Origin of the sequence: Dolichospermum compactum NIES-806, from assembly GCF_002368115.1 — a bacterium.
Taxonomy (GTDB): Bacteria; Cyanobacteriota; Cyanobacteriia; order Cyanobacteriales; family Nostocaceae; genus Dolichospermum; species Dolichospermum compactum.
This window is the reverse complement of record NZ_AP018316.1, coordinates 5,121,705-5,165,988: the sequence shown is the minus strand read 5'-3', so window position 1 is coordinate 5,165,988 and position 44,284 is coordinate 5,121,705. Positions and strand designations below refer to the sequence as shown.

The window sequence follows — 44,284 nt, the reverse complement described above, 5'->3', positions numbered from 1 at the left end:
GAGAGTTTCAGTCTATATCCCTCAGTTATCCCAGTTTCAGGCACTGCCTTAAATATTTGGGTTCTTGCCCTGATTTCCTTGGACCTGGCGGGCGAAATCATATCTGACAAGCGTAACTTTCCGAGAGTCCCTCGGTAGCTTTTTACGTCTTTAGTGACAATATAGTTGTATCACGAATATGGATTAAAATCAATGCAGGATAAATCCTGCCTCTAGCCTTCATCCCTTGTCTCAAGCACAGATGTAGCTGACTTAGGAAGCTACATCTTCAAGGGTTTTCGGCATTTCCCTTATAAAGAAAGCGGCAGACCTGTTTTTCTTCTTAAAAAGCGGGTGGCGGGAATCGAACCCGCATGATCAGCTTGGAAGGCTGGAGTTTTACCACTAAACTACACCCGCGTGCTTGTGATTTAATTAAGATAACATAGCTTTTATAAAATTGCAAGTAGTTATGGAGAATTTATGGGTTTAATTTTGAGACGAATATATAAATTGCTTAAATCGGGTTTTGTTCCGTCTTGATTATAAGCAGCAAGAAAACTGTCTTGTGCAAATATCTGATTAAGTGCTTGTTCATAAATATTTGCTTGGCTACGGAGTGCGGCTGGTTCAATCGTGATGATTATAGCTTGTTGGAATTGTCCATTTTTATCAATTACTAAACTAGCCAGTATATTTGCTGGTTTGAGATCCTCGTCGCTGGGAAGTATACTAGCCTCTAATTCTTTTTCTGTAGTTCCTTTGTATTCAGGCAGTACGTCTGGTAAAGCATCGGTTATGAGTTGTTTTTGTTGTATTAATTCACTAACCTCTTGTTTGAGTATAGGACTGACGGTAGCTATAGCACCCCCTCTATTGGTGGTTGGGGACGATCCTGGGTTGGGATTTGCGGAAGGTTCTGCTGTGGGGGTTGGGGAATCATTGGGAATGTCTTGGGGAAGGAGAGTTCCTTCACCTAGTTTCAATTCTGGACGACGATTCCAGGGAAGTTCACTGTCTGGAATTCTTGATGTTGCTTCTGGTCTTGCTTCTGGTATTGGGTTTGTGGGATAGAATTGTTGTCTAACTCGTGGTTTTTCAGGTTCAGTTTTTTCAGGTTCAGTTTTTTCAGGTTCGGGTTTTTTAACTTCAGAGTTTCTAACTTCAGGTTTTTCAACTTCAGATTTTCTAACTTCTTTTTTTTCAACTTCGGGTTTTCTAATTTCAGTTTTTTCAACTTCAGGCTTTTGAGTTTTATCTTGTTCTGGTAAATTAATTTTAGAAGTTATCTCACCATCATTTTGATTGCTGGGTATAATAGGTGCTGATTTTGGTGAAGGTGAAAAAGAAGATTGGGGGTTAATTTTTGAAGTTGTTGATTGGGGTTTAATTGTTGATTTTGGTTCGGAAGCAATTTCAATAAAATCAATGGGAATCGAACCTTTGTCAGATTGGGGAAACCAAGCTTGAAATTCATTAGATGAACGCATTAACCAAAATACTAACAAATGAAGAGAGACAGAACCAATACATACAACAGTCCATAACCAAGATGGATCACTATGATGATGTAGTCTGAATGGTTGAGATGTAATTGAACTGTCATTTAAAGGATTATTTGTTAACGTTGGTATCATGTTAATTCAAAACTTGAATATTCTTAAAGAAGGAATTGGGGAAGGATAACTTTTGCTATCAGAATTTTATTTTTGTAAAGTTCTAGACGTTTTGGGCGCAGTCCCTACGGTACGACTGTATTCTTCTTTTCCACACCCTGATACCAAATATAGCGGTATGCACTTGAATAAGATACAGAATCTACAGTAAAAGCGTTATGCTAAGAGACTCTTACAGCGATTTCCAATCATATAAGGTACATCTTAGCCCCTCATTGTTTGCAGGGAGGGGGTTGGGGTTGGGGTTCTTGTTCCGGGTTTGATGACAATTTGCTGTAACTCCTGACTCCTGCTATAAATTATTTTATGGGTTCTGATGTCACCATGAAAGTCAAGATTTTGGATTGGGAATTTTCGGTACAAGCCCCGCCCCTTGAGGCCGGAATTAATCAAAAATACTCGCTGCGCTGCGTACGCAACGCTTTCGCCAATCTAAAATCCTCAACGTTAATGATAAGCTATTCTAACTAAGTAGGTGAACTGAAAAAACTGGATTAACAGCCACCAAAAAGCTTTCAACCTTATTCGTGCAATCAATCAAATTAATCCCTAACTAGCTTTGAAATCCTGGTTTTTTAACCCTACCCAACCCCGAGTAAACCCAGAAACTGCTACTCTAACTATTGGACAACTCCAAATTCGCGTAGCCACACCTGATGATTTAATAAGTATTGCCCAAATTGTGGCTGAAAGCTTTCACTCCCAAGAAGGTTTGTGGGGTTGGACTTTCCCTTTGTTTCGTATAGGTATTTATGAGGATCTAAGGCATCGGCTCAAGTCTCCCACACCCAATCATATTTGTTTAGTTGCTGTTGATACTGCTACTGAAGATCAGAAAATTATGGGAACTATAGAAATGAGTATTAGGGGTAATGATCCTTGGATTGGTGTAAATCCGGGTTTCCCTTATATATCTAATTTAGCTGTTGATCCAGGTTGCCGTAGACTGGGTGTAGGCTCTAGTTTATTGATTCGCTGTGAGCAAATTTCCCAGGAATGGGGATTTCAAGACTTATATCTCCACGTTTTGGAACATAATCATCATGCCCGTCAGCTTTATTTTAAGTTGGCATATCGCGTACATAAGATTGAATCTCCCTGGGGTGCACTTTTCCTTAATCGCTCACGTCAGATATTACTGCATAAACGTATATAGGAGGAGTCGGAGAGAAGGAAGGCAGAAGAAAGTAGGCACGGGGACGCTACCCCGTCCAATACTTGTCGGTTAAGGAAATGTAGGTTGGGTTGAGCGACTCATAACCCAACATTATCAAGGATTTTGTTGGGTTTCAGACATATTTGGGAAAATTGGCAATAGTATTGACATTTTAAACTTCATTTTTGATTTGCTAGTCGGGCAATATCCTTTTCAGTTACCCGACAAATCCGCCAATCATCTAAAATATTTGCGCCCATGTCCTGGTAAAATGCTTGGGCTGACACATTCCAATCTAAAACGCTCCACTCTAAGCGCCCACAATCCCTTTCTAAAGCTATTTGGGCTACCTTTGCCAAAAGTGCTTTACCAATACCTTGGCGGCGATATTCTGGCAAAACAAAGATATCTTCGAGGTAAAGTCCTGGCTTGGTGAGAAATGTTGAATAATTATGAAAAAATATGGCAAAACCTACAGCTTGACCTTGGGATTCAGCTAAGATTGCGTCTATATATTTTGGTGAACCGAATAAATGATATTTGAGGGCTTCAGCATTACCAATCACAGCATCGGATAGTTTTTCATATTTTGCAAGTCCTTGAATTAATGCAAATAGGGTATGAGAATCACTGGGTTGGGCAAAACGGATGATTAAATTAGTCATTGGTCATTGGTCATTGGTCATTAGTCATTAGTTCACAGTTTATACTTAAGAGGTCTAATTTTTTAACAACTGACAACTAAAGTGTTGCTGATTAAGGGTATGAATTTTAGTCTCACGCAAAGGCGCAAAGACGCACTGAGGTTTGAGTTTTAAAGATTCAATTTGGGAATTTCATACCTCAATTCAGCAACGCCACAACTAACAACTAACAACTGACTAATGACAACTGACTAATAACTTATACCAACCAGCCTTTTAGGCGTTTGGCTATGTGGGGGCGACGTAACTTTCGCATGGCTTTACTTTGGATTTGGCGAACTCGTTCACGGGAAAGGTTAAACATATTACCTACCTCTTCTAGGGTGCAGGGTTCGCTGCTGGTAAGTCCATAGCGGAGGGAAATGACATCTTTTTCTCGTGGGGTGAGTACGTCTCCTAGAACTTCCCAAATTTCCTGACGCATCATGTTTTCGTTCATTTTTGCTTCGGGAGACTGGTTGTCTTCATCTTCTAGCAAGTCCATTAATTCTGTGTCTTCTTCTTTACCGACACGGTGGTTAAGGGAAAGTGCTTGTCGTCGGAGTTGTTGAAGTTGACGCAGTTGGTGAACCGTAATTTCCAAAGATTCAGCCATTTCGGCTTCTGTTGGGTTACGAGAGAGTTTTTGTTTGAGTTCCCGTTGGGCTTTTTTTAGTTTATTAAGTTTCTCAACAATATGGATTGGTAAGCGAATAGTTCGGGCATCATTAGCGATCGCTCTGGTAATTGCTTGTCTAATCCACCAATAAGCATAAGTAGAAAACTTATATCCTTTATCGGGATCAAATTTTTCAGAAGCGCGGTTCAAACCCATTGCTCCTTCCTGAATCAAATCGAGAAAAGGGACACCACGATTTAAATATCGTTTAGCAATAGATACAACTAACCGGAGATTGGAGCGAATCATTTTTCGCTTGGCGACTCTACCTTGATATAAGCGGCTTTCCAGTTGTTTTTCTGTAATCTCCAACTGCAAAGCCACCTGAACTTTACTAGGGTGCGCTCCTAGTTGCAATTCCAATGCTGCTTGCAATTCTTTGACTTCTTCCAAAAATCTCACTCGTCTGGCTAATTCCACTTCTTCATCAGGTTTGAGTAGTGGATAACGTGCCATTTCCTTAAAAAATGCGCCTACAGCATCATCATTTTCGGTTTTATTATATCCCGAAGGACGGGCTGCGGCCATGTCATCGCCATTGCGTTCTTCTAATTCCAAGTTTTCGACAATTGCAGTATCTTCATATACTACTTGATCTAAACTCTCAATTGATGGTTCTTCATGATCAGTAATATTCTCTAGTATTTCCATTGTTCCCAATTCAGCAAGATTCATAGTTTCCTTTAGGGATGGTTGCTTTGTTTGGTACATAATTTAATCACAACAGCCTGTTTCAGACTGGGTAGTTTTCCCTTCAGGACAAATACATCCTTCTTCTCTAGCAAAAGACTCTCTTTTTGATCATTCCTCATCTGGAAGGTAAATCAGTATTTGTCCATTATTTTTAGCTCTGGCTAGATACAACCTATGATCATTACTGGTTTTAGCACCCACAAAAAACTATCTTTTTTTTGAAGATATATTGGCATATTCTTCATTCTTTTCTTAATTAGCAAATATGTCAAACCCCTGATACTCACTTTAACAAATATCCAAAATGTAGATAAACACTCCTATATATCCATCCTAAATGATCTGTGAAAAAATCTATTGCTTGTTGCCTGCTGTCTGTTTAGCACCTCCACCAATAAGCCAGGAAAGCTATATATTAAATTTTTGTGTATTTTTTGCAAAGTTTCTATGTTTGTCCGGCTTGGATCATGAGAGTAATTGGATAAATAACCATTTTGTTACTAGAGTTATTTCTACGAAAATTTACTAAATAATCCAAAATACAAAAATAGAAACTCACAATCCGGATAATATTTATCGTTTAAAAGCATCGCATATTGAAAAAATATTTAATATCTATCAATGGGTGGAAAAGCTCTATGCCTTAGTTCGTAGTTCAAAATGAGTTTTAATTAATAACACAATCACGTAAGAAGTTAGAAATAATAATTCCACACTTAATTCGCGGATATGGATAGCATGGGTATTTAATAGTTAGAATACTTATTGGATAAGAATTGGTCTAACAGTTTTACCTCAGATTTATTCTGGGTTTTGAATTCTTGCTCATTACCTATTACTCATAATTACTCATTCTCTGAAGGTATTTATGAAGATAGAGTTGGTAGATTTATAACACAAGTATGTAAATCAATTTTTAACTATTTATTACTCGGATGCTAGGAGATAATTTGTCTGGTAGATTACATAAATTCCAGATTATCAAGTATTATGAGTAATTGAAGTATTGTAAAATACTATTTACAGCAGGTAATATCAAAGGATATAGTTAAGTAAGCTTGGATAGAATTAACCAAGTCTGTAAATAGAATATTTGTTTATAAATTGAAAAGTTATGTATAGTATTAGTGTAAATTCATCGGTTAGAGCCGTATCTGAACCAGGAGGATTATATCAATCTCAAACAAGGTTGTCTCAATGGGTGGAAGTGCTTGTAGATTGTCCAGGATGTTCAGATTTATTTACCTATCAAATACCGGAACAGTTAGAAGTTAAACCAGGGGATATTTTAAGTGTTCCCTTTGGTTCAACACAGATAGGTGCGATCGCTATCCGCTTATTAACTCAACCTAATCTAGATATTCCCTTAGAAAAAATTCGAGAAGTTGAAGATGTGGTTAGTGAAGGGTTTTTCCCTGCTGGTTATTGGATATTACTTAACCGAGTTGCAGCTTATTACTATACACCTCTAATTCAAGTTATTCGCGTCGCTTTACCACCGGGATTATTAGGAAGATCACAACGTCGTTTGCGGTTAACTCCCTTGGGTAGAGAAAATCTTTCTATTTACATTAGCCCTACAGCCCAGCAAGTAATCACACTTTTACAAAAAACGCCAACAGCAGACTATAGTTATCACTACATTCAACAAAAAGTTAAAGCTGCATATAGAGGTATTCGGGAATTAATCCGTTTGGGATTAGCAGAAAACTATTTAGAACCACCACGACTCACCCAACCTAAATTACAAAAAGCTGTCACACTTCTGGATAATCATGATGACGATTTAACAACCCGTCAAAAAGAAATTGTCGAAGTTTTACGGCGACAAGGCGGAGAAATGTGGCAAAGTGAATTATTACAACTTTGCGCTACCAGCACTTCTACACTTAAAGCCTTAGTAGATAAAGGCTATATAGTCATTGAAGACAGAGAAATATTACGCAGAGAACAAGGACCCACAGTAGCCGGAGATTGGGCGAAATCATTGACACCAGCCCAAAATCACGCCTTAGAAACGATTAATTCCTTAACTGGATTTGCTCAAGTATTGTTGCATGGGGTGACAGGTTCAGGAAAAACAGAAGTATACTTACAAGCCATATCACCATTACTCGCACAAGGAAAATCCGCCCTGGTTTTAGTTCCCGAAATCGGACTTACACCCCAACTCACAGACAGATTCCGCGCTAGATTTGGAAACAAAGTCCACGTTTATCACAGCGCCCTTTCCGACGGTGAACGTTACGATACTTGGCGACAAATGCTCACAGGAGAACCGCAAATCATTATCGGGACTCGCAGCGCCATTTTTGCTCCTTTACCCAATCTAGGCTTAATTATCCTGGATGAAGAACACGATAGTAGCTTTAAACAAGATTCTCCTATTCCCACCTACCACGCCCGCACTGTCGCTCAATGGCGAGCCGAATTAGAACATTGTCCCCTCATTTTAGGTTCTGCGACTCCTTCTTTAGAAAGTTGGGTAAGTAGAAATCATCAATATTTATCATTACCAGAACGGATTAACTCCCGTCCATTACCACCTGTGGAAATTGTGGATATGCGTCAAGAGTTAAAAGAGGGAAATCGGTCTATTTTTAGTAGAAAGTTGCAAAATGCACTGCAACAATTGGAAGAAAGACAACAACAGGGGATTTTATTTATTCACCGACGAGGACATAGTACCTTTGTTTCTTGTCGCAGTTGTGGTTATGTGTTGGAATGTCCCCATTGTGATGTTTCCCTAGCTTATCATCATGTGGAAGCAGGAGCGCCGGAATTATTGCGTTGTCATTATTGTAATTATGGGCGTTTACATCCTCCCCATTGTCCTGAATGTAGTTCCCCTTATTTAAAGTTTTTCGGAAGTGGTACTCAACGGGTAGCGCAGGAATTAACTAAACAATTTCCCAATTTGAAAATAATTCGCTTTGATAGCGACACAACTACAAAGAAAGGTTCGCACCGTGAACTCCTAACTAGATTTGCTAATGGTGAAGCGCATTTATTAGTAGGTACACAAATGTTAACTAAAGGGTTAGATTTACCCCAAGTTACCCTTGTGGGTGTAGTCGCTGCGGATGGATTATTGCATTTATCTGATTATCGCGCTAATGAACGTACATTTCAAACTCTGACCCAAGTTGCGGGAAGGGCGGGAAGAGGGGATGATCCAGGTAGGGTAATTGTCCAAACTTACACTCCAGAACATCCGATTATTGAAGCGGTACAAAAGCACGATTATCAATCTTTTGCTGATGCAGAGTTAGCACAAAGACAAGCTCTGAATTATCCTCCTTATGGGAGATTAATTTTATTGCGGTTAAGTAGTTTAGATCCGATTCAAGTCCAAAATACAGCCCAAATCATTGCTACATTTTTAAGCAGTAAAGAAGGGTTTGAGATATTAGGACCCGCACCTGCTAGTATTTTACGAGTAGCTAACCGTTATCGCTGGCAAATATTACTCAAGTTTGCTGCTGATGCTTTACCTAATTTACCAGATTGGCCAGAAGTGCGATCGCTCTCCCCCGCTTCTGTGAGTTTAACAATTGATGTAGATCCCATTAATATCATGTAGTCGGGGAAAATAAATTCTTGTCTGAATCAGGATTTACGGTTACTGAGCGATAGCCTGCGTGGCGTAGCCATAGCCGAAGTACAGGATTTAAGGATTTACAGGATTATTTTACCAATAGGGTATTTGGGTGTACAGGGGTAATTTTATTCCCATAGCGTTTAAAGTCGCTAATATTGAAAGTTAAAATGTGAGTTAGTCTATGAGCAAGTATAACTGCTACTAGCCTCGCATCGTGAATATTGACACCCATCACACCATACTCAATCACAATCCGTTTCCATTCCGGGTAAATTTCAGGTATATCCGGTAATATTGGGAATAATTTTTCCAATCGCTTTAGTTATGCTTCAGCTTCGGATAAATTCATTCTTAATCCATTTCTTTCCGCAGGACGGGTAGCACTACGCCAAAATTCAATTAAGTTTTGATGCGTTAGATAGCAATCTTCTTTTTGTTTTCGGAGTATAGCAAGTGCATTTAAAGCTTCTGCACACATTGGATGATTGGGCTGTGCTATTCTCAATATAATATTCGTATCAATTAAATATGCCACTAAAGTTGCTCATCTTCATAAATACCTGCTCGACTTACAGCATATTCAGATAAAAGAGGTATATTTGGATTATGGCTAGAACTCCATTCATTTAGTTCTTGAATCCATTCTTCATCTGAGACTTTTTAATAAGATGGCAGTTCTGTAGTTTTAACTAATTGTTCTAGCATCGCATCAAGATGAGGTTTAACTGCTTCTGCTGGAAGTCTAGTTATTTTAGCTAATGTCTCAGTGATTTTTTGTAATTCTTCAAAATGAGATTGTTGCCATGTTTGTAGCATCATAAATGTGACAATTTTAGATTCTATTCTAGCAAAATCCTGATATGGCTACGCTACGCTATCAGACTTAATTATTTCAGTTTCCCATAGGCATAACGAGTTAAACTACCTTCATTGAGATTATTCCAAGCATACATCCGATCTCTAAAAGGTTTCCACTGTTCATAAACGGCTTTAAAATCAGCATCTTTATCCGCAAATTCATCATATAAAGCAAAAGAGGCTTTTTCCGCTGCTTCCAAAATTTCTTGACTATAAGCACGCAGTTGAACCCCCGTATTTAATAGTTTCTCTAATGCTTCACTATTGCGGGTATCATAACGAGCTAACATTGTTGTATTCGACTGATATGCAGCGGTTTCTAAAGCTGCTTGGTATTGCGGTGGTAACTTTTTCCATTCGTCCAAATTAACTTGTACTTCCAGTGTTGGACCTGGTTCCCACCAACCTGGATAATAATAAAATCTAGCGACTTTATTTAAACCCAATTTTTCATCATCGTAGGGTCCTACCCACTCAGCCGCGTCAATAGCACCTGTTTGTAGCGCTTGGAAGATTTCCCCCCCAGGAAGAGTCTGTACCGTTACTCCCAATTTAGCCATAACTTGCCCACCTAAACCGGGAATCCGCATTTTTAAGCCTTTGAGATCATTAAGTGTTTTGACTTCGTTACGAAACCATCCCCCCATTTGTGTCCCCGTATTTCCCGCAGGAAATTGAATCACATTGAATTTACGTGCGTAAATTTCCTGAAGTTTGGCTAAACCTCCTCCTTCATATAACCAAGCGTTTTGTTGTTGGGCGTTGAGTCCAAATGGTACTGATGTACCAAATCCTAAAGCAAGACTTTTACCGATGTAGTAATAAGCAGCAGTATGTCCGGCTTGAACTGCACCTTGGGAAACCACATTGAGAACTTCTAAACCGGGGGCTATTTCTCCAGCCGCACGGGGTTCGATGATAAATTTACCGTTAGTGAGAAATTTGACGCGCTCCGCTAAAACCTGCGCTCCGCCAAATATGGTTTCTAAAGATAATGGCCAACTTGTAGCCATTTGCCATTTAACTATCGGTAGATTACTGGTGTCTGTTTGACCTGTAGCTGCTTGATTTTGAGCCTTTTGACAACCACCAACAATTGCGACTCCGGTGGCAGCGATCGCACTTTGAGATAATCTGTTAACAATAGCTCGACGTTTCATAAAAATGAATATTAGTAAGATTTACCTACAATATCATAATCCTGTAAAATTTTAGCCACTACAGGGTAGGTTGATGTTAAAATTTTTCGTTGAGATTAGGCACGGGGAAAAAAGGTTTTAGACTTGTTTACTTTTCCTTGTACAGTTTGATTCTATGGTGCTGATACACTTAAAACTTATTATTTCTTATAATTTTGCCAATTGCTGATCATTTCAGATTAGTATAAAAATATTAAGTAATTTCTAACTAAATTTAACGGCTATGTTAGAAACTGTTTTGGCTGTACCTAGCATTAAACTGCCACCCACCCAGGCAGAACTTCCTTGTGATGATGGTATCCCGATGGAGACACAAAGACATAAATTACAAATGGATGTTCTAATTGATACTATTCAGCCTTGGTTAGATCAAAGGGCTGATGGATATGTAGGTGGCAATATGTTTGTCTACTACAGTTTAGCACAATTAAAAAATCAAGATTTTCGCGGTCCAGATTTCTTTGCTGTTTTAGGTGTGCCGAAAACAGAAAGACTTTCTTGGGTAGTTTGGGAAGAAGGAAAACCCCCAGATGTGGTAATTGAATTACTTTCAGAAACCACAGCTAACAATGATAAAAATCAGAAAAAATTGATTTATCAAAATCAAATGCGGGTTTCTGAATATTTTTGGTATGACCCGTTTAACCCCAATGATTTTGCAGGTTTTGATCTGAATAGTGGTGCATATCAACAGATTGCTCTAAATGAGAAAAATCAATTGGTAAGCAAAGTTTTAAATTTAGCTTTAGTGCGTTGGGAAGGTAATTATAGAGGCGTTGATGCGACTTGGTTACGTTGGGCAACTTTGGATGGTGAGTTGTTTCCCACTTCTCAAGAAATGGTAGGAATTACACAACAAAGAGCAGAAAAAGCTGAATTGCAATTAAGACAAGTTGCCATTAATTTGTTACAGAATGGAATGTCTGTAGAACAAGTGGCACAATTGACAAATTTGGATATTTTGGAGGTGGAAAAATTGCTTAATTAATAGTAATAATTTCTCGTTCCCATACTCTGTATGGGAATGAATTCCAGAAGGCTCTGCCTTCAATAACAAAATAGGCATAGCCTCCATTAGGTCATTCCCAGTCAGAGACTGGGAACGAGATAACGAGATAAAAACACTGGGGAAATTTCTGAGTCTGTTTTAACAGACTTGAGCTATTAGGCAGGGAATTTATTCCCTAGCTGACTGTATTGTCAGGTCTTGCCTTTAATTTATTATGTTCTATGCGTAACTCAAAAAGATTTGCTTTCATCAGTAAGCTATTAAGATTTTCCCAATTTATTGACAATGGTGCTGATAAATTGGGATGGTTATCAAATTGGCTGGTTTTATTGACAATTGGAGTCGGTTTTTTCAATGTTGTCGCCCGTTATATGGGTCGTTTCATTGGCGTACAATTGTCTTCTAATGCCTTATTAGAACTGCAATGGTATTTATTTTCTCTCACATTCTTATTCGGCTTTGTTTATATTTTACGTCATGGGGAAAATGTACGTGTTGATTTTCTCTATACTAATATGAGTCAAAAAAAACGCGCCTTAGTTGATTTTATGGGAACAGTTTTATTTTTAATTCCCTTTTGTTTAATCGGTATTTGGGTGACAATCAATCCGGTTTTACAATCTTGGGGGAGATTAAGTGATGGTAGTTGGGGAACTTGGGAAATATCCTCTGACGCTAACGGTTTACCCCGCGCCCCAATTAAAACTATGGTTCCCGTAGCTTTATTATTGCTGCTTTTACAAAGTATTTCTCAAGCAATTAAATATTTAGCCGTACTACTAGGCTATCACCAAGTGGCAGAACAAATTCGTTTAGAAACTTCAGAAAATATCAATATTGAGTAGGGGAAAATATGGGTTTTGAATGGTTAGCAGTTTTAATGTTTGTCGGCTTTTTCTTTATTCTCATGAGTGGCTTTCCTGTCGCTTTTTCCTTTGCCGGCACAGCCATTGCTTTTGGACTCATGGGTACAGCAGTTGGGGCTTTTAATCCAGCGCGTCTTCTCCTATTACCTAATAGTTGGTTTGGCACAATGTCGAACTTTACTTTACTTGCTATTCCCTTCTTTGTGTTTCTGGGTGCAGTTCTAGAAAAGTCAGGATTAGCAGAAGAGTTATTAGAAACTATTGGCATTGTGTTAAGTCGTGTTCGCGGCGGATTGGCTTTAGCAGTTGTTTTAGTGGGAACTGTTTTAGCAGCCACAACTGGAGTCGTAGCCGCCACAGTAATTGTCATGGGAATGTTATCATTACCGCTCATGTTACGCTATGGCTATGATAAAAAATTAGCTTCAGGAGTAATTATTGCCTCTGGTACTTTAGCCCAGTTAATTCCTCCAAGTTTAGTTTTAGTGATTCTCAGTGATCAAATTGGTGTTTCTGTGGGAGATTTATTTTTAGGGGCATTAATTCCGGGATTAATGTTATCTGGTTCTTATATTCTCTACATTATCGGACTAGCTTTTTTTCAACCGGAAAAAGTGCCAATGATACCAGATGATGTCGTAATTCCTGAAGGTACTCAATTAATTAAACAAGTTTTTAAAGCAGTTGTTCCCCCAATTATTTTAATTTTTGCGGTGTTAGGTAGTATATTCTTTGGTGTGGCAACTCCCACAGAAGCGGGGGCTGTAGGTGCTGTTGGGGCTTCTATTTTGGCTGCTTTTAATAAACGGTTAACACCACAATTAATTCGTGATGCTGCTCATTCTACGGCAGTAATTACTGCTTTAGTGGTGATGATTTTATTCTGTTCTTCAATGTTTAGTTTGGTGTTTGATGCTTTAGGTGGCAAAACTCTGATTACTAATTTATTAATAGGTTTACCCGGAGGATATTGGGGGTTTTTAATTGTTAGTAATATCGTGATTTTTATTTTAGGAGCTTTTTTAGAATTTATTGAAATTTGCTTTATTGCTATGCCTTTATTAGTACCAGCGGCACAGGCTTTAAATATTGATATGGTGTGGTTTGGTGTGGTTATGGCAGTGAATTTACAAACGGCGTTTATTTCTCCACCTGTAGGATTTTCTTTGTTTTATTTACAAAGTGTTGCGCCTAAAGAAGTGAGTACGTTAGATATTCATAAAAGTGCGATTCCTTTTATAGTTTTACAGTTTATTGTCTTGTTAATTGTGATTATTTTCCCGCAAACAGTTCGCTGGTTAATTGATATTTCGGCAACCACTGGGGTTTGAAAAAGTGATTTGGGTGACTATTGAAAATATGGTTTGCTGAACTGGAATCTCAATGGTGAACTCAGTCCCCTACCCAGGCGTAAATTGGCAGTAGAGCTTACCGCAGTGTTTGTCAGTAACAATTTGATAGCTAATCAAGAGCAACACAGTGTTACAGCAGTTGCTTGCTATATAACTGCTAACATACGCTTATTAAAAATAAGCTAATAGGGAATTCTAGGTTCTAAATCATTCACTCGGTGTGAGGAGAAAATTAAGCCATTATTGGTAAGGATTGTTTCGATTGTTTGTTGACTTACCATAAAATATTCGGATGCGTCTTCTATCGCAGACTCCGAGTAGTCGTTATTTAAATAAGCCTGTAAGCTATCGAGAGGACAAAGAAACTCGGCCGCAAAAGCCCGCTGATATTTTTGCCGTGATGTTCTGATGTCAGTGCTGGCAAGCCATGATTTCCCACAGTTGCCATAAAGCAAATAATCACCAATAAGCCTGGCAAATTCAAATCTTTTGGCCAGTGGATGGCTTTTTCTCGGATGATAGTGAAACCCATTGTTCCCTAATGGAACTGCAACTGAGATGGGTTGTCGCTTTTGAGGCTGCCAGCCATCATATTCAGATTCCTGTAGACCAAGCAAATCGCAAAGGATCTTGTTGGTGAGAGGTTTTTCTTCGTTGTCAATCTTCTTATGTACAAAAGATGCAACTTCCTTGGCTCGTTGCCAAGGCGCTTTTACCGTATCTTGATTTACAGGCAAATTACTCCAATTAACGGGCTTTCCTTTGAGTCCAGTGGATTCAATGAGTTCTTTAATTGCGCTGAAAGGTTTGGTTTCTGATGATGATGATTCTTTACCGCAAGTGGGAGCTAGTTCAGAAAGCGTTTCATTTCCAACTCGTTCAGCGAGATCCAGAGCATCTTTCACGATCTCATCGGGACATTCATCGGGATCATAGCCTAATTCTGCTTCACGACGACAGTACATTGTTGAATATGGGTCAGATCGTTCTTCCTGAACTTCTTCCCAAAGGTGAGCTAAAGATGTGCCATAAACTCCTGTTTCATGAAGACGGGATATAACAGACTCAATAAATGCTGCTGCTATGCTATCAAATTCAAGGAAGTTTTCGGAGACTGCGCGCTCAAGACCATTTATGTATCTAACTGACTGTTTATCACTAGGGTGTGATGGAGTAGCCCATATTTGCATAGATTCAGTATCTGAAGCGAATATGACCCTCGGCCAAATAAACCCTTGATTGGATGCAGTTAGTTCATGCGCCATTCTCCAATCAACTGAAGGTTTGATTCCTGCCGGTGGAAGAGGCTCGAAAAGTAATCTCCACCATGACGATGCCATCCATAATGCCAGGGGATAGGCAGAAAGTAAAACGGTAGGGCAAATCTTTTGAGTCCAAATATCCTCATTCTCAGTCAGATTTATTTCTCCCGCTTGCAAACTAAACATACCCATAGTCTGCTGAATTTCGGGCGAATTATTACCATTAGGCAACCAGTCAAAATTAAGATTTAGCTTTTTCACTCCGAATCCTTCATTGCTTGATTACCTCTTCATAGAAAGGATCTGTTTTCTGCATAGGATAACCATGATACGACCCTTGCTCAGGCAATTCAAGCTGTGCTTCTAGTGCAATTCCATCATCCATGACAGACCAAACGTTTTTTGGCCACAAACCTGTAAAGCGGTCACTAACTAATCCGTTTTTAATGCCTTGTCTCAGCAGAGCTAGAGCTTCCTTTCTGGTGAAAACCTTAACAGAGTCACAAAGGGACTTACCGGATCTAGGAGAACTAGGGGGCGTAAGATTGAAATCACCTGGATTCATTTTATGTTCAGGATTTCCGCCATATTGCGTTTGAGATGCAAGGTTTGAAAGGTCTTTAAAATCACATTTTTCCAAATTAAGCATTTTGCGTTTGGAGTTGAATTGCCGTTACGTTTTTTCATAAAAATAAAGTCTTGGCTCAACCCTAGCACATTTCAGTCATCCGGTCGCTATCTCGCGGCGCTTTTAGTTTTAAACTCGCTCTAACTATGGATTATACAAAAATTTTCCTCATAACACCCCTAAGCGGTGAAATTAACTTTCAAACAGCAAAGAAAAATTAAGGGTTTGAAACCCATAAAGATGGGTTTTGTCTGTGTAGCTGCGGTTTCTCACCGTCAAGGCTAAAATAACTGATTTTTCTTCAACTAAAACTACTACAATGACTATTGATGCTAGATAATGGGAAAGCCTTGACATTTACCCAACCTAGCCCGGAACCAAAGAACTAACAACTATGCGAACTCACTATTGCGGCGAACTCCGAAAAGAACATATTGGTGAAACTGTTACCTTTTACGGATGGGTAGACCGTCGCCGCGATCACGGTGGTGTGATATTCTTAGACTTGCGCGATCGCTCTGGTATTGTCCAAATCGTCAGCGACCCCCAGCGCACCCCAGACTCCTACGAACAGGCTAACGCTCTCCGCAATGAATACGTTGTAGCAATCACCGGTAGAGTCACCCAACGTCCTCCAGAATCTCTAAATCCCCGACTTCCCACTGGCGAAGTGGAAATCTATGCGGATAAAATAGAACTGCTCAACGCCGTCCGCAAACAATTACCTTTCCAAGTTTCCACCGCAGACACGGAAACAGTTAGAGAAGACTTGCGGTTAAAATATCGTTATTTGGACTTACGACGGGAACGCATGGCGCAAAATATGCAATTGCGTCATCAAGTCATCAAAGCCATGCGCCGCTACCTGGAAGACTTAGAAGGTTTTATCGAAATCGAAACCCCTATTCTCACCCGTTCAACTCCCGAAGGTGCGCGAGATTATATTCTTCCCAGTCGCGTTAATGAAGGTGAATGGTTTGCTTTACCGCAATCTCCCCAACTCTTCAAACAATTATTGATGGTATCGGGAATGGATAGATACTATCAAGTGGCGCGATGTTTCCGGGATGAAGATTTACGTGCTGACAGACAACCGGAGTTTACTCAATTAGACATGGAAATGAGTTTCATGTCTGAAGATGAAATTATTGAACTTAACGAAAAGTTAGTTTGTCATATTTTCAAAACCGTGAAAGGAATTGATTTACCTCGTCCTTTTCCTCGTCTTCCCTACGCGGAAGCTATGAACCGTTACGGAAGCGATAAGCCTGACACCCGCTACGGTTTAGAATTAGTTGATGTTTCCGATGTTTTAAAAGATTCCGGTTTTAAAGTTTTTCGAGAAGCAATTTCTAACGGTGGTATTGTTAAAATTCTCCCCATTCCTAACGGTAACGATGCCATTTCTAATGTTCGCATTAAACCAGGTGGCGATATTTTCCGAGAAGCCGCAGAAGCTGGTGCAAAAGGATTAGCTTATATTCGCGTTCGGGAAAATGGTGAACTTGACACCATTGGCGCAATTAAAGATAATTTGACACCGGAACAAAAGCAGGAAATCTTAACAAGAACAGGTGCAAAAGCTGGACATTTGTTATTATTTGCGGCTGCTGATAGGTCCACTGTGAATAAAACTTTAGACAGAATTCGTCAATTTGTAGCTAAGGAATTTAAGTTAATTGAAAAAGATAAAATTAACTTCCTGTGGGTGACAGAATTCCCCATGTTTGAATGGAATGCAGATGAAAAACGTTTAGAAGCATTACATCATCCTTTTACCGCACCTCATCCTGATGATATCAGCGATTTAAAAACCGCCCGCGCTCAAGCTTATGATTTAGTCTTCAATGGGTTTGAAGTTGGTGGTGGAAGTCTGCGAATTTATCAGCGAGAAGTTCAAGAACAGGTGTTTTCAGCTATTGGTTTATCAACGGAAGAAGCACAAAGTAAATTTGGCTTTTTGTTGGAAGCTTTTGAATATGGTACTCCTCCTCATGGTGGTATTGCTTACGGTGTAGATCGTTTGGTAATGTTACTATCTGGAGAAGAATCAATTCGTGATGTAATTGCGTTTCCTAAGACTCAACAAGCTCGTTGTTTGTTAACAGATGCTCCTGCAAATGTAGACGCAAAACAATTGAAGGAGTTACACGTTGCTTCGACTTTTAAACCGAAGGTGTAAGCTTTGATTATTCCCTCTGCTAAGTTTTAGTAGAGGGGTTTAATTTTGATTAAATTTTTACGCAAAGGCGCACTTTCAACCCCTATTTCCCTTTTTATTGCTATCTGTATCGGTGGTTGTCAATAACAAACAAAGCTAAAGTCATTACTTGCTAAACACAAGCTAGTTACTCCCTCAACAAATCCAATGAGTTCAGAAGTATCTTTTAGGAAAATGCTAGTACCACTCTTGCCTCCAAGGGAATAGGTTTCGCTTAACTCATAGGAGCAACGATTTCCATGAAGTTGAATGATATCTTGAGTGTTGAAATCTTTAATCAGAGCGTAGTCTTGTAAACCTTTTCCTTGATAGTATGCTTGTCTAGAATTTCCTAGTACAAAAGTGTCTCGACCTTTTCCGCCGTAAAAGATGTCAATTTCTCCTAATCCTGGATTGCAAGCATAAGGATTAACTCCAATCAGAGTATCACGACCATTCCCACCATAAAGAGCGTCATTGCCTTCTCGTCCAACAATGTAATCATTGCCGTTGAGTCCTTTGATTTCGTCCCATCCATTAGTGCCGAAAAGAGTATCTTTGCGATTTGTACCCTTTATCTCATTAAGATCGAAAGAAATGTTGTAAGTGATATCCACCACAAAGTCAGGTCCTGGGTTGTCGGCATTAAACTCAACAGACCCCCCGAATTTAATCACATGATCTTCAGGAGAAAGGTTGCCTATCCCCACCCAATATCCGTCAGCAAGCACGCCACCAAAAGTTCCTCCTCCAGGGATGTCTGAAATGTTATCTTCAGGTAAAGTGTAGGAAAAAGGCTGATCAGATTTCTGTCTGTAATTCAATAGGTTAGGAATCTCAACGCCATCTATAGAGGCACTGAGATTCTTAATGCCAGCAAGAAGAGTATCGAGTTCTATTTTAACCTCACCTTCTGTTGGTCCACCTGTACCAATACCTCCCACTAAAGTTCCATCCGAATTACGAATCGGCTCTCCATCCTCACCCAGAGGCACATCAGGAGATACCGCATTCAAAGTCGGGAAAAAGAAGACAGATCCACCCGCTACCTTAATTGTCCGCTCGGCAGTTGCCGTGATTGGCAGTTGACCTGGCGGCTGTTGATCCGTCGTAAATTTACCTGCCAGAAATTGGATGGAATCAATCCGGGTTAAACTGGCTTTGTCACTAGAACCTGCCGCTCCATTTGGATCGCTACTGTCATCAAACTGACCAGGATTTTGACCGTTAGGAATACCAAAGAATGTTTGCCACCAGATGTCTCCTAAATCATTCTGTTCAAATCCATTTATTCTTTCGCTCGGCGAAAAAACGCTTGCAAGCAGTAAATCATTTGTCACCAGCCCATGGGAACTTCTATCAATAGGCTTCTCTGCTCGGATTTTCCTAGAAGGAATTGGCTCATTCCCTTTATCCTTATGATTAGATTTTTTCACCTTTATTCTCCCATTTAACTAGTTTTAACCTTTCTGCCTCTAATAATATTGTCTCTTATCTAATCAGACTAAATTTGTTGCGTCAAAATGACATATTAAATCAGAAATAAGGTGAATTCGGATAAGAAAATGTCAGATTTTTTTTCAACCTTACTGTATTCATGAACTCAATACAATTCTTACATTTATTGGTTTTGAGTAAGATTTTTAACTAGAATTTTTATTAGTATGGTATAAAAGTTAATATCTTGATTTTTTTATTGGTAGAAAATGACTATTCCTGATTTTCAAGCTATTATGCTGCCTTTATTGCAATATGCAAGTGATGGTAAGGAACATTCTTTAAGGGAGAGCAAGAAAAGGTGTTTTTACCACTACTTCTAGATTTTCCCAAGAAGCTAGAGAATATGTATCTATAATAGATAGTAAAATTGTGTTAATAGATGGACAAGAACTAGCCCAATTAATGATTGATAATCATGTGGGTGTTTCCACAGTTTCTATTTATGAAATTAAAAAAATAGATTCCGATTATTTTACAGATGAGTAAACAATATACAATTAATATATGAAAACAACCAATTTTAAAGCTATAGAATTATTTGCTGGTATCGGTGGATTTCGTTTAGGCTTAGAAAATGCTAATATTGAAACTGTATGGGCTAATGATATCAATGAATTGAGTTGTCAAGTTTATGAAAGTAATTTTGGTAAAGATTCTATAGTTTTAGGTGATATCAACAAAATTCCTATATCACATATACCCAATCATGATATTTTAACTGCTGGTTTCCCTTGTCAACCATTTAGTCCTGCTGGTAAAAAACTGGGTGTAAGAGATAGTGTTAGAGGCACTTTATTTGAGCGTATTGTAGAAATTATAGATGAAAAAAAACCTCAATATTTTTTCTTGGAAAATGTCAAAAGACTTTTAACAATGGAAAATGGTTATCATTTTCGGGTGATTTTAAATGCACTTTCTGAATTAGATTATTTTATAGAGTGGAGAATCATTAGTCCTATTAGCTTTGGTATTCCTCAAAATAGAGACAGGATTTTTATTTTTGGGACTAAGTTAAATTCAGTTTATATAAATTCTCAACTTTTACAAAATACATCTGTTTTCTTAACTCAAGCAGATTTAATTGATTTACAAAATATAGAAATATTAACAGAAAAAGATATGATGCCTATAGTTGCAAATAAAGGCAATAACTATAATTGGGGAATTGCTTATAAAAATAAAATGTTAACTTTGAATCTTCCTAATTTACCAGATATCAAACCTAGACAAAAATTAAAAGATATTCTCCAAGATGATTTAATAGTAGATGCTCAATTTGATTTTACATCTGATACTTTAGAACGAATTAAGCAAAGTAAAGCGGTAAATCGTTATTGTCAAGGTGTGGAATTATTATATAATCAAGATGGAGGAGCAAGATTAGGGTATACAATTTTCGGAATTAATGGAATTGCATCAACTTTAACTGCTTCCACATCCAGACATTATGAACGTTATCAAATAGGTGATAAATATCGGCGTTTAACTAATGTTGAATATGCCAGATTGATGGGTTTTCCTGATGATTGGTGTCGGGTTGCTAGAATTTATGATCAATATTCTTTATTTGGTAATGCAATTGTCCCTAGTTGTGTAGAATGGGTATGTCAAAGAATTGGTAAAAGCAATATTGAATTTACTAAATCTTCTTGGCAACAGTTAAGTTTAGCTATTTAATTTCAAAATGGAATTACTAACACTAGAATCTTTAAAAACGGCAGCACGTAATTTTTGCTCAGAATTAAGTGTAACACAAATTCATAATCTGTATGGGGTTACAGATGGTAAAGCAGTTGGTACTTATGTTGAATCTACTTTTAATCAATATTTATCTTCAAGATATGAATATACCCTTGGTAGTGCTGCGTTAGGTATAGATTTTCCGGGACTAGAAGTAGATTTAAAAGTAACATCTATTAAACAGCCTCAGTCGTCCTGTCCGTTTAGAAATGCCAGTCAAAAAGTCTATGGTTTAGGATATAATTTATTAATATTTGCATAGGAAAAAATTGATGAGCATACTTCTTTAACTGCTAATTTAAAATTTAATAATGTTGTTTTTGTAGCCAAGGAAAGAACTGGAGATTATCAAACTACTTATGGAATAATGGAAATTATCCGCCGCAATGGCAATAAAGATGATATTGTAGCTTTTTTAGAGGAACGCAATTTTCCTTTGGATGAAATTGGACGCGAAACACTGGCAGAAAAAATTTTACAATCACCTCCAGAAATAGGCTACCTGACAATTTCTAACGCTTTACAATGGCGGTTACAATATGGCAGAGTTATCCAAGTTTCCACAGCAGGAACGACAACAGGAATAGAAAATTTATTAGTGTAAAAATCTCAAGAGAAAACCAGGGTTATTTGATTCTAAACATAGTTCGCCCTGTACTGAATTAGCTTACGGAAAACCTACACGAACAGGGCTAACAAATCAATTCCGATTTAACGGAATATCAACTGCTAAATAAGAATGAAATAGCCCTGATTGGTTGGATATATTGCTTAATCTGGCTGGCAATTTTTTTACCAATCACTAATGCTGTTTTCGTCCCAGATTTGCAAGTTTAATTCCCGTAAATAGGTTAACCCATTTTCAATTTGTGTTTCTGTTCCTTGGATATCTAAGTCAAACCAACCATCACCTACAGCATTTTGTCCGAGAATTGCAGCTTTGATATTTACTGTTAAGCCGTATTCGGAAACTAGGCGAGAAATGACAGGTTCTTGATGATGATCTTGAGTGATTCTGATGCGAATTCGCTTGTTTATCAGGGTATTTTCACTGCTCATAACAACTCCTAAGATGTAATTTTATATCTGTCTAAAAATTACCCATTACCCCTTATTCAACTTCTTTAATTTGGGTTTTGCGTTCTAGAATTTCCTTGAGTATCAAGGTGATTACTGCGAGGAATGCTAACAATACAGCCGCAGAAAAAGCAGCTTCAGTTTCATATTGTTTGTAAGCATCTTCCACGAATAAGGGTAAACTCTGGGTTGTATTAGCAATGTTACCAGATACGACAGAGACTGCGCCAAATTCACCCATTGCTCTGGCATTTGTTAAGATTAAACCGTAGAGTAAACCCCAGCGAATACTCGGTAAAGTTACTCGCCAGAAAGTTTGCCAATCGTTTGCACCTAATGTTCTGGCGGCTTCTTCTTGATCTTTGCCAAATTCTTCTAAGATAGGAATTACTTCTCTGGCGACAAAAGGCATACTCACAAAGGCGGTAGCCATTACCATTCCTGGAAAAGCAAAGATGATTTGGATATTATGTGCTTGTAGCCAAGGACCAAACCAGCCCTGTCTGCCGTATAGTAGGACTATCATTAACCCGGCGACGACTGGGGAGATGGAAAATGGTAAATCAATGATACTGAGAACTATAGCGCGTCCAGGGAATTTATGTCGAGCGATCGCCCAAGCCGCACATAATCCAAATACGGCATTCACAGGGATAGAAATCGCAGCTAGTAATAGAGTTAACCAAGCTGCATGGAGAAATTCCGGTTTTGCCAGGTTGGATAAAAATGGTCCAGATCCCTTTTTGAAAGCTTCAAAAAAAACATTAATAGCTGGAATATATTGAACCAGAAATAGGTAGGAAATTGCCACGCCAATTAAAACCGCTGGCACCCAACTTTGTTTTTTTTGTCTTTTAACTTTATCTATTGTCATATCTTCTTGCCCAAGCTTGTAAGAAATTAATTGCTAACAACATCACCAAAGAAATTCCTAATAAAACCACACCAATTACAGTTGCGCCGGAATAGTCATATTGTTCCAACCGCTGGAAAATTAACACAGGTGCAATCAAATCTTTATACGGTGTATTAGAAGAAATAATTACTGTTGAACCATACTCTCCCACAGCGCGGGAAAAACCCAAAGCCACACCAGTTAAAATTGTCGGAAATAAAGGCGGTAAAATCACTTTCCAAAAAGTTTGCCATTCGGAAGCACCCAAACTCCAAGCAGCTTCTTCAATTTCTGATTCCATTTCTTGCAGTACCGGTTGCACAGTTCTCACCACAAAAGGTAAAGATATAAATATCATTGCTACTCCAACTCCCAACCGAGTAAAGGATACTTTAATCCCCATTGGTGCTAACAATGAACCCAGCCATCCATTATCACTGTAAACTGTTGCCAGTGTTAAACCTGCGACAGAAGTTGGCAAAGCAAACGGTAAATCTACAGTCGCATCAATAATTCGTTTAAGAGGAAAATCATAACGCACCAATACCCAAGCAATCAAAGTCCCAAATACGCCATTGAGCAAAGCCGCAAATAAAGACGTAACAAAGGTAACATTATAGGTTGCTAATGCTAACTCACTAGTCGCAATTTCCCAAAACTTAGCAGGGGGTTCTGTACTAGCTTTGAGAAACATCGCCATAATCGGAATAAATAACATTACAGTTAGATATCCCAAAGTAATCCGCCAAGTCCAAGGAAGATGAATCAAATTATCTAGAAACACCTTCCAAACTGGAGGTTTAATATTAGTTTGTACAGAAGAAGATACAGCCATAATTTAATCAGTTATTAGTTGTCAGTTGTCAGTTATTCTCTAACAATCACCCATTACCGCTTATTCTTAGCTTGAATTTGGTCAAAAATTGCCCCATCATCAAAGAACTTTTTCTGAACAGCATCCCAACCACCTAATTCTTCAACTGTACCTAAAGTTTTGATTTGGGGATATTTGTCAGCAAATTCTTTACTCTTAGCTACTGTTTCATCAACAGGGCGAAATCCTACTTTCGCAAATTCCTGTTGTGCTTCGGGAGTAAATAAGTATTTCACAAAAGCTTCCACCACCTCCCGATTACCATGTTTATCAACATTTTTATCCACAACAGCAATAGGATTATCAATGGAGATATTTACATCAGGAAGAACATAATTTGTTTTTTCACCCTTATCTCCGGCTAAAACAATTTCGTTTTCATAGTTTACTAAAGCATCACCTTGACCTTGTTTAAAAAATGCGTCTGTAGCTTCACGAGCATCTTTAGTTAATACAGGGACATTTTTATAAACTTTAGTGACAAACTCTGTCGCTTTAGCTTCATCTCCACCAGTTTTAATGACCGAATTCCAAAGTGCGAGAAAATTCCACCGCGCTACCCCAGAAGTTTTAGGATCTGCGGTAATTAGTTTAACATTATCTTTAGCTAAATCAGCCCAAGTTTTAATACCTTTAGGGTTGCCTTCACGAGTCACTAAAGCGGCGACAGATTTAGAAACAATACCATTATTAGGAAATTTTTTCTCCCACCCAGCTTGAATCAATCCCGCTTTTTCAATTTTTTGCGTATCTAGAGCTAGTGCTAGATGAACAACATCTGCTTCTAAACCATCAACTACAGCACGAGTTTGTGAACCAGAACCGCCATAGCTTTGTTTGAAAACTACAGTTTGGTTATGTTCCTTTTGCCATTTTTCCACAAATTTGGGAATAATGGCAGCGTGAGCAGCTTTAGTCACAGCAAATGAGACAAGGGTTAGTTCTACATTCTGTTTTTTATCCGTATCATTGGTTGCATTAGATGAAGAATTACTGGTATTTGTCCCAGAACAAGCAGCAAGAGATACACTCAATACTGTGCCTGCTAAGAAGAGTGATACAAAGCCTTTGAGAGAATTGGGGTTAAACCTCAGTTGTAATTTTTTCAGTAATTGTTGCCACAAATTCATTATTTTTCCTCCTGTAAAAATACGGATAATTAATTCCTCAGCTTGCACTTGTGCTATAAAGCATAATTGTCAATGCTGTTTTAAACAGCATATTGACGATAGGGAATATGGTGATTTTACCAGTTTCAGGACAAATTACAACTCCTCTAATAAAGAAGTATCAATTTTCAATTGTCTTTATAGAGGTTGCAAAATACAAATATTTTAAAAATAGTTATTTTTAATACATATATTTAAATCAAATACTTGCTATTAAAATAGCTTTAATTTATTCCAAGCCTTGCCATATTGGCTTTTTAGGTAATCAAGCATTAAAAAATAACTGCAATATTAAATACATACAATACTCGATAGTAAAATAGTTGTTTTTAAGTGCAAAAACTATTGATTTTATTTATTACATCTGGTAAGCTCTTTTTCGATAGGTTAAGTACGGTATCTCGATTAAGATATCGTAGATTATATTTAAGCCAATTTAAGGACATCCCATGACAGATAATTCTTTAAACACTTCAAAATTATTGTCCAGAACAAAGCCGTTATTTCCTGCTTTATTCCTAGCCGTTGGTGTAAGTATAAGCAATATTATTCCTGTATTTGCAGGTACAGCCCAAAAAACGCAACTCATGAGTCAAAGCGGTAAAAAAGTTGAAATTACCCTGGCTAGTTACGCAGTGACTAAGGCTGCTTACTCCAAAATCATTCCCCAGTTTGTAGCGAAATGGAAGAGAGAAAAAGGCCAAGATGTTGTAATTCGGGAAAGTTACGGCGGTTCTGGTTCTCAAACCCGCGCTATTATTGATGGTCTACCAGCAGACGTGGTAGCTTTAGCACTAGCATTAGATACAAAAAAAATCGAACAAGCCGGTTTGATTAAACCAGGTTGGGAGAAGGAAGCTCCGAATAATTCAATTGTTACCCGTTCAGTAGTTGCGCTGGAAACTCGTGCTGGTAATCCGAAAAAGATCAAGACTTGGACAGATTTAACAAAACCTGGTGTGAAGATTGTTACCGCAAATCCTAAAACATCGGGTGGTGCTAGATGGAATTTCCTAGCTTTGTGGGGTGCTTTGGTGAAGAATGGCGGCAATGAATCCCAGGCTTTGAAATTTGTCACTGATGTGTTTAAGAATGTAATTGTATTACCCAAAGATGCACGAGAATCAAGTGATGCTTTTTACAAAAAAGGTCAGGGTGACGTATTACTAAACTATGAAAATGAAGTCATTCTAGCTGCACAGCAAGGAAAAACAGATATTTCTTACGAAGTTCCTCCAGTCAATATTTCTATAGAAGGACCTGTCGCAGTTGTGGATAAAAATGTTGATAAGCACGGAAATCGTGAAGTGGCTGAAGCTTTTGTCAAGTTCCTTTTCACTCCAGAAGCACAACGTGAGTTTGCTAAAGTTGGTTTTCGGCCAGTTAACGCTACTGTAGCCAAAGAAGTACAAAGTAAATTCCCCAAGATTGCCCGACTCTACACTGTGGATAGTTTGGGAGGTTGGAATGGTGTACAGAAGAAGTTCTTTGACGATGGTGCTATCTTCGACAAAATCCAAAGTGGAAGACGCTAAATATAGCAGTAATGAACTACCTCTAGCCTAGAATATTTCAGCAAATATTGGCATTAAGGGAACATCAAAAAATAAATTATCCAATTTTGTGGGATGGGTATCCTTGCTCATTCTTGATGATTAGTACTGAAGATGCCCGCACCACAAGAAATTTTTGGGTATTTTTTCTGAATTGAAAGTCCATATTAACGAGTAGCGATGGCAATACTTGTCGGTTAAGGAAATGTAGGTTGGGTTGAGCGATAGCGAAACCCAACAAAATCCTTGATAATGTTGGGTTTCGTTCCGATTGCTTGGCGAACGTTTACGTTCCACAACCCAACCTTGTATCTTAGAGGTATGTTAGAGGAAGTGGTAGCGATGGAGTCTTTGATCGAGTTCGGGTCAAGGTATTTGGGGCAACTGATTTTATTAATAAGCCTATAAAAAAAGAGCAGATATTTACGATATTAAATAAGTATTTACCAACGAGTTCTAGAACCGAGTAGTTCCCGAATTTTGCTTTGTCTTATTAATAAAATAGTTGTCAAAAATCATGCAAGTTTCAGGGGTAATCCATCCTGAAATATTAGGAGTTCGCCCGGTTGAATTTGTGTCCAAACTTCGTTATCGGTTAGGGGTGTGGTGACGATGACAGCAACGCGATCGCTTGGTGTAGTCAATTCGCTAAAATCTACAGTCATCTCTTCATCAATTAAATGCGCCGCAGCAAAGGGTGCTTGTCTAATAATGTAGCAAAGTTTGGTTGAGCAATAGGTGAAAAAATGCTGACCATTTGATAATATATAGTTGAAAGATCCAAGAATTGCTATCTCTTTGGTGATTTTATGTAATGTCTGGTAGAGTTCCTTTAATGGTGGTTGTCCTTGGGGAAAATGCGATCGCAAAGTATTAAGAATTAGGCAAAATGCTTTTTCGCTGTCAGTAGCACCCACAGGTTGAAAAGCCCCATGATTTTCTGGGTTAAAATCTGGTAAATTACCATTATGAGCAAATACCCAATATCTACCCCAAAGTTCCCGACGGAAAGGATGACAGTTTTCTAAGGCTATTTTACCTTGAGTGGCTTTGCGGATATGAGCTATCACATGAGTAGAATGAATGGGATACTGACGGATAAAATCGGCAATTGGTGACGCTATAGAAGCTTCAGCGTCTAAAAAAATCCTACATCCTTTACCTTCAAAAAAGGCAATTCCCCAACCGTCGCTATGTTCATCTGTTTTTCCTCCTCTGGCAGAAAAACCTTCAAAGGAAAAGCAAATGTCTGTGGGTACGTTGCAGTTCATTCCTAATAGTTGGCACATTAGTGTTGTAGTTGTAAAGATCAACTCCAGAGTAACTGATTAATTGTGATGGGATAGGTGCAATTTGTACATTTAATTAGCAAATATATGAGGCGTTGGTGCATTGGGGTATGAAAGTCGAAAATTCCATCTCTCAAACTCTTACTCTCTGCGCCTGGAGCGTCTCTGCGTGAAATAAAATCATACTTTTACTCAGCAACACTATATATGAATATACCTCGCGCAAAGTCGCAATGTTCTCAAAGTCTAATTTGCCAATTCCATACTTATTCACCAGTACCAGAATTGTAATATAGCAATATGCAATTGAATCAGGTACATGATTTAACAAAAAAAGACATATATATATCACTTTCAGGTCAATTTTGAATATTCTTGGCTGTTAAGTCTCTAATTATTGGATTTCTAATAAACACCGACAATCCGATAAAGATACCGTATATTTAAATTTATTTTAGAATTATTACATATCCTTCTCAAGGGAGCAAGATGTTTTGAGGTGATTTTCATCAATTTCTCGCCAGAGAATTTATCAATCGTGTGGAGTTAGCTCAGGAAGAGAAAAATAGCAAATAATAGATTATGGACAAACGCCATTTTTTACAAATCAGTACCCTATTAGTCGGTACAGCCTTTTTTTCCCATTATATCAATTGGAGTTCAGAATCTATGGCACTTTCTAATACAGAGTTTGCAGTGACAAAAACAGAGGAAGAGTGGAAGAGTATCCTCACACCAGAACAGTTTCGGGTATTGCGGAAACATGGTACAGAACCCTCCCATACCAGTCCCCTGGATAAGCAATATGAACCTGGTACTTATGTCTGCGCTGGGTGTGGACAAGCTTTGTTTACTGCTGATACTAAGTTTAATAGTGGTACTGGCTGGCCAAGCTTTTTTAAACCCATAGAGGGGGCGATCGCTACTACTACAGATAGAACATTTTTCATGACCCGAACTGAAGTCCATTGTAGTAATTGTGGTGGACATTTAGGCCATGTTTTTAATGATGGACCCAAACCAACTGGTCTCCGTTACTGTATGAACGGTGTATCTTTGCAGTTTACACCCGCGTAGATCACTAATACGGTTCACTTTTTAAACTCTCTCAAGGGGTGCAAACCCCTTGTTTTATTCTGTCAAAAGCAGGAAATTGGAATATAGCAGGTAGAGTTTACATAAAATTGTCGAAAACAAGGATAAGGATTAGATAATGCAAGTTCTCAAAAGATCCATCAAACCAGAAAGTTATATATCGTTTCTCCACATTTACCAAACTACTTGGGGAACTGCTGGTGATATTTGTTTAGTTCGGGAATCTGTAGCTGAATCTAGTGCATCTAAGTTTGTGGGTCGCAGAATTAAATTAGCTCTCCCTAAAGGTATGGAACGTGATTACTTAGTGAATATTCCCATCATTAAAATTGCAGGTTACGTAGGTGAAGGGCATCCTAAAGATCCCCAGTCTGAATGGGAAGCCTATGATGGTATAGATCCAGAAATAGCGATCGCAGTTTTGAAAATTTGGGGCTTTAAGTTAATTGAGTTATAGGAGATTTTACCTCAAGGTACATCTCCATAGAATAGGCAAAAAACTCCTATTTACAAAAACCATGAGCAACAGCACAAAAAATTAAGAGTGCGTCAAGAATTATCTTCCTAACGCACCCTATAAAGTAAAAATTTTTGGGTCAACTTAGTACACAACAGCGGAAGTTAACTAACTATTAAAAATAACTAAAAAGCTGGTAATATCCGCCTTTTTAATTTTTAATTATTAATTTTTAATTCCGCCTAGTCCGTACTAGCGTTTGCCACGGTAAGGAACAGCATTCAGGTAATCAATATCAAAAGAAGATAGCTTTTGAGCATAGTTACCTTTATCAGAGACAGAAGCCGCCATAGCTTCAAAGTTGCCAGGATCACCTGCTTTCAAACGCTTGGCTTTAGCTTTAGCAGTATAGAAATTCTCCAAAGTAAAGCGCCAGTCGGTTTTGACTGTACCGGCTGTTTCTTGGAAGTCCGCACCGTAACGAGGAGTTACCAAGTTAAAAGGACGATCTACAAACCGCTTGCGTTGGTAAGGTACGGTATTATCACCAAAGTTTTGGGTATACTCTTCGCTGTCTAATAAAGCATCAACGAAACCGCCAAAGCCCTTGTTACAAATCACAATTGACCAAGCAATTTCTTCCTTTTTATTGTAAGCACAACGACCCAACAAACGTTTGAGGGTGATGTCTACTAAACGGTAGTTGTTGTTAACAGAAACAACCAAACGATAGAAAGCTTCAGATTTAGCTAAACCGCGAATGAAATCACGAACTGACAAAGAACCGTTTTTGAGTTGAGATTCTAAAGTCCCTTGACGGTTAAACTTGAGAATTTCATGTTCGCTGAAAACTTGGCGATAAGCAGCCCAAATGATGTTTGTCATGTCAGTGTAAGAACTAACATCTTCAATCCGATAGATATAAGGTGTATCTTCATTTTGGTCAGCAACGCCAAAGCTGTCCACTCGGTGATTTTGACTACTTGGATTGTATTGAAGTAATGGCAATGCCATATTATTTTTCTCCTTTTATTATCAAATTAAACAAAGAAAGATTTCGTTTTAGACATACCCCGCCCAGAACTGAAGTATGGCTTACGCCACGCTTCGCTATCAGGGCTAATAACTAAAGTCCGTTAAAACGGACTATAAACTTTTTTTCAGTCGTCTTTAGACGACTTTTGCTATTAGACTCAGAATTCATTCTGAGGCGGGGTTACTTACTTATTTTCCCCTTAAAAGGCTAGTAGATATCACTAATTCCTAACCAATTGAGAATCAACAAGAAAGTGATGCCTGCGGTTATTACCAGTAATACAGCAGACAATGCCCCCAAATCAACATTTTGCCCAGAGCCTGGGTAGAAACCTCCACGCCATTGACGAATATACGGCCATTTTTGGACAATACCTGCCCGGTCACGATAATCAGCACCATAGCGGGGAGTAAAGCTGATTGGTCGGTCTGTGGTCATTCGTTTGCGTTGATAGGGTACGGTATACTCACCAAAGGCTTGTTCATACTCGCTACTATCAATCAGAATATCTACAAATTTTCCCCAACCTAAAGTAGCAATTTGAATTGACCAAGCAATTTTTTCTTGCTCATTATAAGGAGAACGACCCAAAATTCTTTTCAGAACCATTTCTACCAACCGATAGTTGTTATTAGGTGTCACAACTAGCTGATAAAATCGCTCTGATTTCACCAAACCACGAATGAAGTCTTTAACCGTAATTGACCTATTTTTGAGTTGGGTTTCTAGGGTAATTTGACGGTTAAATTTGAGAATCTCCTGTTCGTTGAAGATTTGGCGATAAGCAGCCCAAATTAGTTGTTCAACTTCGCCGGAAGAATTAGCATTTTCAATTCGGTAGATATAAGGATTGTCTTCGTTAATATCTGCCGTACCGAAGCTGTTTACTCTTTGGTTTTGAGTTGTAGGTTTGTATTCAAGTAAAGGAATTGCCATTTTAAAGAACCTGCCTTTTAGTAAAGTTGGCATCTTAAAATGTCGTCATACTTAGCAAAATAACTAAAATTAAAATCCTTAAAAAAATGCAAACTTTATCACTTTTATCACCGAAATTTCCCAGCTAGTTAAAAAACTATTTAGCGCACGGGAAAACTAGCACTAGGACTAATAGAAACAGGAATACCTGTTGATTTGGTTTCTCTGGTAGTGTTAGGAATTTGGATGTTGGCAGTGCTAACTGGTGTGTGAGGCACTGTTTTAATCTTAATGGAATTTGCCATATCCAAAAAGTTTTTGATGTCGCCCCATTTGTAACGAGCATCCTCGATTTGGTCGCGCCAGTAGTCGCTGTATCTTGGTGTTACTAAATTAAAGGGTCTATCTTTATAACGTCGTCTTTGGTAAGGAACGATATTTTCCCCAAAGTTGTTTTGATATTCTTCGGAATCTAGTAAAGCATCCACAAAACCGCCCCAACCTTTGGTAGCAATCACAATTGACCAAGCGATTTCTTCTTCTTTGTTATAAGGGGCGCGACCTAATAACCGTTTTAGTCCAATTTCTATTAATCTGTAGTTGGAGTTACTCTGAATTACCAAACTTTGGAAAGCTTCAGATTTGGCTAAACCCCGAATAAAATCACGGACAGTAATGGCTTTGTTTTTAACTTGGGATTCTAAATGAACTTGGCGGTAAAATTTGAGGATGACGTGTTCACTAAAAAGTTGCCGATAAGCCGCCCAAATTAGTTCTTCTACTTCTCCACCAAAGCCGTAGTCTTCGATTCGGTAAATTTTGGGTGTATCTTCGTTGGGAACTTCATAACCAGAAACACGCTGGTTTTGAGAACTGGGTTTGTATTCTAGTAAAGGTATTGTCATGTTTGTTAGTTGTTAGGGAACAGGGAACAGGGAATAAGTATTTTCCAATGACCAATGACCAATGACCAATGACCAATGACTAATTTTTAGCGTTACCAGGAATGTAACGATAAGGTAGGGAAACTGCTACAGGTTTAACTGTGGGTTGTTCTTGATGATCTCTGCTTGTATCAGGAATACCGCCGCTACTAACGTAGGATTGGGCTGTGGCCAAACTGCGTTGGTAGTTGCACTCGTTGGTAATAATAGACCCAGCCATAATGAAGAAGTTGGCAGGAATTGCCCGACGGATATCTGCTGTAGTTAGTTGTCCTGATGTGCGGATACTGTAGTAGGAACGACCAGCCAGACCACGCAGGTTTTGAGTATCACGCCAGTCAGTACCATAACGGGGGTTAGCGAGGTTAAACGGGCGTGAGCCAAAGCGACGACGTTGGTAGGGGACAACATCATCACCAAAGTTGTCTAAATATTCGTCTGATTCTAATAGAGCATCTATAAAACCGTGTAACCCTTTGGTAGCAATCACGATTGACCAAGCAATTTCTTCGTCTTGGTTGTAAGCAGCCCGACCTAAGAAACGTTTTAAGGTGATGTCAACTAAGCGGTAGTTAGAATTTGTATCTGCTACTTGGGTACGGTAAACCTCTGATTTACCTAAACCTCGGATAAAATCACGGAGGGTAATCGCCCGATTTCGCAGTTGTGATTCTAAAGCGGTTTGCTTGTAGCTGGCTAAAATCAAATGTTCGCTGAAAATTTGGCGATATGCAGCCCAGATGATGCTATCAATATCTTGGTCTGAGGTAGCTGGATCTAAGCGATAAATAGTTGGGGTGTCTTCGTTGGCAACTTCATAACCTTCTACTCGCTGGTTTTGCGATTTGGGCGCGTATTCTAGTAGTGGTATTGACATCTTTACTTTTACCTTGTTATATGGTATATAAATCAGTTTACTAGGCTAAAGCCAACTGAATGCGAGCGCGAACGGCTTTTTCAGTATCGTTAGTCAGCATTAATTGAAATTTAGCCGAAATAGGCGGTTGCACTATAGCCACTTTTGCTAAAGCTTGTAACCCAACAATAGCAGCATAACGAATTGACCAATCTGCATCTTCACAAATCAGCAGAAGTGTCTCTAGGGCGCGGTTAATGGCTATTTCAGCTTCAGTAGGTGCTAATTCCTGCCAATGTATGTTTCCTAATCCCTTCGCAGCAGCACGGCGGACGCTAGGGGCAAAGTCAGTCAATGCAGTGGAGATGAGAATATCCAAAGCACGGGGATCTGCGATCGCTGCTATTGTACGAATCGAATAAGCCCGTGCGCCATAGTTATAATCATCAATTTGGTCTAGCAATTGTGGTACTGCTATTTCTCCCAACTCCGTCAACCCGGCTGCTGCCACTATGGCCGCTGCTGGATTGTTATAACCAAAGACGGCAATTAAGGTAGGAATTGCCAATGGATCTTTGGCTGCTGCCAGATTTTTAACTGCTGTCACCATTTGCTCAGGTGTTTCTGCTACGGTGACAGCCCTAATTAGTTCATCCATTTTTCTGTTGTCAGTAGCAAGAAACCCACCTATGGGGGGGAAACCCCGCCCCTACAAGAGTGAATCTATGAGATTCATGATTTGGATAGCTGGTGCGGATATATCAAAAGTATCAGACTGTTCTGGCAGTTGATACTCTAATAATCCTTTTAAAGCAATAAGTTTAAAGCTACTTTCCACTTGCGCTTGGGCGATCGCATCTGCTGCTGCCAAATACCCAATCGCCCCCAAATCCCCCAACACAACGCGACGCATTTTCAAATCACCTGTTGCCAAAGTTTTCACTAATAACTCACCATAAATAGAGTCTTGTGTCAGTTGGTACATGGCTCTCGCGGCGGAGCATTGTAATCGAGGAACAGAATGGTTGAGAAAAGGCTGCACAAGGGAAATAGCCTCAGTTGCACCCATAGCTCCTAAGGCTTCTAATACTGCTGTATAGGGCTGGGCAAGGTGGGGAAAACCAGGTACTTGTACGGCTTGGTCAACTCCCCCATCTAGCAGTTTTATCAGTGCTGGTAATGCGGTTTTATCCTGAAGCATAGCTAAAGATTGGGCTGCTGCTTCGCGGACATAAAAATCACTACATTCTAAACACTTAATCAAACCTGGTACAGCTTTTAAGTTGCCCAATTTACCAAGTGCCCTCGCGGCATTACGCCGTAAGGGATAACCACCCAGTTCGGTTCTGTCAGATTCATCCTCTAACGCACTAATAAGTGCGTCTATGGCTTCTAGCTGACTGACCCGGAACTTACCCAACCACCAAGCAGCATAATAGCGGAGACTTAAATCTGATGATTGCAGGTTAGCGATTGCGTCCCGCACGCCTTGGGCGATCGCTATCTCTGGTGTGAGATTTGGTGCATTCTCTACAGAATATTCTTCTCCACTGGTTTCTATCATTGCCAGGGCGTATGTTTATCCTACTACTGTCAAAGTTTCAATTTTGACGATTCTGCCACCTAAACGGCTGATTCGTTGCATTTCCTCATTCATCCGGCTGTAGGGTACGGTAATAAACACGCTACCACTGCGGCGAATGTCGAATTTATTTTTGTCGCTTTCTTCGTTTTGCTTTAAGCCGACAACTTCGTAACGAAATACGCGGCTTGCAGATGAGGAAACGCTACTAGCGCCAAGTGTGGTTTGACCGAACATTACTTCTATATCTCCTATGATGAGTTTTGTCGGTGAACAGCACCGGATCTTAGGTGGAAATTACGCTGACAATTTTGCCGCCAACTCGATGAATTTGCTGCATTTTGTCTAGGAGGCGCTCGTAAGGTACAATAAATACTGTGCTACTACGGCGCACGCTGGGGTATCCTGGATTGCGGATGCCTGTAACTTCAACTCGGTAGGTACGATTTGATTCTCCTACAGCATTACCCAAGTTTTGCTTAGGAGCGTTGTCCGCAGATACACGGAAACCCCAGTTTTCATTACTGCCAGATGGTCCAACAACTGATGAGGTCTGATTACTAGCTAATTCCCTCGCTAAACGAGATTTAGCACCTTCGACTTGAGCAGTATCGCTGTTGGCATAACCCCGGTATAAACGGAACATCCGAGTAAATCCGGCTGCACTTTGTCCTGTTTGAAAATCAAAACCGCGATAGTAGGGAACAACGCTTTCCCCAAAGCTATTTTGATATTCTTCAGAATCAATGTAGGAGTCAATTTCCGCGTCGTAACCTTGGTTAATATATAAGTCTAAGTGGTAAGTTACTTCCGACTCATTGTATGGTGCGCGACCCAACAAATGTTTATAGTTGAGTTCAATTAACCGAGTTTGAAAACTGTTGTAGAAGAATTTAGCTTTGTAGAGTTCTGATTTAGCAACGCTGCGAACAAATTCACGGACGCTCAAATTGCGATCGCGTAGCAAGGATTCTGCGCTGATTAAGCGATCTGATGCCAATATATAGTCATTTCCTAAGACTTGCCGATAAACGGCACGAATTACCAATTCGACTTCTTCTCGGCTGGCGTTGGGGCGGAGTTCAACTCTGCGTGCGTCGCTAAAAGGCTCTGTCCCCAGTCTGGATGCTGCTGTTGTAATTGCCATATTTTTCCCTTTATTGTGCCGAATTTTGGCTGAATAAAGCTTGGTATTTCACCCAAGTGGATCAGTGGTCAGTGGGATTTACCTATTCCCTCTTGACCTATTTTATTTGTACATAAAACTATGCCCGGAGCTAGATCCAATTGCTAGGTGAACCAGAGTGATCATGTATGGTCTTAACGCCACTCAATTCCCAGTCGGAATATTTTCCAACTTACGCAGTGACTCCCCATGAACGACTGGTGAACCCCTTTAGGGGTAAATCCATCTAACAATTGTATCCCTCTCCGGGCATGAAGCTATCTAGCTAAGAGCGTTGATTGCGTAATCAATGTAGGTGTTAGCTTCGTTAGCAGCTTGACCGCTCAAACCATGATTAGCTTTAATGGATTTCAAAGCTTCTACATACCAGCTAGGAGACAAGTCAAATGCAGCGTTAACTTCAGCTAAACCAGCAATTAAGAACTCATCCAAAGGACCCGTACCACCAGCAACTAAGCTATAGGTGATGATGCGGAGGTAGTGACCAACGTCACGGGCGCACTTAGCTTTACCGCGAGGATCAGCTGCGAATTGATTGCCTTGTGTAGAGGTGGTGTAAGGGAATTTGCTGTATACAGCACTGGTAGCACCGTCAATCAATTTTTGAGCGTTAGCTGTTAAACCACGAGCGGCTTCCATGCTGGCAGCAGCACGAACTAGACGACCGTTAACTGCTTGTAATTCGGTATTGCTTAAAAAGCGTCCTTGGGTATCAGCAGATGCGATTGCTTCGGTAATTGGTGTTTTCATTGGTGAAAATCTCCTAGATAGTTTCTTGCTTTTTTTGTATGGCTAGGCCATGCAGACTATGGGAAAAGCTCAATTCAGGTTCGAGCCAATTTGTAGTGAATTATTAAGCAACAGCAGCCGCAGCGCGGTCGAAGTAGCTTGCCAATTCAGAAACCAAAGAACTGCAATCACCTTTGGTGATACCGTTAGGATCGTTAACGATAGCGATCGCTGCTTCTTTCATTTTGCCAACACCAACTGCTACAGAGCTACCAGGAGTACCCAAAGCTTGGTATGTTTCGCGCAAGCCGTTTAAGCAACGGTCATCAAGAACACTAGCGTCACCAGCGATAGCGGCGTAGGTAACATAGCGTAAAATGATTTCCATATCGCGTAGACAAGCAGCGTTCCGACGGTTGGTGTAAGCATTACCACCAGGAGCAATCAATTGAGGCTGTTCTTCAAATAAAGAACGAGCTGCGTTGGTAACAATAGCGGAAGCGTTGCTTGTAATACGGTTAACAGCATCTAAACGCTTGTTACCGGAAGCTACAACTGCACTTAAAGCATCTAGTTGTTCGGTGCTGAGGAATTCCCCTCTAGCGTCGGCTTGGGAAACAACCTTGGAAAATACATCTAATGTCATGGACTCTAATCTCCTAAATTACTTAGTTGAGAGATGTCTAAATTAAAACTAATTTGGATTTGTTCGCAACGGAGTCAAATCAAAGCGTTTCTCAATTCGCTCTCTCATTTACTAGTTTACAGTTTACAAACCAAAAATTATGAGAGTCAAGGAAAATTTTATGAGAAAGTGGCAAACTGGATGAATTGCCTGCTTTTTTCAACTTTCCTCTGTTGTTTAACCCCTACAGTTTATGTTTATACAATGCTATAGAGTCTTTATTCGTTACAAATTATGAATAAATGAGATCATAGCTTAAGATAAGGCTCAAATCCTTCCTATATAAGGGGTATAGCTGAGAAAATTCTTATATTTACGTTACATAACTTTATATTTTTTGCAAAAAATCGCAATACTCGGCGGTTAAAGATTGTTTTAATTTTGCTGTAAACTCTTGATATAACTAGACCAAAACTTTTTTTAGCTTCTATATGAGTTTTATAATTTTTGTTAAGGAATGTTAAATTTACATTTCTAAATATTTGGGAAATTTTCGTTTTTTTCCCCCCTGGGGGGATATAAATTTTCCCAAAGGTAAAACTCACAAAATGAGACTAAATGGCTATTTTTTCATAAATTCTTAATAAAGACCACTACGACGGCGCAGGACTTCCAATAAAGTTGTCAAGCTGCGGGGAAGGGGTGCTGTGACTGCGACTAAATCGCCAGAAATGGGATGTTGTAACTGAAGTTTCCAAGCGTGTAATGCTTGTCCCGGCAAATTTACACCCAGGGAATGACCTGAACTATAAATGGGGTCGCCGACGATGGGATGACCCATTTTGGCGCTATGAACGCGAATTTGATGGGTGCGTCCTGTTTCTAGTTGGAAGTGAATTAAGGTGTAGTTGCCGAAGCGTTCTTTTATACGCCAATGAGTGATAGCATTGCGTCCACCATCTTCTATAGAAACAATAGCCATTTTTTTACGGTCTTGGGGGTTGCGACCAATGGGTAAATCTATAATTCCGGTTTCTGTTTTGGGAACACCGTAAATTAAGCCTAAATATTCTCTTCGGGCGGTTTTTGCTTGTAGTTGCGCTTGTAGGTGTTGGTAAGCTAGGTCTGTTTTGGCGATCGCAATTGCTCCTGTTGTATCTTTGTCTAAACGATGGACTATTCCTGGCCGTTGCACGCCACCGATTCCTGGTAAATTGGGACAGTGCGCCAAGATGGCATTAACTAACGTTCCGTCAGGATGTCCGGGTGCGGGGTGGACGACTAAACCTGCGGGTTTGTTGAGAATAATTATTTCGTCGTCTTCGTAGAGGATGTCTAGGAGAATATCTTCTGCGATTACTTCTAAAGGTTGAATGGTGGGAATTTCCAGGGTAATGCGATCGCCTGTTTTCAGGTTAATCTTTTTAGATGTGCAAATCTTGTCATTAATTTGAACATGACCCTGTTCTATTAACTGCTGGATGCGAGAACGTGATAAATCTGATAACTCTTGGGATAAGTAGCGATCTAGGCGATCGCTATTTTCGCTAACTTGGATATTATTAATTGCAGACACGATTAAGTATGGGGTGTTTTAAGAAACATTGAGATTCAAAATGTTCTAGGAGAACCTCTGTACTTCATTTTTTCATCTTATGTTTAAGATACTTTTTTATTTCTCTAGAAAATATATACTAACCTAAAAAGAATAATTCAAGAATTATATTGTAGGAGTCAGGAGTCACCGAGTCACCGAGTCAGAAGAAAAGCCAGTTGGTAGCAAGAGTTTGACAGTTAATTGATGTCCTAAACGCCTTGGTCATTGCTATAATTCAAAACCTTTGTAAAATCCAGTAATTATAACTGATCATGAGAGAAAAATTTAATGATCAATCTCAGTATATGAACACAATTCCGATTAGTAGATATAGATTTTTTCAAAAGATCCAACCAATTAGCTTATTAAAAAAGATTACTAATAATTCTTTTACTGGTTGTTTACAGGTATTTAGTGAGTCGGGTGCATGGTCAATATACATGGATCAGGGTAAGTTAATTTACGCTGGTTATTCCGAGGAAATGTTTGAACCTCTTTATCGTAATTTACAGAGATTGAGTCAACAAATTTCTACTCTTCCTTTAGGAATTAATGAACAGGTGCGGATGATTTTTGAAAAAGACATTGCAAATCAATCAATTCCCAACCCAGATTATTTAGCAATTTGTTGGTTAGTTAATCAAAAATATATTAGTCACCATCAAACTGCTTTGCTGATTGAACAATTAGCATTGGAGGTTTTAGAATCATTGCTGGATTTAGAATATGGCAGTTATGAATTTGTTCCCCATACTTTTTTAGATAATCTTCCTAAATTTTGTCATTTGAACTTAAGAACTTTAGTAGAACAATGTCAATCAGGGGTTAAGGTTGATGTTCAGGAAAACTTGAATTTTGCAAATCATGATCAATCCCCTTCACGTAGCAGATATCAGGAGCAATTACCTAAAATCAATGCTGAGCAAGTTGATTATCAACCACATATACATCAGTCGATAAACTCCCCAGTTAGGGAGCGGAAGAAATATAGTATTTTGGGTGTGGATAATGATTATAGTATATTAAATACTGTGGAAGATTTTTTAGATGAGCAAATATTTTCTGTGCTGAAGTTCATGGATTCTTCCCAAGCTTTAATGGAAATTTTGCGTGTACAGCCAGATATTATTTTATTAAATGTAGAAATGCCTAATTTAGATGGCTATGAAATCTGTTCTTTATTACGGAAACACAGCCATTATAAAAATACTCCTGTAATCTTCATGACGGAAAGAATGGGATTAAGAGATAGAGCAAAAGCTAAGTTTGTGAGAGCTAATGGTTATTTAGAAAAGCCTTTCTCTCAAGGGGATTTACTGAAAATCATTTTTCATCATATTGTGTGAAAATTTCCAGATGTCTCATTTATTTAATTGTTTTAGATTTAATTTCTTGGATGATTTTGGAAACTTCTTCCTGAGATTCAATATGACGCGATAAAACTTGCACAGTTGTATTTAATAATCGTTCATTGAATAACTTCGATATATCTTCTCGTAACCCTTGTCCAATATAAAATTTCAGCAAAGCTTCTATAGACATATCTTTATTAACAGCTACTTCTTCTAGTGATGTTAAAGTATCTTTGGGTATTTTGATGGAAAGAACTTCTGTGACACGAGGATGCACTTGCAATTTCATTTCTTCATTATATCCCATTCAAATTCAATCCACTGAGTTTGGTAAACAAAATTCATTACTTATTTAATTTCCTTTTTTTTGCCAGATAATATATCGTGCATCTTAACGACTGCACCAATTACGGCGATCGCTGGTGCTAGAAATCCTTTTGCTTCCACTTGTTGGACAATTGTCCCCAATTCACCAATTAATTCTTCCTGTTCTGGCCGAGTTCCCCAGCGAATTAAAGCAATGGGTGTATCTAAACTCAATCCAGCTAGGGTAAATTGTTCAATAATGTAGGGTAAATTATGAATACCCATATAAATTACAATAGTTTCTGAACCGTGCGCTATGGCTTGCCAATTTACATGGGGTTTATACTTACCAGCGGATTCATGTCCAGTTACAAAAGTGACAGAAGAACTATAAAGCCGATGGGTTAAGGGTATACCAGCATAGGCCGCTGCGGCGATTCCTGATGTAATTCCTGGGACAACTTCTACGGGAATACCTGCGGCTATTAATTCCGCCATTTCTTCCCCACCACGACCGAAGATAAAAGGATCACCACCTTTGAGACGGACAACTATGGCATGATTTTCAGCTTTTTCAATGAGTAATTGGGTGGTGACTTCTTGTAACAGTGAATGTCTACCCATGCGTTTACCCGCGTTGATTTGTTCGGCTTGGGGATTGATCATTTCCAGCACTTCTGGACTCACCAAAGCGTCATAAATAACCACATCTGCACAAGCTAATAAACCTTTGCCTTTGAGAGTCATGAGTCCAGGATCTCCAGGACCTGCACCGACTAAATAAACTTTACCCAAAAACTTTTTCCTCTTCTGTGATGAAATTCTCGATTAAATCAGCAAATTCTCGACTTGTTCCTAATGGTTGTGCGAGTTGAAAACTTACTGATGGAAATTGTAATTTTAGCGTTTCTACTGCTTGTGCGATCGCATCAGTTATCCCACCTGTAAATAAAAAATAGGGGAAAATCGCAATTCGTCCATAACCAGCAGCGATTAATTCTTGTACTCTGACTTTTAAACTGGGAGGGACAGACCAATAGGCTGTAACTGCGCCCACACTAGCTGCTATACTTTCGACAGAGGTATGAGAATCAGCGCGGCGACTACCATGAGCTAAAATAATTGCTACATCTGCTTTAACTGTCATCATCATTTTAGCAAAAAACTTTTCCAACCCAGGATAACTACCAATATAAGGGCGCAATTCTATGATCATGCCTTTATTTATCACCTGTTCTGCCAGGGTGATTTCTGCGGGAATATCAGTCATGACATGAAATCCCGGTAACAAAAATAGGGGAATAATTTGCACCCTTTTACAGCCAAAAGCTTGAACACGATGAGCAAAATCTTGAATTTGCAAATGTAAAGGTTGGATATTTGCCTCCAGGGTAGCAACTTCTACGAAATTCTCCCCTGGGGGTAATATCTCTCTTAACATTCCAGCTAATTGCTGCATAGCCATATCTGGACGAGGATCACGACTCCCATGAGATACTAAAAGATAAGCTGTAATGTTCGTAAGTTGCATATTAGGAAAATCAAACAAAAGCCGCAACGGGGACTGTAAAGATTAAATCACAATTCGCTCTATATTCTGACTTTGTGCAAAATTCATTCTCGTTACAGGAAGGATACAATTATGAATAAACTTTTTTCATATTTTGCCTTAACAACACGTACAGCGTTAACCCTCGGACTAACAGGAATTATTCCCTCTCAGGTAGCAAATTTAATGCCCATTGGTAGCGATCTTGCTTTAGCGCAAACAAATATTGATTTGAATGCTTTTAGAAGCAATGCTTTGTCTAAACACAACGGCTACCGAGCTATCCATCGTAGTCCTAGTATGACAATTAGTAGTTCTGCTAATAACACTGCTCAAACCTGGGCGCAATACCTAGCAGCCAAGGGATCATTTAAACACAGCGCAGACAATCGGCGCAACAATGCTGGGGAAAACTTATATGTTTACTACACTACAGCCCCTTCGATAAGTTCAGACAGCCTGGCTAACACAGCAGTTAAGTCATGGTACGATGAAGTCAAAGCTTATAACTATAATAGTCCAGGGTTCTCTTCGGCTACCGGGCATTTTACCCAGGTTGTGTGGAAAAGTAGCACCCAATTAGGTTGTGGTGCGGCAAGAGGCACTAAAACCATGAATGGGACTAAATTCAACGCTTTCTATGTGGTCTGTCATTATGTACCCGCTGGTAACGTGCAAGGGCAGTTTCCTAGCAATGTGCTAAAACCGTAGGGAAAAGTCATTTTTCTGTTTTCTAATCAATTTATGTCAGGGTTTAGCACATTGGTGAGGTGCGTCAGATATCAAAAATCTGTTTATTTGCAAGATTTATGCCGTCTGACGCACCCTACAACTGATTAAAAATATGATTTTGTTTCACGCAGAGGCGTAGAGAGTAAGAGTTTGAAATCATTGATTTTTCAATTTTATACTTCAGTTTAGCAACGCCGCTGATTTCTAACTTTTGATTATTTCTAATTTACCATTTTTAACTAGTTTAAATCTTGTCCCTCGCCATTCAATAGTATTACCAAAAAATCCACAACACCAAATTATAAATCTAACTATATCCGCAACAGGAATCAGCCAAAAGAATTTTTTAGTAACTGCATCATTAAGGACTTTTATTCCTATTACCCAAGCCATGATCAAGCGCATGAGTAAAGTTATGGAGAACACCAACAAAGAGAGAGTAGAACCACTGCTAGTTATTAATAATAGTAAACTAGAAACTGTGCCAAAAGTAAATATTAAGCCGGCATAAACCCAAGGACGAGAAACACGAATACAACGCGCCCAACGAATTTGGCGATTGATAGAATCTAATAAACTACTATGTCCTAATCTGTGTTCAACAGCTTGGGGTTTCGTCGGTTTAGTCACCGTAGCCTTAATTACCGGCGTAATGTCCCAAATCATGTTAATTCGCTTATCCCAAAATGCCGTTTTGCAATTAAGAATCCAGTTAAGTCGGCAAATATTAGCTTCGGAATTAAGTCATTTAGAACAATTAGGAAATCCTCGCTTATTAGCCACTTTAACAGAAGATGTCCAAGCCGTAGCAAATGCTGTCTATGTCATTCCCTTTTTATGTATTGATATATCAATGGCTTTAGGCTGTTTATTATATATAACTTGGCTATCTTGGTTAGTATTTATCATGGTAGTGGTTTTAATGATTGCCGCTATTGCTAGTTGTAAATTATTATTAGATAAAGGCGAAAAATTATTAGCTTTATCCCGTGAAGATCAAGATAGTTTATTTAATAATTTTAGCACGATTACAGCCGGCATCAAAGAACTCAAACTGCACTATCAACGCCGTCAATTTTTCCTGAGTAATCGTTTAGAAGCCACAGCCAGTAGATTTAGAAATCACAATGTTCAAGGTTTAACTTTGTTTGCGACAACTGCTAGTTGGGGTAAACTCATATTTTTCTTTGCCATTGGTTTTGTCCTTTTCATTCTACCACATTTATTCGCCATTGATGCCGAAACCTTATCCGGTTATATTCTCACATTTACTTATTTAATGTTGCCGATGGATAATATTTCTAATAACTTGCCATTAATTAGTTAGGACTTACGCAAGTGTCACACTAAAAATCTGTTGTAGGGTGCGTCAGACTGCATAAATC

General features: G+C 39.0%; 45 protein-coding genes, 1 tRNA gene and 2 pseudogenes. 16 read left to right on the top strand and 32 right to left on the bottom strand.

Features of this window, described 5'->3' with window-relative positions; all coding sequences use genetic code 11:
* Positions 1–328: 328 nt before the first annotated feature.
* Both CA730_RS23965 and CA730_RS23960 read right to left on the bottom strand, forming a co-directional pair.
* Positions 329–399: transfer RNA gene (locus CA730_RS23965), tRNA-Gly, on the bottom strand.
* A 50-nt stretch (positions 400–449) separates the two neighbouring features.
* Positions 450–1,616 (bottom strand): hypothetical protein, encoded by a 1,167-nt coding sequence (locus tag CA730_RS23960; protein WP_096671164.1) that lies wholly within the window; start codon positions 1,614–1,616, stop codon positions 450–452.
* Positions 1,617–2,214: 598 nt separating this feature from the next.
* On the opposite strand from CA730_RS23960, the gene CA730_RS23955 reads away from it, so the two are divergent.
* Entirely contained in the window at positions 2,215–2,811 is a 597-nt protein-coding gene (locus tag CA730_RS23955; RefSeq protein WP_096671162.1) for a GNAT family N-acetyltransferase, read from the top strand.
* Positions 2,812–2,990: 179 nt separating this feature from the next.
* Here the strand turns inward: CA730_RS23955 and CA730_RS23950 are convergent, their stop codons facing one another.
* Positions 2,991–3,476, bottom strand: coding sequence for a GNAT family N-acetyltransferase (locus tag CA730_RS23950; protein WP_096671160.1), 486 nt, complete (start codon positions 3,474–3,476; stop codon positions 2,991–2,993).
* Between the two features lie 238 nt (positions 3,477–3,714).
* Positions 3,715–4,884 carry an RpoD/SigA family RNA polymerase sigma factor gene (locus tag CA730_RS23945; protein ID WP_096671158.1) on the bottom strand — a complete coding sequence of 390 codons (1,170 nt, stop codon included), beginning with the start codon at positions 4,882–4,884 and terminating at the stop codon, positions 3,715–3,717.
* Between the two features lie 1,096 nt (positions 4,885–5,980).
* On the opposite strand from CA730_RS23945, the gene priA reads away from it, so the two are divergent.
* Positions 5,981–8,449: a primosomal protein N' gene (priA, locus tag CA730_RS23940; protein ID WP_096671156.1), complete on the top strand. Its 2,469-nt coding sequence runs from the start codon at positions 5,981–5,983 to the stop codon at positions 8,447–8,449.
* Between the two features lie 103 nt (positions 8,450–8,552).
* Here the strand turns inward: priA and CA730_RS25900 are convergent, their stop codons facing one another.
* The 4 genes from CA730_RS25900 to CA730_RS23925 all read right to left on the bottom strand — a co-directional run bounded on the left by CA730_RS25900 (position 8,553) and on the right by CA730_RS23925 (position 10,485).
* Positions 8,553–8,780: a hypothetical protein gene (locus CA730_RS25900; protein WP_231939935.1), complete on the bottom strand. Its 228-nt coding sequence runs from the start codon at positions 8,778–8,780 to the stop codon at positions 8,553–8,555.
* Positions 8,781–8,789: 9 nt separating this feature from the next.
* Entirely contained in the window at positions 8,790–9,002 is a 213-nt protein-coding gene (locus tag CA730_RS25895; RefSeq protein WP_231939934.1) for a type II toxin-antitoxin system VapC family toxin, read from the bottom strand.
* Positions 9,003–9,127: 125 nt separating this feature from the next.
* On the bottom strand, positions 9,128–9,286 hold the full coding sequence (locus CA730_RS25890) for a hypothetical protein (RefSeq protein ID WP_231939933.1): 159 nt from the start codon (positions 9,284–9,286) through the stop codon (positions 9,128–9,130).
* A 68-nt stretch (positions 9,287–9,354) separates the two neighbouring features.
* Positions 9,355–10,485, bottom strand: a complete 1,131-nt coding sequence (locus CA730_RS23925) for a TRAP transporter substrate-binding protein (protein ID WP_096671154.1) — start codon at positions 10,483–10,485, stop codon at positions 9,355–9,357.
* A 262-nt stretch (positions 10,486–10,747) separates the two neighbouring features.
* Here CA730_RS23925 and CA730_RS23920 point away from each other — a divergent pair, with 262 nt between their 5' ends.
* The 3 genes from CA730_RS23920 to CA730_RS23910 all read left to right on the top strand — a co-directional run bounded on the left by CA730_RS23920 (position 10,748) and on the right by CA730_RS23910 (position 13,730).
* Entirely contained in the window at positions 10,748–11,512 is a 765-nt protein-coding gene (locus CA730_RS23920) for a Uma2 family endonuclease (RefSeq protein WP_096671152.1), read from the top strand.
* A gap of 242 nt (positions 11,513–11,754) precedes the next feature.
* Positions 11,755–12,378, top strand: a complete 624-nt coding sequence (locus CA730_RS23915; protein WP_172891241.1) for a TRAP transporter small permease subunit — start codon at positions 11,755–11,757, stop codon at positions 12,376–12,378.
* 8 nt (positions 12,379–12,386) lie between these two features.
* Positions 12,387–13,730: a TRAP transporter large permease gene (locus CA730_RS23910; protein ID WP_096671150.1), complete on the top strand. Its 1,344-nt coding sequence runs from the start codon at positions 12,387–12,389 to the stop codon at positions 13,728–13,730.
* Positions 13,731–13,933: 203 nt separating this feature from the next.
* Here CA730_RS23910 and CA730_RS23905 read toward each other — a convergent pair whose 3' ends face one another.
* From CA730_RS23905 to CA730_RS24775, 3 genes are all read right to left on the bottom strand, one after another.
* On the bottom strand, positions 13,934–15,274 hold the full coding sequence (locus CA730_RS23905; protein WP_096671148.1) for an ImmA/IrrE family metallo-endopeptidase: 1,341 nt from the start codon (positions 15,272–15,274) through the stop codon (positions 13,934–13,936).
* A gap of 10 nt (positions 15,275–15,284) precedes the next feature.
* Positions 15,285–15,662, bottom strand: coding sequence for a hypothetical protein (locus CA730_RS23900; RefSeq protein WP_096671146.1), 378 nt, complete (start codon positions 15,660–15,662; stop codon positions 15,285–15,287).
* Between the two features lie 171 nt (positions 15,663–15,833).
* Positions 15,834–15,998, bottom strand: coding sequence for a hypothetical protein (locus CA730_RS24775; protein WP_157750053.1), 165 nt, complete (start codon positions 15,996–15,998; stop codon positions 15,834–15,836).
* A 37-nt stretch (positions 15,999–16,035) separates the two neighbouring features.
* Here CA730_RS24775 and aspS point away from each other — a divergent pair, with 37 nt between their 5' ends.
* Positions 16,036–17,823, top strand: coding sequence for an aspartate--tRNA ligase (aspS, locus tag CA730_RS23895; protein WP_096671144.1), 1,788 nt, complete (start codon positions 16,036–16,038; stop codon positions 17,821–17,823).
* A gap of 119 nt (positions 17,824–17,942) precedes the next feature.
* On the opposite strand, the gene CA730_RS23890 is transcribed toward aspS, so the two are convergent.
* Positions 17,943–19,277, bottom strand: a complete 1,335-nt coding sequence (locus CA730_RS23890) for a calcium-binding protein (protein ID WP_096671142.1) — start codon at positions 19,275–19,277, stop codon at positions 17,943–17,945.
* A 361-nt stretch (positions 19,278–19,638) separates the two neighbouring features.
* On the opposite strand from CA730_RS23890, the pseudogene CA730_RS26190 reads away from it, so the two are divergent.
* The 4 genes and pseudogenes from CA730_RS26190 to CA730_RS25875 all read left to right on the top strand — a co-directional run.
* Positions 19,639–19,827, top strand: a pseudogene (locus CA730_RS26190) (restriction endonuclease); the annotation flags it as partial.
* Between the two features lie 18 nt (positions 19,828–19,845).
* The gene (locus tag CA730_RS23880) at positions 19,846–21,018 is read left to right on the top strand and encodes a DNA cytosine methyltransferase (RefSeq protein ID WP_096671140.1); all 1,173 of its coding nucleotides are present in this window, start codon (positions 19,846–19,848) and stop codon (positions 21,016–21,018) included.
* 7 nt (positions 21,019–21,025) lie between these two features.
* On the top strand, positions 21,026–21,343 hold the full coding sequence (locus CA730_RS25880) for a hypothetical protein (RefSeq protein WP_231939932.1): 318 nt from the start codon (positions 21,026–21,028) through the stop codon (positions 21,341–21,343).
* Between the two features lie 105 nt (positions 21,344–21,448).
* Positions 21,449–21,685: a hypothetical protein gene (locus CA730_RS25875; RefSeq protein ID WP_231939931.1), complete on the top strand. Its 237-nt coding sequence runs from the start codon at positions 21,449–21,451 to the stop codon at positions 21,683–21,685.
* A 188-nt stretch (positions 21,686–21,873) separates the two neighbouring features.
* On the opposite strand, the gene CA730_RS23870 is transcribed toward CA730_RS25875, so the two are convergent.
* From CA730_RS23870 to CA730_RS23855, 4 genes are read right to left on the bottom strand one after another with little or no spacing between them, the layout of a single operon-like run.
* Positions 21,874–22,140: an NIL domain-containing protein gene (locus CA730_RS23870; RefSeq protein ID WP_096671138.1), complete on the bottom strand. Its 267-nt coding sequence runs from the start codon at positions 22,138–22,140 to the stop codon at positions 21,874–21,876.
* 52 nt (positions 22,141–22,192) lie between these two features.
* Positions 22,193–23,032 carry a sulfate ABC transporter permease subunit CysW gene (cysW, locus tag CA730_RS23865; RefSeq protein ID WP_096671136.1) on the bottom strand — a complete coding sequence of 280 codons (840 nt, stop codon included), beginning with the start codon at positions 23,030–23,032 and terminating at the stop codon, positions 22,193–22,195.
* Entirely contained in the window at positions 23,019–23,888 is an 870-nt protein-coding gene (gene cysT / locus CA730_RS23860; protein WP_096671134.1) for a sulfate ABC transporter permease subunit CysT, read from the bottom strand. Before cysT ends, cysW begins: the two co-directional genes overlap by 14 nt.
* Positions 23,889–23,941: 53 nt before the next feature.
* A complete protein-coding gene (locus CA730_RS23855) occupies positions 23,942–25,057 on the bottom strand; it encodes a sulfate ABC transporter substrate-binding protein (RefSeq protein WP_096671772.1) in 1,116 nt (371 codons plus the stop codon).
* Between the two features lie 488 nt (positions 25,058–25,545).
* On the opposite strand from CA730_RS23855, the gene CA730_RS23850 reads away from it, so the two are divergent.
* Positions 25,546–26,631: a sulfate ABC transporter substrate-binding protein gene (locus CA730_RS23850; protein WP_096671132.1), complete on the top strand. Its 1,086-nt coding sequence runs from the start codon at positions 25,546–25,548 to the stop codon at positions 26,629–26,631.
* Between the two features lie 533 nt (positions 26,632–27,164).
* Here the strand turns inward: CA730_RS23850 and CA730_RS23845 are convergent.
* A complete protein-coding gene (locus CA730_RS23845) occupies positions 27,165–27,938 on the bottom strand; it encodes a class II glutamine amidotransferase (RefSeq protein WP_096671130.1) in 774 nt (257 codons plus the stop codon).
* A gap of 582 nt (positions 27,939–28,520) precedes the next feature.
* Here CA730_RS23845 and msrB point away from each other — a divergent pair.
* Both msrB and CA730_RS23835 read left to right on the top strand, forming a co-directional pair.
* Positions 28,521–29,015 (top strand): peptide-methionine (R)-S-oxide reductase MsrB, encoded by a 495-nt coding sequence (gene msrB, locus CA730_RS23840; RefSeq protein ID WP_096671128.1) that lies wholly within the window; start codon positions 28,521–28,523, stop codon positions 29,013–29,015.
* Between the two features lie 136 nt (positions 29,016–29,151).
* Positions 29,152–29,490, top strand: a complete 339-nt coding sequence (locus CA730_RS23835; protein WP_039200904.1) for a hypothetical protein — start codon at positions 29,152–29,154, stop codon at positions 29,488–29,490.
* A gap of 252 nt (positions 29,491–29,742) precedes the next feature.
* Here the strand turns inward: CA730_RS23835 and CA730_RS23830 are convergent, their stop codons facing one another.
* From CA730_RS23830 to CA730_RS23780, 11 genes are all read right to left on the bottom strand, one after another.
* A complete protein-coding gene (locus tag CA730_RS23830) occupies positions 29,743–30,504 on the bottom strand; it encodes a phycobilisome rod-core linker polypeptide (protein ID WP_096671126.1) in 762 nt (253 codons plus the stop codon).
* Positions 30,505–30,733: 229 nt separating this feature from the next.
* Complete coding sequence (locus CA730_RS23825) at positions 30,734–31,462, bottom strand: phycobilisome rod-core linker polypeptide (RefSeq protein ID WP_096671124.1); 729 nt, start codon at positions 31,460–31,462, stop codon at positions 30,734–30,736.
* Between the two features lie 140 nt (positions 31,463–31,602).
* Complete coding sequence (locus tag CA730_RS23820; protein WP_096671122.1) at positions 31,603–32,346, bottom strand: phycobilisome rod-core linker polypeptide; 744 nt, start codon at positions 32,344–32,346, stop codon at positions 31,603–31,605.
* A 79-nt stretch (positions 32,347–32,425) separates the two neighbouring features.
* Complete coding sequence (locus CA730_RS23815; RefSeq protein WP_096671120.1) at positions 32,426–33,262, bottom strand: phycobilisome rod-core linker polypeptide; 837 nt, start codon at positions 33,260–33,262, stop codon at positions 32,426–32,428.
* A gap of 40 nt (positions 33,263–33,302) precedes the next feature.
* Positions 33,303–33,899 (bottom strand): HEAT repeat domain-containing protein, encoded by a 597-nt coding sequence (locus tag CA730_RS23810; protein WP_096671118.1) that lies wholly within the window; start codon positions 33,897–33,899, stop codon positions 33,303–33,305.
* Positions 33,900–33,950: 51 nt separating this feature from the next.
* A complete protein-coding gene (locus CA730_RS23805) occupies positions 33,951–34,805 on the bottom strand; it encodes a HEAT repeat domain-containing protein (RefSeq protein WP_096671116.1) in 855 nt (284 codons plus the stop codon).
* Between the two features lie 15 nt (positions 34,806–34,820).
* Entirely contained in the window at positions 34,821–35,060 is a 240-nt protein-coding gene (locus CA730_RS23800) for a phycobilisome linker polypeptide (protein ID WP_096671114.1), read from the bottom strand.
* 49 nt (positions 35,061–35,109) lie between these two features.
* Positions 35,110–35,970: a phycobilisome linker polypeptide gene (locus tag CA730_RS23795; RefSeq protein ID WP_096671112.1), complete on the bottom strand. Its 861-nt coding sequence runs from the start codon at positions 35,968–35,970 to the stop codon at positions 35,110–35,112.
* 300 nt (positions 35,971–36,270) lie between these two features.
* On the bottom strand, positions 36,271–36,759 hold the full coding sequence (gene cpcA, locus CA730_RS23790; protein WP_096671110.1) for a phycocyanin subunit alpha: 489 nt from the start codon (positions 36,757–36,759) through the stop codon (positions 36,271–36,273).
* A gap of 103 nt (positions 36,760–36,862) precedes the next feature.
* Positions 36,863–37,384 (bottom strand): phycocyanin subunit beta, encoded by a 522-nt coding sequence (locus tag CA730_RS23785; RefSeq protein ID WP_096671108.1) that lies wholly within the window; start codon positions 37,382–37,384, stop codon positions 36,863–36,865.
* A 619-nt stretch (positions 37,385–38,003) separates the two neighbouring features.
* Positions 38,004–38,939 (bottom strand): RluA family pseudouridine synthase, encoded by a 936-nt coding sequence (locus CA730_RS23780; RefSeq protein ID WP_096671105.1) that lies wholly within the window; start codon positions 38,937–38,939, stop codon positions 38,004–38,006.
* Between the two features lie 326 nt (positions 38,940–39,265).
* Here CA730_RS23780 and CA730_RS23775 point away from each other — a divergent pair, with 326 nt between their 5' ends.
* Positions 39,266–40,306 (top strand): response regulator, encoded by a 1,041-nt coding sequence (locus CA730_RS23775; RefSeq protein ID WP_096671770.1) that lies wholly within the window; start codon positions 39,266–39,268, stop codon positions 40,304–40,306.
* A gap of 19 nt (positions 40,307–40,325) precedes the next feature.
* Here CA730_RS23775 and CA730_RS23770 read toward each other — a convergent pair whose 3' ends face one another.
* Genes CA730_RS23770 through CA730_RS23760 form a run of 3 tightly spaced genes read right to left on the bottom strand, consistent with a single transcriptional unit; the run spans position 40,326 to position 42,149 of the window.
* Positions 40,326–40,601, bottom strand: coding sequence for a hypothetical protein (locus tag CA730_RS23770; protein ID WP_231939930.1), 276 nt, complete (start codon positions 40,599–40,601; stop codon positions 40,326–40,328).
* 59 nt (positions 40,602–40,660) lie between these two features.
* Positions 40,661–41,413: a uroporphyrinogen-III C-methyltransferase gene (cobA, locus tag CA730_RS23765; protein ID WP_172891240.1), complete on the bottom strand. Its 753-nt coding sequence runs from the start codon at positions 41,411–41,413 to the stop codon at positions 40,661–40,663.
* Positions 41,406–42,149 carry a sirohydrochlorin chelatase gene (locus CA730_RS23760; RefSeq protein ID WP_096671100.1) on the bottom strand — a complete coding sequence of 248 codons (744 nt, stop codon included), beginning with the start codon at positions 42,147–42,149 and terminating at the stop codon, positions 41,406–41,408. Before CA730_RS23760 ends, cobA begins: the two co-directional genes overlap by 8 nt.
* A 111-nt stretch (positions 42,150–42,260) precedes the next feature.
* Between CA730_RS23760 and CA730_RS23755 the strand changes: the two genes are divergently transcribed.
* The gene (locus CA730_RS23755) at positions 42,261–42,878 is read left to right on the top strand and encodes a CAP family protein (RefSeq protein WP_096671098.1); all 618 of its coding nucleotides are present in this window, start codon (positions 42,261–42,263) and stop codon (positions 42,876–42,878) included.
* Between the two features lie 225 nt (positions 42,879–43,103).
* Here the strand turns inward: CA730_RS23755 and CA730_RS23750 are convergent, their stop codons facing one another.
* Positions 43,104–43,565: a hypothetical protein gene (locus tag CA730_RS23750; RefSeq protein WP_172891140.1), complete on the bottom strand. Its 462-nt coding sequence runs from the start codon at positions 43,563–43,565 to the stop codon at positions 43,104–43,106.
* Here CA730_RS23750 and CA730_RS23745 point away from each other — a divergent pair.
* Positions 43,492–44,220 (top strand): annotated as a pseudogene (locus CA730_RS23745) (ABC transporter transmembrane domain-containing protein); the annotation flags it as partial. The gene CA730_RS23750 and the pseudogene CA730_RS23745 sit on opposite strands and share 74 nt — an antisense overlap.
* Positions 44,221–44,284 lie beyond the last annotated feature (64 nt).

What these genes read in the sequence shown, in the direction of transcription:
- CA730_RS23960 (WP_096671164.1), bottom strand. Translation starts at nt 1,616, where the DNA reads ATGATACCAACGTTAACAAATAATCCTTTAAATGACAGTTCAATTACA.
- CA730_RS23950 (WP_096671160.1), bottom strand. Translation starts at nt 3,476, where the DNA reads ATGACTAATTTAATCATCCGTTTTGCCCAACCCAGTGATTCTCATACC.
- CA730_RS23945 (WP_096671158.1), bottom strand. Translation starts at nt 4,884, where the DNA reads ATGTACCAAACAAAGCAACCATCCCTAAAGGAAACTATGAATCTTGCT.
- priA (WP_096671156.1), top strand. Translation starts at nt 5,981, where the DNA reads ATGTATAGTATTAGTGTAAATTCATCGGTTAGAGCCGTATCTGAACCA.
- CA730_RS25890 (WP_231939933.1), bottom strand. Translation starts at nt 9,286, where the DNA reads ATGATGCTACAAACATGGCAACAATCTCATTTTGAAGAATTACAAAAA.
- CA730_RS23925 (WP_096671154.1), bottom strand. Translation starts at nt 10,485, where the DNA reads ATGAAACGTCGAGCTATTGTTAACAGATTATCTCAAAGTGCGATCGCT.
- CA730_RS23920 (WP_096671152.1), top strand. Translation starts at nt 10,748, where the DNA reads ATGTTAGAAACTGTTTTGGCTGTACCTAGCATTAAACTGCCACCCACC.
- CA730_RS23915 (WP_172891241.1), top strand. Translation starts at nt 11,755, where the DNA reads ATGCGTAACTCAAAAAGATTTGCTTTCATCAGTAAGCTATTAAGATTT.
- CA730_RS23910 (WP_096671150.1), top strand. Translation starts at nt 12,387, where the DNA reads ATGGGTTTTGAATGGTTAGCAGTTTTAATGTTTGTCGGCTTTTTCTTT.
- CA730_RS23900 (WP_096671146.1), bottom strand. Translation starts at nt 15,662, where the DNA reads ATGCTTAATTTGGAAAAATGTGATTTTAAAGACCTTTCAAACCTTGCA.
- CA730_RS24775 (WP_157750053.1), bottom strand. Translation starts at nt 15,998, where the DNA reads ATGTCAAGGCTTTCCCATTATCTAGCATCAATAGTCATTGTAGTAGTT.
- aspS (WP_096671144.1), top strand. Translation starts at nt 16,036, where the DNA reads ATGCGAACTCACTATTGCGGCGAACTCCGAAAAGAACATATTGGTGAA.
- CA730_RS23880 (WP_096671140.1), top strand. Translation starts at nt 19,846, where the DNA reads ATGAAAACAACCAATTTTAAAGCTATAGAATTATTTGCTGGTATCGGT.
- CA730_RS25880 (WP_231939932.1), top strand. Translation starts at nt 21,026, where the DNA reads ATGGAATTACTAACACTAGAATCTTTAAAAACGGCAGCACGTAATTTT.
- CA730_RS25875 (WP_231939931.1), top strand. Translation starts at nt 21,449, where the DNA reads ATGGAAATTATCCGCCGCAATGGCAATAAAGATGATATTGTAGCTTTT.
- CA730_RS23870 (WP_096671138.1), bottom strand. Translation starts at nt 22,140, where the DNA reads ATGAGCAGTGAAAATACCCTGATAAACAAGCGAATTCGCATCAGAATC.
- cysW (WP_096671136.1), bottom strand. Translation starts at nt 23,032, where the DNA reads ATGACAATAGATAAAGTTAAAAGACAAAAAAAACAAAGTTGGGTGCCA.
- cysT (WP_096671134.1), bottom strand. Translation starts at nt 23,888, where the DNA reads ATGGCTGTATCTTCTTCTGTACAAACTAATATTAAACCTCCAGTTTGG.
- CA730_RS23855 (WP_096671772.1), bottom strand. Translation starts at nt 25,057, where the DNA reads ATGAATTTGTGGCAACAATTACTGAAAAAATTACAACTGAGGTTTAAC.
- CA730_RS23850 (WP_096671132.1), top strand. Translation starts at nt 25,546, where the DNA reads ATGACAGATAATTCTTTAAACACTTCAAAATTATTGTCCAGAACAAAG.
- CA730_RS23845 (WP_096671130.1), bottom strand. Translation starts at nt 27,938, where the DNA reads ATGTGCCAACTATTAGGAATGAACTGCAACGTACCCACAGACATTTGC.
- msrB (WP_096671128.1), top strand. Translation starts at nt 28,521, where the DNA reads ATGGACAAACGCCATTTTTTACAAATCAGTACCCTATTAGTCGGTACA.
- CA730_RS23835 (WP_039200904.1), top strand. Translation starts at nt 29,152, where the DNA reads ATGCAAGTTCTCAAAAGATCCATCAAACCAGAAAGTTATATATCGTTT.
- CA730_RS23830 (WP_096671126.1), bottom strand. Translation starts at nt 30,504, where the DNA reads ATGGCATTGCCATTACTTCAATACAATCCAAGTAGTCAAAATCACCGA.
- CA730_RS23825 (WP_096671124.1), bottom strand. Translation starts at nt 31,462, where the DNA reads ATGGCAATTCCTTTACTTGAATACAAACCTACAACTCAAAACCAAAGA.
- CA730_RS23820 (WP_096671122.1), bottom strand. Translation starts at nt 32,346, where the DNA reads ATGACAATACCTTTACTAGAATACAAACCCAGTTCTCAAAACCAGCGT.
- CA730_RS23815 (WP_096671120.1), bottom strand. Translation starts at nt 33,262, where the DNA reads ATGTCAATACCACTACTAGAATACGCGCCCAAATCGCAAAACCAGCGA.
- CA730_RS23810 (WP_096671118.1), bottom strand. Translation starts at nt 33,899, where the DNA reads ATGGATGAACTAATTAGGGCTGTCACCGTAGCAGAAACACCTGAGCAA.
- CA730_RS23805 (WP_096671116.1), bottom strand. Translation starts at nt 34,805, where the DNA reads ATGATAGAAACCAGTGGAGAAGAATATTCTGTAGAGAATGCACCAAAT.
- CA730_RS23800 (WP_096671114.1), bottom strand. Translation starts at nt 35,060, where the DNA reads ATGTTCGGTCAAACCACACTTGGCGCTAGTAGCGTTTCCTCATCTGCA.
- CA730_RS23795 (WP_096671112.1), bottom strand. Translation starts at nt 35,970, where the DNA reads ATGGCAATTACAACAGCAGCATCCAGACTGGGGACAGAGCCTTTTAGC.
- cpcA (WP_096671110.1), bottom strand. Translation starts at nt 36,759, where the DNA reads ATGAAAACACCAATTACCGAAGCAATCGCATCTGCTGATACCCAAGGA.
- CA730_RS23785 (WP_096671108.1), bottom strand. Translation starts at nt 37,384, where the DNA reads ATGACATTAGATGTATTTTCCAAGGTTGTTTCCCAAGCCGACGCTAGA.
- CA730_RS23775 (WP_096671770.1), top strand. Translation starts at nt 39,266, where the DNA reads ATGAACACAATTCCGATTAGTAGATATAGATTTTTTCAAAAGATCCAA.
- CA730_RS23770 (WP_231939930.1), bottom strand. Translation starts at nt 40,601, where the DNA reads ATGAAATTGCAAGTGCATCCTCGTGTCACAGAAGTTCTTTCCATCAAA.
- CA730_RS23760 (WP_096671100.1), bottom strand. Translation starts at nt 42,149, where the DNA reads ATGCAACTTACGAACATTACAGCTTATCTTTTAGTATCTCATGGGAGT.
- CA730_RS23755 (WP_096671098.1), top strand. Translation starts at nt 42,261, where the DNA reads ATGAATAAACTTTTTTCATATTTTGCCTTAACAACACGTACAGCGTTA.
- CA730_RS23750 (WP_172891140.1), bottom strand. Translation starts at nt 43,565, where the DNA reads ATGATTTGGGACATTACGCCGGTAATTAAGGCTACGGTGACTAAACCG.